General features: G+C 71.3%; 56 protein-coding genes and 1 pseudogene (1 of these 57 cut by a window edge). 32 read left to right on the top strand and 25 right to left on the bottom strand.

The annotated features are described in order from the left end of the window. The 3 genes and pseudogenes from GJ743_RS03365 to GJ743_RS03355 form a co-directional block, all read left to right on the top strand. On the top strand, positions 1–797 hold the 3' portion of the coding sequence (locus tag GJ743_RS03365; RefSeq protein ID WP_155050529.1) for a transporter substrate-binding domain-containing protein. Its footprint begins 154 nt before the window's first position; 797 of the gene's 951 nt are visible here — the last part of the coding sequence; its start codon lies beyond the left edge, outside the window; its stop codon occupies positions 795–797. A 74-nt stretch (positions 798–871) separates the two neighbouring features. Further along, positions 872–1,792, top strand: a complete 921-nt coding sequence (locus GJ743_RS03360; RefSeq protein ID WP_376861939.1) for an amino acid ABC transporter permease — start codon at positions 872–874, stop codon at positions 1,790–1,792. Beyond that, a pseudogene (locus GJ743_RS03355) lies at positions 1,789–2,591 on the top strand (amino acid ABC transporter ATP-binding protein). Before GJ743_RS03360 ends, GJ743_RS03355 begins: the two are co-directional and overlap by 4 nt. Before the next feature lie 66 nt (positions 2,592–2,657). Here GJ743_RS03355 and GJ743_RS03350 read toward each other — a convergent pair. After that, positions 2,658–3,110, bottom strand: coding sequence for an Lrp/AsnC family transcriptional regulator (locus GJ743_RS03350; protein WP_155050528.1), 453 nt, complete (start codon positions 3,108–3,110; stop codon positions 2,658–2,660). A gap of 81 nt (positions 3,111–3,191) precedes the next feature. Here GJ743_RS03350 and GJ743_RS03345 point away from each other — a divergent pair, with 81 nt between their 5' ends. Next, a complete protein-coding gene (locus GJ743_RS03345; RefSeq protein WP_155050527.1) occupies positions 3,192–3,908 on the top strand; it encodes a LysE family translocator in 717 nt (238 codons plus the stop codon). A 47-nt stretch (positions 3,909–3,955) separates the two neighbouring features. On the opposite strand, the gene GJ743_RS03340 is transcribed toward GJ743_RS03345, so the two are convergent. Next, positions 3,956–4,834, bottom strand: coding sequence for an SDR family oxidoreductase (locus GJ743_RS03340; RefSeq protein WP_155050526.1), 879 nt, complete (start codon positions 4,832–4,834; stop codon positions 3,956–3,958). 166 nt (positions 4,835–5,000) lie between these two features. Here GJ743_RS03340 and GJ743_RS03335 point away from each other — a divergent pair, with 166 nt between their 5' ends. Both GJ743_RS03335 and GJ743_RS03330 read left to right on the top strand, forming a co-directional pair. Then, positions 5,001–5,423, top strand: a complete 423-nt coding sequence (locus GJ743_RS03335) for a hypothetical protein (RefSeq protein ID WP_328288736.1) — start codon at positions 5,001–5,003, stop codon at positions 5,421–5,423. A 45-nt stretch (positions 5,424–5,468) separates the two neighbouring features. Continuing rightward, positions 5,469–6,110 (top strand): GyrI-like domain-containing protein, encoded by a 642-nt coding sequence (locus GJ743_RS03330; protein WP_155050524.1) that lies wholly within the window; start codon positions 5,469–5,471, stop codon positions 6,108–6,110. A 66-nt stretch (positions 6,111–6,176) separates the two neighbouring features. Here the strand turns inward: GJ743_RS03330 and GJ743_RS03325 are convergent, their stop codons facing one another. Then, positions 6,177–7,205 (bottom strand): NADPH:quinone reductase, encoded by a 1,029-nt coding sequence (locus GJ743_RS03325; protein ID WP_155050523.1) that lies wholly within the window; start codon positions 7,203–7,205, stop codon positions 6,177–6,179. A 133-nt stretch (positions 7,206–7,338) separates the two neighbouring features. Between GJ743_RS03325 and GJ743_RS03320 the strand changes: the two genes are divergently transcribed. Then, on the top strand, positions 7,339–9,018 hold the full coding sequence (locus GJ743_RS03320) for an HNH endonuclease signature motif containing protein (RefSeq protein ID WP_196216901.1): 1,680 nt from the start codon (positions 7,339–7,341) through the stop codon (positions 9,016–9,018). Positions 9,019–9,141: 123 nt separating this feature from the next. Here GJ743_RS03320 and GJ743_RS03315 read toward each other — a convergent pair whose 3' ends face one another. Then, entirely contained in the window at positions 9,142–10,098 is a 957-nt protein-coding gene (locus GJ743_RS03315; protein WP_155050521.1) for a LysR family transcriptional regulator, read from the bottom strand. A 122-nt stretch (positions 10,099–10,220) separates the two neighbouring features. Here GJ743_RS03315 and GJ743_RS03310 point away from each other — a divergent pair, with 122 nt between their 5' ends. From GJ743_RS03310 to GJ743_RS03280, 7 genes are all read left to right on the top strand, one after another. Continuing rightward, complete coding sequence (locus GJ743_RS03310; protein ID WP_155050520.1) at positions 10,221–10,931, top strand: SDR family NAD(P)-dependent oxidoreductase; 711 nt, start codon at positions 10,221–10,223, stop codon at positions 10,929–10,931. An 11-nt stretch (positions 10,932–10,942) separates the two neighbouring features. Beyond that, a complete protein-coding gene (locus GJ743_RS03305; protein WP_155050519.1) occupies positions 10,943–11,674 on the top strand; it encodes an SDR family NAD(P)-dependent oxidoreductase in 732 nt (243 codons plus the stop codon). 80 nt (positions 11,675–11,754) lie between these two features. Beyond that, on the top strand, positions 11,755–12,624 hold the full coding sequence (locus GJ743_RS19175) for a substrate-binding periplasmic protein (protein ID WP_196216900.1): 870 nt from the start codon (positions 11,755–11,757) through the stop codon (positions 12,622–12,624). Between the two features lie 89 nt (positions 12,625–12,713). After that, a complete protein-coding gene (locus tag GJ743_RS03295) occupies positions 12,714–13,499 on the top strand; it encodes an amino acid ABC transporter ATP-binding protein (RefSeq protein ID WP_376861912.1) in 786 nt (261 codons plus the stop codon). Between the two features lies 1 nt (position 13,500). Beyond that, positions 13,501–14,142 (top strand): amino acid ABC transporter permease, encoded by a 642-nt coding sequence (locus GJ743_RS03290; protein ID WP_155050517.1) that lies wholly within the window; start codon positions 13,501–13,503, stop codon positions 14,140–14,142. Then, positions 14,142–14,798: an amino acid ABC transporter permease gene (locus GJ743_RS03285; RefSeq protein WP_155050516.1), complete on the top strand. Its 657-nt coding sequence runs from the start codon at positions 14,142–14,144 to the stop codon at positions 14,796–14,798. The genes GJ743_RS03290 and GJ743_RS03285 overlap by 1 nt, the downstream gene beginning before the upstream one ends. Before the next feature lie 22 nt (positions 14,799–14,820). Beyond that, a complete protein-coding gene (locus GJ743_RS03280; RefSeq protein WP_155050515.1) occupies positions 14,821–16,152 on the top strand; it encodes a flavin-containing monooxygenase in 1,332 nt (443 codons plus the stop codon). 24 nt (positions 16,153–16,176) lie between these two features. Here the strand turns inward: GJ743_RS03280 and GJ743_RS03275 are convergent, their stop codons facing one another. Continuing rightward, a complete protein-coding gene (locus tag GJ743_RS03275; protein WP_155050514.1) occupies positions 16,177–17,430 on the bottom strand; it encodes a TetR/AcrR family transcriptional regulator in 1,254 nt (417 codons plus the stop codon). Between the two features lie 122 nt (positions 17,431–17,552). Between GJ743_RS03275 and GJ743_RS03270 the strand changes: the two genes are divergently transcribed. The 4 genes from GJ743_RS03270 to GJ743_RS03255 are packed head-to-tail and all read left to right on the top strand — an operon-like array spanning position 17,553 to position 21,932. Continuing rightward, entirely contained in the window at positions 17,553–18,863 is a 1,311-nt protein-coding gene (locus GJ743_RS03270; RefSeq protein WP_155050513.1) for an MFS transporter, read from the top strand. A gap of 1 nt (position 18,864) precedes the next feature. Further along, positions 18,865–20,736, top strand: coding sequence for a glycoside hydrolase family 3 protein (locus tag GJ743_RS03265; RefSeq protein WP_155050512.1), 1,872 nt, complete (start codon positions 18,865–18,867; stop codon positions 20,734–20,736). A 59-nt stretch (positions 20,737–20,795) separates the two neighbouring features. Further along, on the top strand, positions 20,796–21,530 hold the full coding sequence (budA, locus tag GJ743_RS03260) for an acetolactate decarboxylase (protein ID WP_328288735.1): 735 nt from the start codon (positions 20,796–20,798) through the stop codon (positions 21,528–21,530). 51 nt (positions 21,531–21,581) lie between these two features. Then, on the top strand, positions 21,582–21,932 hold the full coding sequence (locus tag GJ743_RS03255) for a metallopeptidase family protein (protein WP_155050511.1): 351 nt from the start codon (positions 21,582–21,584) through the stop codon (positions 21,930–21,932). 56 nt (positions 21,933–21,988) lie between these two features. Here the strand turns inward: GJ743_RS03255 and GJ743_RS03250 are convergent, their stop codons facing one another. Both GJ743_RS03250 and GJ743_RS03245 read right to left on the bottom strand, forming a co-directional pair. Then, positions 21,989–22,342 (bottom strand): Fe-S protein, encoded by a 354-nt coding sequence (locus GJ743_RS03250; protein ID WP_155050510.1) that lies wholly within the window; start codon positions 22,340–22,342, stop codon positions 21,989–21,991. A 49-nt stretch (positions 22,343–22,391) separates the two neighbouring features. After that, the gene (locus tag GJ743_RS03245) at positions 22,392–23,279 is read right to left on the bottom strand and encodes a CPBP family intramembrane glutamic endopeptidase (protein WP_196216899.1); all 888 of its coding nucleotides are present in this window, start codon (positions 23,277–23,279) and stop codon (positions 22,392–22,394) included. Positions 23,280–23,490: 211 nt separating this feature from the next. Here GJ743_RS03245 and GJ743_RS03240 point away from each other — a divergent pair, with 211 nt between their 5' ends. Beyond that, on the top strand, positions 23,491–24,183 hold the full coding sequence (locus GJ743_RS03240; RefSeq protein ID WP_155050508.1) for an SGNH/GDSL hydrolase family protein: 693 nt from the start codon (positions 23,491–23,493) through the stop codon (positions 24,181–24,183). A gap of 165 nt (positions 24,184–24,348) precedes the next feature. Further along, entirely contained in the window at positions 24,349–26,079 is a 1,731-nt protein-coding gene (locus GJ743_RS03235; RefSeq protein ID WP_155050507.1) for a hypothetical protein, read from the top strand. Positions 26,080–26,142: 63 nt separating this feature from the next. Here GJ743_RS03235 and GJ743_RS03230 read toward each other — a convergent pair whose 3' ends face one another. Continuing rightward, the gene (locus GJ743_RS03230; protein ID WP_155050506.1) at positions 26,143–26,583 is read right to left on the bottom strand and encodes a VOC family protein; all 441 of its coding nucleotides are present in this window, start codon (positions 26,581–26,583) and stop codon (positions 26,143–26,145) included. A gap of 203 nt (positions 26,584–26,786) precedes the next feature. On the opposite strand from GJ743_RS03230, the gene GJ743_RS03225 reads away from it, so the two are divergent. After that, positions 26,787–28,865, top strand: a complete 2,079-nt coding sequence (locus GJ743_RS03225) for a S8 family serine peptidase (protein ID WP_155050505.1) — start codon at positions 26,787–26,789, stop codon at positions 28,863–28,865. 19 nt (positions 28,866–28,884) lie between these two features. On the opposite strand, the gene sigJ is transcribed toward GJ743_RS03225, so the two are convergent. Next, positions 28,885–29,760, bottom strand: coding sequence for an RNA polymerase sigma factor SigJ (sigJ, locus tag GJ743_RS03220; protein WP_155050504.1), 876 nt, complete (start codon positions 29,758–29,760; stop codon positions 28,885–28,887). A gap of 232 nt (positions 29,761–29,992) precedes the next feature. Between sigJ and GJ743_RS03215 the strand changes: the two genes are divergently transcribed. Next, positions 29,993–30,346: a nitroreductase family deazaflavin-dependent oxidoreductase gene (locus GJ743_RS03215; RefSeq protein WP_196216898.1), complete on the top strand. Its 354-nt coding sequence runs from the start codon at positions 29,993–29,995 to the stop codon at positions 30,344–30,346. Positions 30,347–30,404: 58 nt separating this feature from the next. Here GJ743_RS03215 and GJ743_RS03210 read toward each other — a convergent pair whose 3' ends face one another. Beyond that, positions 30,405–30,950 (bottom strand): DUF6036 family nucleotidyltransferase, encoded by a 546-nt coding sequence (locus GJ743_RS03210; RefSeq protein WP_155050502.1) that lies wholly within the window; start codon positions 30,948–30,950, stop codon positions 30,405–30,407. Between the two features lie 23 nt (positions 30,951–30,973). Beyond that, positions 30,974–31,549: a helix-turn-helix domain-containing protein gene (locus GJ743_RS03205; protein WP_155050501.1), complete on the bottom strand. Its 576-nt coding sequence runs from the start codon at positions 31,547–31,549 to the stop codon at positions 30,974–30,976. Here GJ743_RS03205 and GJ743_RS19365 point away from each other — a divergent pair. Further along, positions 31,530–32,138 (top strand): nuclear transport factor 2 family protein, encoded by a 609-nt coding sequence (locus tag GJ743_RS19365; RefSeq protein WP_230386418.1) that lies wholly within the window; start codon positions 31,530–31,532, stop codon positions 32,136–32,138. The two genes, GJ743_RS03205 and GJ743_RS19365, sit on opposite strands and share 20 nt — an antisense overlap. A gap of 24 nt (positions 32,139–32,162) precedes the next feature. Here the strand turns inward: GJ743_RS19365 and GJ743_RS03195 are convergent, their stop codons facing one another. Continuing rightward, positions 32,163–32,528 carry a cupin domain-containing protein gene (locus GJ743_RS03195; RefSeq protein ID WP_155050500.1) on the bottom strand — a complete coding sequence of 122 codons (366 nt, stop codon included), beginning with the start codon at positions 32,526–32,528 and terminating at the stop codon, positions 32,163–32,165. A 158-nt stretch (positions 32,529–32,686) separates the two neighbouring features. On the opposite strand from GJ743_RS03195, the gene GJ743_RS03190 reads away from it, so the two are divergent. Further along, complete coding sequence (locus GJ743_RS03190) at positions 32,687–34,387, top strand: hypothetical protein (protein ID WP_155050499.1); 1,701 nt, start codon at positions 32,687–32,689, stop codon at positions 34,385–34,387. A 15-nt stretch (positions 34,388–34,402) separates the two neighbouring features. On the opposite strand, the gene GJ743_RS03185 is transcribed toward GJ743_RS03190, so the two are convergent. Further along, complete coding sequence (locus GJ743_RS03185) at positions 34,403–36,169, bottom strand: ABC1 kinase family protein (protein ID WP_155050498.1); 1,767 nt, start codon at positions 36,167–36,169, stop codon at positions 34,403–34,405. Between the two features lie 37 nt (positions 36,170–36,206). Beyond that, entirely contained in the window at positions 36,207–36,833 is a 627-nt protein-coding gene (locus tag GJ743_RS03180; RefSeq protein WP_155050497.1) for a PadR family transcriptional regulator, read from the bottom strand. Between the two features lie 123 nt (positions 36,834–36,956). Here GJ743_RS03180 and GJ743_RS03175 point away from each other — a divergent pair, with 123 nt between their 5' ends. Continuing rightward, the gene (locus GJ743_RS03175) at positions 36,957–38,006 is read left to right on the top strand and encodes an alpha/beta hydrolase (protein WP_155050496.1); all 1,050 of its coding nucleotides are present in this window, start codon (positions 36,957–36,959) and stop codon (positions 38,004–38,006) included. Positions 38,007–38,133: 127 nt separating this feature from the next. Beyond that, the gene (locus tag GJ743_RS03170) at positions 38,134–39,804 is read left to right on the top strand and encodes a SulP family inorganic anion transporter (protein ID WP_155050495.1); all 1,671 of its coding nucleotides are present in this window, start codon (positions 38,134–38,136) and stop codon (positions 39,802–39,804) included. 39 nt (positions 39,805–39,843) lie between these two features. On the opposite strand, the gene GJ743_RS03165 is transcribed toward GJ743_RS03170, so the two are convergent. Next, complete coding sequence (locus tag GJ743_RS03165; protein WP_155050494.1) at positions 39,844–40,392, bottom strand: GAF domain-containing protein; 549 nt, start codon at positions 40,390–40,392, stop codon at positions 39,844–39,846. A gap of 95 nt (positions 40,393–40,487) precedes the next feature. Next, on the bottom strand, positions 40,488–41,447 hold the full coding sequence (locus tag GJ743_RS03160; RefSeq protein WP_155050493.1) for an EamA family transporter: 960 nt from the start codon (positions 41,445–41,447) through the stop codon (positions 40,488–40,490). A 72-nt stretch (positions 41,448–41,519) separates the two neighbouring features. On the opposite strand from GJ743_RS03160, the gene GJ743_RS03155 reads away from it, so the two are divergent. After that, complete coding sequence (locus tag GJ743_RS03155; protein ID WP_155050492.1) at positions 41,520–42,494, top strand: LysR family transcriptional regulator; 975 nt, start codon at positions 41,520–41,522, stop codon at positions 42,492–42,494. Between the two features lie 48 nt (positions 42,495–42,542). Here the strand turns inward: GJ743_RS03155 and GJ743_RS03150 are convergent, their stop codons facing one another. Continuing rightward, entirely contained in the window at positions 42,543–43,433 is an 891-nt protein-coding gene (locus GJ743_RS03150) for an NmrA family NAD(P)-binding protein (RefSeq protein ID WP_155050491.1), read from the bottom strand. A gap of 146 nt (positions 43,434–43,579) precedes the next feature. On the opposite strand from GJ743_RS03150, the gene GJ743_RS03145 reads away from it, so the two are divergent. Beyond that, positions 43,580–44,578, top strand: a complete 999-nt coding sequence (locus GJ743_RS03145; protein ID WP_196216897.1) for an AraC family transcriptional regulator — start codon at positions 43,580–43,582, stop codon at positions 44,576–44,578. A 49-nt stretch (positions 44,579–44,627) separates the two neighbouring features. Here GJ743_RS03145 and GJ743_RS03140 read toward each other — a convergent pair whose 3' ends face one another. From GJ743_RS03140 to GJ743_RS03130, 3 genes are read right to left on the bottom strand one after another with little or no spacing between them, the layout of a single operon-like run. Then, positions 44,628–45,353: a hypothetical protein gene (locus GJ743_RS03140; protein ID WP_155050489.1), complete on the bottom strand. Its 726-nt coding sequence runs from the start codon at positions 45,351–45,353 to the stop codon at positions 44,628–44,630. After that, positions 45,350–46,099, bottom strand: coding sequence for a hypothetical protein (locus GJ743_RS03135; protein ID WP_155050488.1), 750 nt, complete (start codon positions 46,097–46,099; stop codon positions 45,350–45,352). Before GJ743_RS03135 ends, GJ743_RS03140 begins: the two co-directional genes overlap by 4 nt. After that, the gene (locus tag GJ743_RS03130; RefSeq protein ID WP_155050487.1) at positions 46,096–46,443 is read right to left on the bottom strand and encodes a PadR family transcriptional regulator; all 348 of its coding nucleotides are present in this window, start codon (positions 46,441–46,443) and stop codon (positions 46,096–46,098) included. Before GJ743_RS03130 ends, GJ743_RS03135 begins: the two co-directional genes overlap by 4 nt. 256 nt (positions 46,444–46,699) lie before the next feature. On the opposite strand from GJ743_RS03130, the gene GJ743_RS03125 reads away from it, so the two are divergent. Beyond that, positions 46,700–47,497 (top strand): SDR family NAD(P)-dependent oxidoreductase, encoded by a 798-nt coding sequence (locus GJ743_RS03125; protein ID WP_155050486.1) that lies wholly within the window; start codon positions 46,700–46,702, stop codon positions 47,495–47,497. 138 nt (positions 47,498–47,635) lie between these two features. Here GJ743_RS03125 and GJ743_RS03120 read toward each other — a convergent pair whose 3' ends face one another. Next, positions 47,636–47,779, bottom strand: coding sequence for a hypothetical protein (locus GJ743_RS03120; RefSeq protein ID WP_155050485.1), 144 nt, complete (start codon positions 47,777–47,779; stop codon positions 47,636–47,638). 233 nt (positions 47,780–48,012) lie between these two features. Here GJ743_RS03120 and GJ743_RS03115 point away from each other — a divergent pair, with 233 nt between their 5' ends. Beyond that, positions 48,013–48,366 carry a SpoIIAA family protein gene (locus GJ743_RS03115; protein ID WP_155050484.1) on the top strand — a complete coding sequence of 118 codons (354 nt, stop codon included), beginning with the start codon at positions 48,013–48,015 and terminating at the stop codon, positions 48,364–48,366. A 122-nt stretch (positions 48,367–48,488) separates the two neighbouring features. Here GJ743_RS03115 and GJ743_RS03110 read toward each other — a convergent pair whose 3' ends face one another. Further along, positions 48,489–49,910, bottom strand: a complete 1,422-nt coding sequence (locus GJ743_RS03110) for an HNH endonuclease signature motif containing protein (protein ID WP_230386417.1) — start codon at positions 49,908–49,910, stop codon at positions 48,489–48,491. Positions 49,911–50,169: 259 nt separating this feature from the next. Here GJ743_RS03110 and GJ743_RS03105 point away from each other — a divergent pair, with 259 nt between their 5' ends. Continuing rightward, positions 50,170–51,516, top strand: a complete 1,347-nt coding sequence (locus GJ743_RS03105) for an alpha/beta fold hydrolase (RefSeq protein ID WP_196216896.1) — start codon at positions 50,170–50,172, stop codon at positions 51,514–51,516. Positions 51,517–51,557: 41 nt separating this feature from the next. Here the strand turns inward: GJ743_RS03105 and GJ743_RS03100 are convergent, their stop codons facing one another. From GJ743_RS03100 to GJ743_RS03090, 3 genes are all read right to left on the bottom strand, one after another. Continuing rightward, the gene (locus GJ743_RS03100; protein WP_155050482.1) at positions 51,558–52,211 is read right to left on the bottom strand and encodes a CatA-like O-acetyltransferase; all 654 of its coding nucleotides are present in this window, start codon (positions 52,209–52,211) and stop codon (positions 51,558–51,560) included. Positions 52,212–52,305: 94 nt separating this feature from the next. After that, on the bottom strand, positions 52,306–53,616 hold the full coding sequence (locus GJ743_RS03095) for an Nramp family divalent metal transporter (protein WP_155050481.1): 1,311 nt from the start codon (positions 53,614–53,616) through the stop codon (positions 52,306–52,308). Between the two features lie 160 nt (positions 53,617–53,776). Further along, positions 53,777–54,712, bottom strand: coding sequence for a dihydrodipicolinate synthase family protein (locus GJ743_RS03090; protein WP_155050480.1), 936 nt, complete (start codon positions 54,710–54,712; stop codon positions 53,777–53,779). Between the two features lie 198 nt (positions 54,713–54,910). Here GJ743_RS03090 and GJ743_RS03085 point away from each other — a divergent pair. Next, positions 54,911–55,345, top strand: a 435-nt coding sequence (locus tag GJ743_RS03085) for a LacI family DNA-binding transcriptional regulator (RefSeq protein WP_155050479.1), incomplete at its 3' end; no start/stop codon positions are given.

Raw genomic sequence — 55,345 nt, 5'->3', positions numbered from 1 at the left:
CGACGACCGCCGACCCCGAGATCGCGGCGCTGCTGCCCGCGGCGATCGTCGAGAAGGGGCACCTCGACATCGCCGTCGACATCCCCTTCCCCCCGATGGCGATGTACGACGACACGAACCGCGAGGTCGGCTTCGACCCCGAGCTCGCGCGACTGCTCGGCCAGAAGCTCGACATCGACGTCTCGATCAACAAGCAGGCGTTCGACTCGGTCATCCCATCGCTGCAGGCGGGCAAGAACGACCTGATCCTGAGCGGGATGAACGACACCCCCGAGCGCCAGGAGACGCTGAACTTCGTCGACTACACGCACGGCGGGTTCGCGATCGTGGTCGAGGCGGGCAACGCCGCCGGCATCACGACGCAGTCCGACCTCTGCGGCCGGACGGTCGCCGTGCAGAAGGCGACCGTCCAGGGCGAGCTGCTCCGGGCGATGGAGTGCGGCTCCTCGCCCGTCGTCGTGACCGAACTCCCGTCCGACCTCGACGCGCAGACCGCGCTCCGCGCGGGCAAGGCCGACGCCTACGTCTCCGACGCGGTCGTCGCCGAGTACGCCGCGGCGACGACGTCCGACGGCGAGGCCTTCGACGTGGTCCGCGATCCCGAGAACCCGGCCGGCTTCGCGCCCGTCTACAGCGGCATCGGCATCCTGAAGGACGACGCCGAGCTCACCGAGGCGATCCGGCAGGCGTTCCAGGCGCTCATCGACGAGGGCGCGTACCAGCAGGTGCTCGACCGCAACAACATCGGCGCCTACGCGGTCGAGTCGGCCGAAGTGAACCGGGGGGCGGGATCGTGACGGCCGTCCGACCGGCGCCGACCGCGTCCGGGAAGGGCGGCCCAGCGGGGGCGACCGACGCGACCGACGACGACATCGTTGCCATCCCGCTCCGCCGCCCGTGGCGGTGGGTCGGTGCGGCAGCGGTCCTGCTGTTCGTCGCGGCGTTCGCGGCATCCGTCGCCACCAACCCGAACCTGGACTTCGACGCGATCGCGACGTTCCTCGTCGACCCGCGGATCCTCCAGGGCGTCGGCCTCACGCTCCTCATCACGCTCATCGCGATGGTCGTCTCCACGTTCCTGTCGATCGTGATCGCGGCCATGCGGCTCTCGTCGAACCCGGTGCTCTCCTCGGTCGCGTGGTGCTACGTCTGGGCGTTCCGCGGCACGCCGCTCCTCGTGCAGATCGTGCTGTGGGGCTACCTCGGGTTGCTCTACGAGCAGATCGCCATCGGGATCCCGTTCACCGACGTCGTGTTCTGGTCCGTCGACACCAACCTCCTGATCAGCGCGTTCACCGCCGGCCTCCTCGCCCTGACGCTCAACCAGGCCGCGTACTCCTCCGAGATCGTCCGGGCCGGCATGGTGTCGGTCGACGAGGGCCAGCGCGAGGCCGCGTACTCGCTCGGGATGTCGCCGCTGTACACGTTCCGGCGCGTGCTGCTGCCGCAGGCGATGCGCGTGATCATCCCGCCGATGGGCAACGAGACGATCTCGATGCTGAAGAACACGTCGCTGCTCTCGGTCATCGCGGTCCTCGAGCTCTACACGCAGGCGAGCGTCATCTCGTCGCAGAACCTCAAGCAGGTCGAGCTCCTCATCGTCGCGAGCCTCTGGTACCTGCTCATGACGAGCGTGCTCTCGATCCCGCAGTACTACCTCGAGCGACGGTACGGCCGCGGTGCGAGCCGCACGCTGCCGCCGACGCCGTTCCAGCGCCTGCGCCGCGTCATCGCGTCGCGCCGGCCCGCGCCGGACCCGGCGCCCGTGACCAAGGAGGTCGGAGTCGTATGACCATCACCGCTCCTGCGGCTGCCGCCGCCCGAACCGAGGCCCGTCCGCTCGTCGAGATCCGCCGGGTGCGCAAGAGCTTCGGCGCTCACCAGGTGCTCCGCGACATCTCGGTCGAGGTGCCGGAGGGCACCGTGACCGTGCTCCTCGGCCCGTCGGGCTCGGGCAAGTCGACGCTGCTGCGCTGCATCAACCACCTCGAGACCATCGACGGCGGACGCATCATCGTCGACGGCGAGCTCATCGGGTACCGCCAGTCGGGGCATGCGACGCACAGATGACCCCCCGGCAGATCGCGCGCCAGCGGCGCGGGATCGGCATGGTGTTCCAGCGCTTCAACCTGTTCCCGCACATGACGGCGCTCGAGAACATCACGGAGGCCCCGACGGGCGTCGCGGGCGTTCCGTCGGCGGCCGCGAAGGCGCGGGCGCTCGAGCTGCTCGACCGGGTCGGCCTCGCCGACTTCGCCCGGCACTACCCGGCGCAGCTCTCGGGCGGGCAGCAGCAGCGCGTCGCGATCGCGCGAGCGCTCGCAATGAGCCCGAAGCTCATGCTGTTCGACGAGCCGACGTCGGCGCTCGATCCCGAGCTCGTCGGCGACGTGCTCGACGTCATGCGCGAGCTCGCGCGCGAGGGCATGACGATGATCGTCGTGACGCACGAGATCGGGTTCGCCCGCGGCGTCGCGGACCAGGTCGTGTTCATGGACGGCGGCGTCGTCGTCGAGTCCGGCACCGCCGCGGCCGTCATCGATGCGCCGCAGCGGCAGCGGACGCGGAACTTCCTCGAGAGCGTGCGGTAGGGGTCGCTCGAGGTCGAGGGGGCGATCGGATGCCGCGGGGTGGGGGACCCCGCGGCATCCGCGTGTTCAGAGCGGCAGCGGCCGGTCGTCGACGATCGTCTTCATGACGAGCGTCGAGGCGACCCGGCGGGTGCCCGGCAGTGCCGAGAGCTTCTCGTCCCACAGGCGCTGGTAGGCGGGCAGGTCGCGCACCGCGACCCGCAGCAGGTAGTCGGGGTCGCCGAAGAGGCGCAGCGCCTGGATCACCTCCGGGATCTCGGCGACGGCCGCGTCGAATGCGGGCACGGTCGAGCGGTCGGTCTGCTCCATCGTCACGAACACGAGCGCGGTGAACCCGAGGCCGACGGCGTCGGGATCGATGACCGCGCGGTAGCCGGTGATCGCGCCGGACTCCTCGAGCGCGCGCAGCCGGCGGTGCGTCGGCGACATGCTGAGCTGCACGCGCTCGGCGAGCTCGGTGAGGCTCAGGCGGCCGTCGCGCTGCAGTTCGGCAAGAATTCTCCGATCGATGGCGTCCATGGGGTGAATTCTTCCACGGAAGCGGCGCGCAGAGGAGGAATCGGGCAGCGGCTTCCACGCGATCCTGCCTACGTTCGTTCCATGGACGTGCAACTGCTCATCGCGTGCTCGGTGATGATGACCCTGATGGTGATCCTGCCCGGACCCGACTGGGCGTACCTCATCGCCGCCGGCACGCGCGAGCGCACGATCCTGCCCTCGCTCGCCGGCATCCTCGTCGGCTACCTGGCGGTCGTCGCCGCGGTCGCGGTCGGCGTCGGCGCCGTGGTCGCGGCGGTGCCGTGGTTCATCGTGGCGCTGACCCTGTCTGCGGCGGCGTACCTGACCTTCCTCGGCGTCCGCGTGCTGCGCGAGCCGCCGGTCGTGGCCGGGGTCGCGTCGGTCGCGGTCGCGGTCGCGGTCGCGGCGAACGGCGCCCCGACCGGAGCACCCGCCACCGTCGGCACGACCTCCGCCGGCGGCGCGCCGGCCGCGGCATCCGCTCGCCCCTGGCTTCGCCTGCTGCAGGGCGCCGGGGTCTCGGGGCTCAACCCGAAGGGCCTGTTGGTGCTCGTCGTGCTGCTGCCCCAGTTCACGGATGCCGCCGGCAGCTGGCCGATCCCGGTGCAGCTCGCGGTGCTCGGCCTCATCTTCGTCGCGGCGTGCGCGGCCGTGTACACGGCCGTCGGCTACGGAGCGCGGACGGTGCTGCGGCTCCGCCCGTCGGCGATGCGGATCGTGTCGCGCGTGTCGGGCGCGGCGATGATCGTGCTCGCAGCGGTGCTCGTCGGGGAGCAGGTCGTGCACCTGGTCGGGTAGCGCGATCGGGTGGCGCGCGGGCAGGCGAGCTGCCCGCGCGACCCGCCTCACCCCAGGCTGAACCCGCCGTCGCTCGTGAGCACCTGGCCGGTCACCCACGCGGCTGCGGGCGTGACGAGCCATCCGATGAGGTTCGCGACGTCCTCGGGTCGGCCGACCCGGCCGAACGGCGTCGTCGCGAGGTACGCCTCGAGCTCGTCGAGCGGCCGGTCGGCGGTCTCGGCGTCGAGGTAGCCGGTGTTCACCGGCCCGGGGTCGACGGTGTTGAGAAGGATCCCGAGCTCGAGCAGCTCGGCGGCGACCGTCGCGGTGACGCCCGCGAGCGCCGCCTTGCTCGTCGCATAGGCGACCTCGCCGCGCATGGGGCCGTGCACCTGGCCGGAGGTCATCCAGACCACGCGCCCCCGAGGCTCGGCGAACGGCGCGTCGCGGCGCAGCCGTTCGCCGGGGCGGAGCGGGGCGGCATCCGCCTCGGCCTTCGGTCGCCTCGAGCGCGCGAACGCGGCGGTCAGCAGCAGCGTCGAGCGCGCGTTCACGTCCCAGAACGCGTCGAGCCGCTCGGGCGTCATGTCGAGGATGCCGCCGTCGTCGCCGCTCTTCGCGTGGTTGCAGACGAGGAGGTCGAGCTCGCCCGTGAGGCCGCGTGCGGCGTCGATCAGCGGCTCGACCTGCGCGGGGTCGGCGAGGTCGGCGCCGAGGTCGCGCATCTCCGCGCCCGGCGTCAGGGCCGAGCGGATGCCGCGGCGCACCGCGTCGAGGTCGTCGCCGCCCCAGGGCTGGTCGAGGTCGTGCGGGCGATGGTGGTGGATGACGAGGTTCGCTCCGAGCTCGGCGAGCTTCGTCGCGACGGCGAAGCCGATCCCGCGCCGGCGGGAGACGCCGGTGACGAGGGCGGTTCGACCGGCGAGGGGGAGTGATGCGTGCATGGGTGAGCCTTTCGACGGCGCGCTCGGCGCGCGCTGGCGCGCGGCGCGCAGGAATCAGGGAGGAGCGGAGGCGGCTCACCGGCATTGCATTGCGTCACCGTAGCGCATGCGTCCGATGCGGCGCGACGGGGATGGCGAGCCCGCGCGCGGCCCGTACCCTGTCCGGGTGGATGCCTGCGCCGCCCTCGCCGAGTCGATCGACCGGCTCGCCGAGCGCGGCTACGCGAACCGGCGGTTCCTGAGGGAGCTCGGACGCGCGGCCGGGGTGCGTCGCGGCCTGTTCTGGGCGCTCGATGCGGCATCCGGTGGTCGTAATCGCCTGCGCGGGCGGGGGTTCCGGCGCCACGTCGACGATCGGACCGACGGGCAGGCGCGGCACTTCGCCGGCACGGTCGCGGTGGCGGCGCGGCTCGGCGGCCCGCTCACGCGGTGGCTCACGACCGTCGTGCTGCGCGACCCGCCGACGACGCCCGACGGCAGGCTGAGCGACGAGGCGATCGAGTTCGCCCGGCTGATCGGGACCGGCGAGCTCTCGCAGGCGGATGCCGCGGGGTGGGTGCGCGACCGGCTGTGCCGCGCTGCGGGGTGAGATCCGCGGGAACGCAGCGTCCGCGGTCGGGCGTAGCCTGCACGCATGGCACCGGATGGCACTGCGCCTGAGAAGTACGACGTCAAGCGCGCGCACCGCGAGCTCTACGCGCCGTCGTCGAAGGACTTCGTGCTCGTCGAGGTTCCGCCGATGCAGTACCTCGCGGTCGACGGGCACGGCGACCCGAACACGACGCCGGCCTACGCCGAGGCGGTCGAGGCGCTGTTCGGCGTCGCGTACGCGGTGAAGTTCGCGAGCAAGAAGGGGCTCGGGCGCGACTTCACGGTCGCGCCGCTCGAGGGGCTGTGGTGGGCGGACGATCCGAGCGCGTTCGCGGCGAACGACCGGGCCGCCTGGAACTGGACGATGCTCATCGCCCAGCCCGACTGGATCGACGAGGCCGCTGTCGCGGCGGGCGTCGAGGCGACCCGCGCGAAGGGGCGCGGTTCGCCGTCGCTCGACGCGCTGCGGCTCATGCGTCTCACCGAGGGCATGTCGGCGCAGATCCTGCACCTCGGCCCGTTCGCCGACGAGGCGCCGACGCTCGCGCGGCTGCACCACGAGTGGATGCCGAAGCACGGGCTCACCTTCAACGGCCCGCACCACGAGGTCTACCTCAGCGACCCGCGGCGCACCGCGCCGGAGAAGCTGCGGACCGTGCTGCGGCAGCCGGTTCGGGAGGCGTGACGGGCGGTCGCCGACCGCTCGGCCGGTCAGGTCGGCGTCATGGGCGGCCGCCGACCGATCGGCCGCTCAGGCCTCCGTCACGTCGATCAGCACCTTCCCGACCGTCCCCGCCTCGACCGCGTCGTGCGCCTCGGCCGCCCGCTCGAGCGGGAACCGGGTGAGCGGCAGGCCGGCCGCCTCGCCGACGGGGAGCGCCCCGTCTTCGAGCGCCCGCGTGATGTCCTCCGCGGCGGCCGCGAGGGCGGCGTCGCCGACGGTGTAGAGCAGGAGGAACTGGTAGCGCGCGTTGAGCGAGAAGTGGTGGCGCACGTCGAGGGTCATCTCGGTTCCGCCGTCCGTCGCGTAGACCGAGATCGAGCCGTGGTTCGCGATGACCTTCGCGTTCAGGGCGGCGTTGCGCGCGGGGGAGACCTCGACGACCTGGTCGACGCCGTCGGGCGCGATGGCACGGATGGCGCGAGCCGCGTCATCCGCCCGGTAGTCCACGACGTGGTGCGCGCCCGCCGCGGTCGCGAGCGCGGCCTTCTCGGGTGAGCTGATCGTCGTGATGACGCGGGCGCCCGCCCACCGGGCGAGCTGGATCGCGGCGTGCCCGACCGCGCCGGCGCCGCCGGCGACGAGCAGGGTACGGCCGTCGAGCGCGCCCGGGCTGAGGCGGGTCGGACCGCCCTCGTGGACCGTGAGCGCGCGGTGGGCCGTCATGGCGGGAACACCGAGCGACGCGCCGAGGTCGAAGCCCGCGGCATCCGGAAGGTGCACGAGCCGGCTCGCGGGCAGCACCGCGAACTCCTGCGCCGTGCCGGTCGGGCGCTGGTGCGCGGCGAGGAACACCCAGACCCGGTCGCCGACCGCGAACCCGGTCACGCCGTCGCCGACCGCGTCGACGACGCCGGCGCCGTCCTGGTTCGGCACGACCTCGGGGAACGGCGCAGCGCGGCCCGGTGCGGCGCCGGCGCGCGCCTTCCAGTCGGTCGGGTTCACGCCCGACACGACGACGCGCACGCGCACCTCGCCGGGACCCGGCTGCGGGATGTCGCGCTCCACGAGCTGCAGGACGTTCGACGGGCCGGTCTCGGAGTACGCGATCGCTCTCATGCACGGGACAACGCGGCGGGGGCGGCGGTTCTTCCGGGTCGAGTCGTCGGGGCGGAATGCGGGCGCGAAAACCGGCGCTCATCTGGGAATCGCGGCGCGAGTCGATGTCGGTGGGTGCTGCTTGACTGGACGCATGAACCCGACCGGCGCTCCCACCCTCGAGTGGCTTCCGAGCGCGGTCGAGGGTGCGATCGGAACCTCGTCCTCCAGGTCCGACGTGCTGCAGGCCGACGTCCGTTCGCCCGACCCGCACGGTGCCGAGGTGCACGATCCCGAGGTGCGCCATGCCGACCTGCGCGGTGCCGACCCGCACGGCGCCGAGATCCGCGGTGCCGCCCCGACCGGCCGTGAAATCGACGCGCTGATCGACGAGTGCTTCCTCGACGTGCGGCGCGAGCCCGCGGCATCCGTCCACCTGTCGCCCGAGGCCGCGGACCTTCGCGCGCTCGCCGACGACCTCGGGCTGCTGGTCTCCCTCGAGCAGACGATCCGGTGGGCGCAGGCCGAGCAGTTCCGGCTCGTCGAGTCGGCGCGGGCACGACACGCGCGTGTCGAGGGCGTGACCGACGACAGCGGTCGGGCCGCGCGCGACGGGGCGACGCGGTCGTTCGTGGCCGAGCTCGCGACCACCCTCGTCGTGCCCGAGCCGGTCGCCGGGGGCCTGGTGGCGGATGACTCGCGGTTGACCGGTCCGCGAGCGGCGACGCTCGACGCGCTCGAGGCGGGCGAGATCGCGATCGGGCACGTCCGAGCGATGCTCGAGCTCACGCGGGTGCTGCCTTCGGAGACGGCGGATGAGGTCGAACGCAGCGCGCTCGCCGATGCGGCGACGCGGACGACGACCGGCTTCCGCCGCCGGCTGCGCCGACTGTGCGAACGGCTTCACCCGGAGCCGCTCGAGGCGCGCCGCACACGCGCTGCCGAGGAGCGTCGCGTGGTGCTCGAACCCGCGCCCGACGGCATGGCCTGGCTGAGCCTGTTCGTCGAGGCCGAGCGTGCGGTCGCCATCGTGGCACGGCTCGACGCGCTCGCCGCCTGGGGCGATCCCGAGCGCCGCGACGAGCGCACGAGGGCGCAGCGGCGGGCGGATGTCGCGGGCGACCTGCTCCTCGCCGGCACCCTCGACGCGAGCGATCGCCACCTGGCCGCCGCGACCGGTCGTGTCGCAGCGCACGTCACCGTCACGGTGCCGGTGCTCTCCCTGCTCGGGCTCGACGACGAGCCCGCCGACCTCGACGGCTACGGTCCGATCGACGCCGAGACCGCCCGCATCCTCGCGGCGCACGCTCCATCGCTCCGTCGCCTTCTCGTCCACCCCGAGACCGGCGCCGCGCTCTCGTACGGTCGAGCGACCTATCGCGTGCCTGCCGACCTCGCGGGCTACGTCCGGGTCCGTGACGGCACATGCCGGTTCCCGGGCTGCAACCGTCGCGCCCAGGTCGCCGACCTCGACCACAGCGAGGCCTGGGAGCACGGCGGTGAGACCTCCGCCGACAACCTCGCCGCGCTCTGCCCGCCCCACCACTGGCTCAAGCATCAGACCGGCTGGCGCCTCATCCACGAGGCCGACGGCGCGATCCGGTGGACCTCCCCGGCCGGGCATGTCCTCCGGACCCTGCCGGAGCGGCCGTTCATCCCGGTGGCGCCGTCGACCGTCGGGGCGCGGCCTCCGAGACGGTCGGGCGACGCGGGGAGCGCGCCGCCGTCCGACGGCTCGCCACCGGGTCGGCCCGAACCCCGCCGTGACGCGTCGGGGCCCGGTCGCAGCGGCTCGATACTGCCCGACGAACCGCCGTGGTGGCACGGCGGGTGAGCGCCCGCGAGCCGGACGCCCGTGTTCACGCTTCTCCCGCGTAAGCCCGGGTGCGCCGCCGTGAGTGCGCCCGCGAGCGAGTTGCTGTGCGCGAGCAGTGCGCCGGCAAGTCTCCATCACCCCTCACACCTCGACAGCGTGCGCTCCACCGCCATCCGCCGCATCCCCATCCGCCGCGATCCGCCTGAGCACCCGATGCGCGAGCCGCATGAACGCCCCCGTTGCGGGTGAGATCGCCCCGCCGCGGCGGGTGATGAACGCGTAGTGCTCCCGGATGGGCGGATCGAGCGGCGCCCACGTCAGCCCGCGTTCCGCCATGAGTCTCCGCCCCACGTGGTACGACACGAGCGAGTCGCCGACGCCCTCCGCGGCCAGCTCGAGCGCGTGCGTCTGGAACTCGACCTCGATGATCGGCTGGAGCGCGATGCCCTCGCGCTGCGCGCGCTCGAGGAGCGAGACGCGCAGCGGGTCGTCGTGCGACCAGCGCGCCTCCGAGAGGATGAGCGGCCGCGCCGCGAGGGTCCGGATGTCGACCGGTGAACTGGTGTGCTCGGGGTTCCTCGAGACGTACACCGCCTGGTCGGTGAAGACGGATGGCGTGAGCTCGAGTTCGCGGTCGTCGATCGGTAGCTGCACGAGTCCGGCTTCCAGCCGACCCTCGCGGACGCCGTCGGCGACCTCGGCCGAGTTGAGCCCCGACACCTGGATCCGCACGTTGGGATGCAGCGCGTGGAAATCCCTGATCAGATCGGTCAACAGGTACAGGTGCGCGCTGTTGAACGTGCCGAACGAGACCGTGCCCTCCTCGAGGGAGCGCATGCGCCGGCTCCACTCGGAGAACTCGCGCATATCGGTCACGGTCTGCTCGGCGAGCGGCAGCAGTTGCTTGCCGGCATCCGTCAGCAGCAGGCGACGTGAGGTGCGCGTGAACAGCGGCACCTCGAGCGATCGCTCGAGCACGTTGATCTGCTCCGACAGGCTCGGCTGGGCGATGCGGTGTTCGGCGGCGGCCGCCGCGAACGTGCCGAGATGCGCTGCCGAGATGAAGTACTCGAGCTGACGGATCGTGGGGAGCACCATGGTCGCTGGACCACCTTCCTCAAGGTTCTACCTATGCCTAGCATCGCCGATCAAGCATTGCCCTGTGAAGAGTCGACTGGTGCACTGGGTTCTCACCACCACCAACCCGAAGGACGCACCACATGCAGACCACGACAGGCACCGCGATCGTCACCGGCGCGGCATCCGGCATGGGCCTCTCGACCACCGAGGCGTTCCTCCGCCAGGGCTGGACCGTCGTCGGTCTCGATGTCGTCGAAGCAGCCCCCGAGGCGAGCACGGGCACGTTCCTCCCCGTGGTCGCCGACGTGCGCGACCGGGCCGCCGTCGCTGCGGCCATCGATGCAGTGCTCCCGGCGGATGCCTCGATCGAGGCGGTCGCGAACATCGCCGGCGTCTACCCGCCCACGACGCTCGACACCTACGACGACGCGACCTTCCGCCGCATCTTCGACATCAACGTGCTCGGCGTGCTCAACGTCACCGCCGCAGCCCGCCCGCGCATGGGCGCCGGCGCCGCCGTCGTCAACTTCGCCTCGGTCGACGCCTTCACCGTGAGCCCGGGCCAATTGCTCTACGGCGCATCGAAGGCCGCGGTCGTCATGCTCACCAAGACCCTCGCGCTCGAACTCGCACCGGCCGGCATCCGTGTGAACGGCATCGCCCCCGGCTGGGTCGCGACGCCGGGCAACGCGGCGACGGGCCGAATGGATGCCGCGGCCGCCTCGATCCCGCTCGGTCGCGTCGCGCAGCCGACCGAGATCGCCGACTGGGTCGTACTGCTCACGGGCGACCGCGTCGCGTTCATGACCGGCGAGACCATCGTGCTCTCCGGCGGGGACGTGATGCGCTGATGCCGCCGACCATGACCCCGACCACCTCCGTCGTCGTCGTGACCGGCGGCGCACGCGGCCAGGGTGCCGCGCACGCGGCGCACCTCGGCCGACCCGGCACGCGCGTCATCCTCACCGACGTGCTCGCCGACGAGGGCGATCGCACCGCCGCCGTCCTCCGCGCGTCGGGCGTCGACGCGGTCTTCCACCCGCTCGACGTCGCCGACGAGACCGCCTGGGCAGGGCTCGCCGAGCGCATCGCCGCCGACGGCGCTCCGCTCCGCGGCCTCGTCAACAACGCCGGCATCCTCCGCCACGCACCCATCGCCGACACGACCGTCGACACGTGGACGCTGCACGAGCGCGTCAACGTGCACGGCACGTTCCTCGGCATCCGGGCGCTCGCCCCGGTCATGGTCGAGACAGGCGGCGGCTCCATCGTCAACGTCTCGTCCACCGCGGCGCTCGTCGGCTCGGCCGGCTACGCCGCCTACTCCGCCTCGAAGGCGGCGGTCCTCGCGCTGACCCGCGTCGCCGCCGTCGAGTACGCCCCGAGCGTGCGCGTCAACGCCATCACCCCAGGCGGCGTCGCCACGCCCATGAACGACGACGAGCCGGTCGGCGGCACCTCGAGTGCCGCGCCGCTCGGTCGTCGCGCCCAGGCCGAGGAGATCTCCCCCCTCATCGCCTACCTCCTCTCGCCGGCGTCGTCATTCGTGACCGGTTCGGTCATGACCATCGACGGCGGCCTCACCGCGGTCTGAATCCGTCCGCGACGCACCAGTACCACCCACCCCCAGCACCAGCGACCCCAGCACAGCCACCCCCAAGAAGGAGCACCTCCGTGATCACCACGCGCACCGCCATCCGCTCGATCTCCGCCACCGCAGCCCTCGGCCTCGCCGCCGTCGCCCTGACCGGCTGCGCCGCCTCGGCCACCGGCTCGACCGTCGCCGACGACTGCACGCCCGTGCACGAGGGCCTCACCACCTACACCGACGGCGTCCTCACGGTCGGCGTCCCCGAGAACCTGCCCTACACGAAGACCGAGGGCACGGATGCCTCGGGCCTCGAGATCGACCTCATCAAGCAGATCGCCGAGGCCGAGTGCCTGGGCGTCGCGTTCGTGCCGATCACATACGCCAACGGCATCCCGATGATCAGCGAGCAGAAGAAGACCGACCTGATCTCGGGCGGATGGTACGTCACCGCCGAGCGCGCCGAGCAGGTCGGATTCACCACGGCGACCTTGTACGACGCGATGGGCATCGTCTCGACGGACGGCGCGTCGACCATCGACGAGCTCGAGACGATCGGCGACGTCGGCAGCGGTGCCGGGTTCTCGTGGGAGGCGGATGTCAGCGCCATCCTCGGCGAGCACTTCAAGACCTACCCCGGCACGATCGAGATGAAGCAGGACCTCGTCAACGGCCGCATCCAGGCCGCACTCGACGGCTACGCCGTCGCGGTCGCCGCCTACGCCGACACCGACTTCGTCGTCGAGGCCGTCGAACCCGACGACCGCGTCGCGATCACGACCGAGCAGCCGCGCATCGCGTTCCCCATCGCCAAGGAGAACACCGACCTCAACGCGGCGATCAGCGAGCTGATCGACGAGTACCGCGAGGACGGCACGCTCGCCGACATCCTCGCCGCCTACGACCTCCCGGCCGACCTGCTCGTGCCGGCCGAGGACTCGTCGACCGACTTCTGACCCGGGCTCGGGGCCGGCCCGACCGGCCGGCCCCGCGGCATCCGCCCGACCCCGACACCGCCCGACCCACCCGCCCCCGAGGAGACCCCGTGAACGTGCCACTCATCACCGAGGCGACCGAACTCGCGATCGCCGGCGTGCAGATCTCGAACCTGTCCAAGCGGTTCGGCGACCACCTCGTGCTCGACGACATCTCGATGAACGTGAAGCCCGGAAGCGTGACCGCGCTCATCGGCCCCTCGGGCTCGGGCAAGAGCACGCTGCTGCGCTGCGTGAACCTGCTCGAGACGCCCGACGGCGGCTCGATCACGGTGGGCTCGCAGACCATCCGCGCGGGTGACCGGGTGAAGGACAGGGAACTGCTCACCCTGCGCCGCCAGGTAGGGATGGTGTTCCAGTCGTTCAACCTGTTCCCGCACTTCACGGTGCTGCGGAACGTCGCGTTCCCGCAGGAGAAGATCCTCGGCCGCAGCCGCGAGGAGGCCGAGGCCCGTGCCAGGGTGCTCCTCGAGCGGGTCGGCCTCGCCGACAAGGCCGACCAGCACCCCGGCAAGTGCTCGGGCGGGCAGCAGCAGCGCATCGCGATCGTGCGGGCCCTCGCGCTGAACCCGCGCGTGATGCTCTTCGACGAGCCGACGAGCGCCCTCGACCCCGAGGTCGGCGTCGAGGTGCTCACGGTCATGCGCGAACTCGCCGACGCGGGCATGACGATGATCGTCGTCACCCACGAGATGCAGTTCGCGCGGGACGTCTCCGACCACCTCGTCGTGATGGCCGACGGGCACATCATCGAGGAGGGCGATCCGGCCGAGATCATGGCCGACCCGCGCGAGGAGCGCACCCGCCGGTTCCTCAACGCGGTGCTGGAGCGCTGACATGGGCGACGCACTCCTCATCGTGCTGCTCGGCCTGCCGATGACGCTCCTCGTCACGGTGCTCTCGTTCACGATCGGCGTCATCGGCGGCATCCCGCTCATGCTCGGGCTGCGCTCGCGCACCCGCTGGGTGCGGCTCACGTGCCGGTTCGCGGTCGACCTCATCCGTGGCGTGCCGCCGATCGTCTGGCTGTTCCTGCTCTACTTCGGCGTCTCCTTCGGCGCCATCCGCCTCGACTCGCTGAACGCGGCGGTCTGGGGCCTCGGCATCATCTCGAGCGCCTACCTCGCCGAGATCTACCGCGGTGCGTTCGCGACCCTGCCGAGCGGGCAGGCCGAGGCATCCGCTGCCCTGGGCCTCGGCGGCACCGTGACGCTCACGCGGATCCTCGCGCCGCAGGCGCTCCGCACGGCGCTGCCGTCGATCGCCACGTACCTGCTGTCGCTGCTCAAGGACTCCTCGATCGCCTCGACGATCGGGGTCGCCGACATGGTGTTCAACGCGACCATGTTCGCCAGGCAGAACCCCGCGACGGCCGGCATCGTGCCGTTCTTCATCGCGGCCGCCGTGTACCTCGTGATCAGCATCCCCGTGGCCGTCACGGCCCGGCGCCTCGACACCCGACTCCGGAGGACCGCCTGATGGACTCGCTCATCGACCTCTCCGAGTACCTGCCCCGGCTCGGCCAGGGCCTCGTCGTCAGCCTCCAGCTCACCGCACTGTCGGTCGTGTTCGGCTACCTGATCGGACTCGTCTTCGCGCTCGGTGTCTCGTCGCGGCAGCCGTGGCTCAAGTGGCCCGCGCTCGTCGCCGTCGAGATCGGCCGCGGCATCCCCGCGCTCGTCGTGCTCTACATCGTCTACTTCGGCCTGCCGGCGCTCGGGGTGCTGTTCGAGAACTTCTGGGCCGCCGTCATCGGCCTGACGTTCACGGCCGCCGCGTACTCGTCCGAGATGATCCGCGCGGGCATCCAGTCGGTGCCGGCCGGCCAGCGCGAGGCATCCGCCGCCCTCGGCCTCTCGCGCACCACCTCGTTCGTGCGGATCGTGCTGCCGCAGGGCCTGCGCTCGTCGATCCCGCCGCTCATGGGCCTCGCGATCATGTCGTTCCAGGGAACGTCGCTGGCGTACTCGATCTCGGTCAACGAGCTGATGAGCCAGGCGTACCAGGTCTCGACGATCACCTTCCAGTACCTCGCGGTCTACACGATCACGGGCCTCATCTACGCCGCGATCGCGGTGCCCGCCACCTGGCTCTCGGTCTGGGTCGAGCACCGGATGGCTCGGGGCGCCGTCTAGCCAACGAAAGGAATCCACCACCATGACTCGCTATTGCGTGATCGGCGCCGGCGCCGCCGGCATCTCGGCCCTGCAGCAGCTGCGGCAGGCCGGCTACGACGTCGACTGCTACGAGCAGACCGACCGCGTCGGCGGCCACTGGCACACCGACTACGACGCGCTGCACCTCATCACCTCGCGCGACATGACGCACTTCGAGGACTTCCCGATGCCCGCGGACTACCCGCACTTCCCGCGGCGCGACCAGGTGCGCGAGTACCTCGAGTCGTACGCGCGGGCGCACGGGCTCTACGACGTGATCCGGTTCGAGACGTCGGTGGACTCGGTCGAGCCGCTGCCGACCCCCGGGCCGACCGGGTCGGCGGGCTGGGCGGTGACGCTGTCGACCGGCGAGCGGCACGAGTACGACGGCGTGCTCGTCGCGAACGGGCACCTGTGGGACCAGAAGGTGCCGACCGTGCCGGGCGAGTTCACCGGCACGCAGGTCCACTCGGGCTCGTACCGGAACACGGGCGACATCGAGGGCACGCGCGTCCTCGTCGTCGGCGCCGGCAACTCGGGCTGCGACCTGGCGGTGGATGCCGCGCAGCACCGCCTCGAGGTCGACATCGTGATCCGCGAGGGGACGTACTTCCAGCCGAAGTCGTACTTCGGCGTGCCGCGCCAGGAGATCCCGTGGATGGCGCAGTTCTCTCCCGACGAGCAGGACCTCATCGCGCGCCTGCTCGCCCGCGTCTCGATCGGGGAGTGGAAGGACTATCCGGGCATGCCCGAGCCGAAGTACCGCACCCTCGCCGAAGGTCGCACGGTCGTGAACGACCTGCTCCTCTACTGGGTGCAGCACGGCCGTGTCTCGATCGTGCCGGGCATCGCGCGGTTCGAGGGTCGCACGGTGCACTTCACGGATGGCTCGTCCCGCGAGTACGACACGATCTTGTGGGCCACGGGGTTCAACGCGGCCCTGCCGTTCCTCTCCCCGTCGCTCGTGGAGCGGCGCGGCGGCGTGCCGCTCCGCTACGCGGGGGGCATCGTCCCGAAGGGGCTCGAGAAGCTCTACTACATCGGGCTCGCCGCTCCTCGCGGTCCGCAGATCCCGGTGTACGGGGTGCAGGCGAAGCTCGCGATCCGCATGATCGAGCTGCACGAGGCCGCGCCCGACGGGTTCGCCGGCGTCGAGCGGTACCTCGCCGCGCTGCAGGAGGACGATGACCGGATCGACATCGTGCGCGCCGTCTGGAATGACCAGATGGAGGACACTGGCCGGCTGCTGGATGCGTTCGGCGCGGCGGCGAGCACGGGTGCGCTCGGGGCGCTCGCCGCGGAAGAGGTCGAATCGATGGGGGCCGTGGCCTGAGGCGAGGGCTGCGACCCGGGCGCCTCAGGCGGCGCTGCCGGCGTCGACGCCGTCGCGCAGCACCCCCGCCAGGTGCGCGTCGAGCTCGCGCCCGATGTCGATCGCCTCGGGGTCGTAGCCCCACTGCAACTGGAGGCCGTCCCAGAGCGCGATGAGGTGGATCGCCTCGGCGTGCGGGTCGACGTCGGGGCGGGTCGCGCCGCGCGCCGCGGCGCGCTGGAGGACGTTCTCGAACATCCGGATGGCGCGCGCGAACCGGTCGCGGAAGTACTCGTGGGCCGGATGCGTCGGGGCGACCGCCTCGGTCGAGAGCACGGCGTAGATGCCGATGAGGCCCGGTTCGGTGCGAGCATCGTGGCTCGCCGCGGCGCCGAGATCGCGCAGGATCCGGACCGGGTCGTCGTCTGCGTCGGCCTCGCGGGCCGCCATCGCCGCGTCGCGGTGCGCGAGCACGGCCGCGACCAGCGCCTCCTTGCTGCCGAAGTGGTGCAGCAGCGTCGACGCGTTCACGCCGACCGCGGACGCGATGTCGCGCAGGCTCGCGCCGTGGTAGCCGTCGCGGGCGAAGATCTTGGTCGCCTGCTCGATGATGTCGGCCCGGCGCCGGCGCCCGACCGCGTACCCCGCGTCGTCGACCGGTTCGTCGACGAGGAGCATCGTGAGCGGGAGCGCGTCCGCGTCGGCGATCGATCCGACCTCCGGGGCGCGCCCGCGCAGGCGCGCGATGCGGTGCGCGAGCGCCTCGGGCACGTCGACCTCGTCGGGCAGGTAGCGCGAGATGACCTGCAGCCCGTCCCACGCCGCGTTCAGGCGCCGCGCCTCGCCCACGACGTCGAGGTCGGCCGGGAGTTCGCCGCGGTCCCTTGCGTTCCGCAGCATCTCCGCGCCCATGGCCCGGAACGCCGCGTCCCGTGCGCGGAAGCGCTCGTGAGCAGGGTGCTCGGGAAGCGTCGCCGCGCCCGCGAGCACCGTGAACAACTCGATGTAGCCCGGGATGTCGCGACCGGTGCGGGCGATGACGTCGATGAGGTCGAGGTCGGGCGTCCGACCCTCGAGCGCCTCCTGGAGGTCGGCCTCGTAGCCTTCGACGACCGCGTCGAGCAGGGCGTCCATCGAGCCGAACAGGTTCCGGACGGTGGGGTGGCTCACCCCTGCCTCGGCGGCGACGTCCCGCATCGACACCGCACCGAATCCGCGAGCGGCGAACAGGTCGCGCGCCGACGCCAGCACCCGGTGGCGCGTCGACGCGGATCGCTCAGCGCGGGTCGCAGATTCCATGACCACGACGTCCCCCTCCCGACGGTCAATCTACCAGTCGTTCGAAATTGACTTTCCAAGTGTTTGATTTTGAGATACCGTGTCTCCCCGAGAGCCGATGGGCTCGGTACGAAGGAGTACGCATGACAGAGTCGTCCACCGCGGCCCGATCGCTCGACGCGACCGTCGCGCCCGCGGCATCCGCCCCCGGCACGCCCGCCCCCGAGCGCACCCCGCGCGGCTACACGCCCGCACTCGCCGGGGCCAACTTCGGCATCTACCTGGCCCTGCTCACCCCGGTGCTCGTGTCCATGGCCTTCAAGGTCCAGCACATCTCGCCGTCGGCCGAGGCCGCGACCGCCTCGCTCGGCCTGATCATGGGCGTCGGCGCGCTGTTCGCGATGATCGCCAACCCGCTCGTCGGCCGGCTCTCCGACCGCACGACCTCGCGATTCGGCATGCGCCGCCCGTGGATCGTCGGCGGCTCGCTCGTCGGCCTCCTCTCCTTCGCGCTCATCGGCGCCGCGCCCGACGTGTGGATGGTCTTCCTCGGCTGGTGCCTCGTGCAGGTCTCGATGAACGCCGTGCTCGCGGCGGCGAACGCGACCCTGCCCGACCAGGTGCCCACCGACCGTCGCGGGCGCGTCTCGGGCATCATCGGCCTGACCACGCCGCTCGGCATCCTCGGCGGCAGCGTGCTGGTGAACTTCCTCGCCGACGACTTCACGCGCTTCGTCGTGCCCGCCGCGATCGCGACCCTGCTCGCCGTGCTCTTCGCGCTGGTGCTGAAGGACCGCGTGCTCACCGAGAAGCCGGTCGAGCGCTACACCGCCCGCCAGTTCTTCGGCTCGTTCGTCTTCAACCCCGCGAAGCACCCCGACTTCGGCTGGACCTGGCTCACCAAGTTCATGGTCATGTTCGGCTACGCGGGCGTCGCGACCTTCCTCCCTCTCTACCTCACCGAGCGCTTCCAGCTCGCCGAGCAGGAGGCGATCACGACGATCCTCATCAGCAACCTCGCCGCGATGGGCGCCATGGCGATCTCGGGCCCGATCGGCGGCATGCTCTCCGACCGCATCGGCAAGCGCCGCCCGTTCGTGGCGATCGCCGGCGTCGTGATGGTCGTCGGACTCGTGATGCTCGCGTTCGCGCCCAGCATCGAGGTGCTCATCCTCGGCCAGGCGATCATCGGCCTCGGCGCGGGCTCGTTCTTCTCGGTCGACCTCGCGCTCGCCACCGAGGTGCTGCCGAACCCCGACGACACCGCGAAGGACCTCGGCGTGCTCAACATCGCGAACGCGCTGCCCCAGTCGATCGCCCCGGCGATCGCGCCCGCGATCATCGCGGCCGGTGCGAGCACGGCCATCGGCGGCTACGCCACGTTCTACCTCGTGGGCGCCGCGGTCGCCCTCGCCGGCGCCGTCCTCGTCTACCGCATCAAGGGAGTGAAGTGACATGACCGACCTCGTCGACACCAGGACGGATGCCGCGGCCGCGGCCTCCGCGGGCGACGCCGGGCCCGAGGCATCCGCCGCATCCGCCGGCGACGCCGTCGACCGCCGCTACCTCGACGGCGACCTCCCGCTCGAGGAGCGGGTCGGGATCCTCCTCGACCAGATGACGCTCGAGGAGAAGGCCGGGCTCTTCTTCCAGACCATGATCACGATGGGGGAGGACGGCTCGCTGGCCGACGCCGATCCCGTGTTCGGGCTGCCCTCGAACCGCGAGTACGTCCAGGGCCGCCTGATGACGCACTTCAACATCCTGCAGGCGGCGCCGACGCCCGCGGCGATGGCCGAGTGGCACAACCGGCTCCAGGAGCTCGCGGCGGGCACCCGCCTCGGCATCCCCGTGACGATCTCGACCGACCCGCGGCACTCCTACAGCGACAACCCGCTCGCCGGCATGCTCACCGGCGCGTTCTCGACCTGGCCCGAGACGCTCGGCCTCGCCGCGATCCGCGACGAGGAGCTCGTCGAGCAGTTCGGCGACATCGCCCGGCAGGAGTACACGGCGGTCGGCATCCGCGTCTCGCTGCACCCGCAGGTCGACCTCGCGACCGAGCCGCGCTGGTCGCGGCAGCTCGCGACATTCGGCGAGGACCCCGAGCTGACCTCGCGCCTCGGCGCCGCGTACGTGCGCGGCTTCCAGGGCGCCGAGTTCGGCGAGGACTCGGTCTCGACGATGACGAAGCACTTCCCGGGCGGCGGCCCGCAGTTGGACGGCGAGGACCCGCACTTCGCCTACGGCCGCGAGCAGGTCTACCCGGGCGACGCGTTCGAGACCCACCTGAAGCCCTTCGAGGCGGCGTTCGAGGCCGGCACCCGGCAGATCATGCCGTACTACGGCATGCCGGTCGGCACCGAGCACGAGGAGGTCGGCTTCGGCTTCAACAAGTCGGTCATCACCGGCCTCCTCCGCGAGCGCTACGGCTTCGACGGCATCGTCTGCACCGACTGGGGGCTCATCACCGACGGCGAGATCTTCGGCCAGCCCTTCCCGGCGCGTGCGTGGGGCGTCGAGCACCTGAGCCCGCGCGAGCGCATGCGCAAGGTCATCGAGGCCGGCGCCGACCAGTTCGGCGGCGAGGCGAACCCCGAGCTGCTCGTCGACCTCGTCCGCACGGGCGAGGTGACCGAGGAGCGGCTGGATGTCTCGGCCCGCCGGATCCTGCGCGAGAAGTTCGTGCTCGGTCTCTTCGACGACCGGCGCTACGTCGACGTCGAGCGCGCGACGCGCATCGTCGGCGCGCCCGAGTTCGTCGCCGCGGGCGAGCAGGCGCAGCGCCTGTCGGTCACGGTGCTGACGAACACGGTGAACGTGGCCGAGACCGCGCCGACGCTGCCGCTCGCGCGCGGCCTTCGCGTGTACGTCGAGGGCGTCGAGACGTCGGTCGCGGCCGAGTACGGCACCGTGGTCGAGACGCCGGCCGAGGCGGATGTCGCGATCCTGCGCATCCAGGCCCCGTTCGAGCAGCGCGCCACGATGTTCGAGAACTTCTTCCACGCGGGCTCGCTCGACTACCCGGAGGAGTTCGTCGCGCACGTGCGCGAGGTCGCCGCGGCCGTGCCGACCGTGGTCGACGTGTTCCTCGACCGCCCGGCGATCCTCACGCCGTTCGTCGACGACGTCGCCGCGCTCGTCGCGAACTACGGGGCGAACCCGCGCGCCGTGCTCGACGTGCTGTTCGGCGAGGCGACGCCGAAGGGCCGACTGCCGTTCGACCTGCCGCGCAGCATGGCCGCGGTCGAGGCGAACCGCCCCGACGTGCCGTTCGACACCGCGGACCCGCTGTTCCGGTTCGGCCACGGGCTCGACCTGGACTGAGCGGCCGTGCGCTGACCTGCCACGGGGCATCCGCCACTCGTCGGGGGTACGCTCCAAGCGTGCCCCCGACACCCGTGCCCGGTGCGGCCGTGACCCAGTTCGCGGTGCTCGACGCGCTGCTCGCCGGAGCCTACGAGTCAGGGCTCCGCGTGGGCGAGGCGTGCGCGCTCGGCGACTTCGGGTTGGGCTGCCTCGAGCAGCTCGGCGGCGAGGTCGTCATCCTCGACGCGTCGGCGATCGAGTGCACGCTCGACGGTCCGCCGGCCGTCATGCGCATGGACGAGACGCTGCCGTTCGCGATCGTGTGCCGGTTCCCGCAGGTTCCGGCGATCGAGGTCGGGGCTGCCGACCTCGCCGGCTTCGCGGCATCCGTCGACGACGCGCTCGCGAGCCGGAACCTCTTCCACGCGGTCCGGTTCGACGGGCTGCTGTCGCAGGTCCGAGTGCGCGTGACGCCGAGGCAGCGGCATCCGCTCCCGCCGCTGGCCGAGGTCACGAAGCACCAGGTCGAGACGGTGGCGCGCGGCATCCGCGGCACGCTCGTCGGGTTCTGGACGCCCGCCATCTACCAGGGCATCGCCGTCGCGGGCCTGCACCTGCACTTCCTCAGCGACGATCGGAGCCTCGGCGGGCACGTGCTCGACCTCGCCGTCGAGTCGGGCGAGCTGCGCGTGGCGGCCTTCGCGCGCTTCGACCTGCGGCTGCCGACCGACGAGCGGTTCCTCCGCACGGAGCTCACGCACGACGACGACCACCGCATCGTCGCGGTCGAGCAGGGCGGGGCGACGCGGTGAGCGCCGCGGCACGCTGAGGGAGAGGCTGAGAGGCTGAGAGGCTGCCGGCGCATGGTGCACATCTCGGATGACGACTTCGAGCGCCTGCTCGGCGAGGTGTTCGATGCGCTGCCCGACGACATGGTCCGCGGGCTCGAGAACGTCGCGATCTCGTTCGAGGACCAGCCGATCGCGCAGCGGCCGCGCTTGTTCGGCCAGTACCGCGGCCATCCGCTGACCACCCGCGGCGTCTACGGCTTCGGCGAGCTGCCCGACCGCATCACGCTCTACAAGAACAACCTCGAGGAGCACAGCGCCGACCTCGCCGCGCTCCGCGCGCGGGTGCGGATCACGCTCGTGCACGAGATCGGGCACTACTTCGGACTCGACGACGCGAAGCTGCGCGAGCTCGGCTGGGCGTAGCTCCCGTCCGAACCCACGCAGGCCGATTCAGGGTGCGTCGAGCGCGCTCAGCGCGATCAGCGCCAGAGCACCGCGATCGCGGCGTTCGCCAGCGTGAGGATGCCGATCAGCCAGAAGATCCCTGCCGGGACCGAGCCGGTCTTGCGCTGGCGGCCCGCGCCGATGCCGAGGAGCGCGCCGATGACGACCAGGATCACGAGCTTCGTGCCGATCTTGGCGTAGTCCAGGTCGTACTCGATGCCCCACGGAGCGGCGAGCGCGAGCCCGGCGACGCCGGCGATCGCGAGACCCCAGTGCATGACGCGCGTGATGCCGCGCTTGCCGTTGACCAGTTCGACGACCCAGGCGCCGAACAGCACGGCGAAGCCGACCAGGTGGATGAGCACGACGAGATGGCGGAGGAATTCCATGCCGTCAACCTACCGCGCGGGCGGGTCGCGGCGCGTGGGGAGCAACGGGTCAGGCCGTCGGCGGTGCGACTCGCTCCGGCTCGCCCTCGGCCGCGCGACCCTTGGCGTTGCCGCGGATGAAGATCAGGAGCACGAGCGCGCCGACGATCATCAGGATCGTCGCGGGCGAGACGAGGCTGATGAACACGTTGCTCGTACCGGCGGTGTTCTCGTCGACGCCGCCGCTGGCGAGCATGGTCGTCGGGTCGGTGAGCCCGTGGAGCACCATCGCCCAGATGATGCTCCCGGTCGCACGCATGACGAGGTACATCAGGATCCCGAAGCAGAACGTGTAGAAGATCGTGAAGCTCACGGTCGCGACGTCCTGGCCGGTGAAGAAGTTCGCGCTGTGCAGGGCGGCGAACAGGAGCGCGGACAATGCTGCGACGACCCATTCGTTGTAGCCCGCGCGGCGGAGGAGGACGACCGCGACGCCGCGCGTGAGCAGTTCCTCGGAGAACCCGACGAGCAGCCCGGTCACGAAGACGGTGACGATCACTGCGACCGAGTACCGGCTGTAATCGGTCCCCAGCGCACGGAGGACGATCGGGATGAGGACCAGGACGACGGCGATCCACATCCACCAGCGGCCGCGCACCGGCTGGCGCGCGAAGAGCGGCGACGGCAGCCAGCGCACGGTCAGCGCGAACACGATGAGCACGATCGAGCCGACGACGAGCGGGAACGTGATCGCGACGAACACGCTCGCCGGAGTCGCGAAGACGTTCTCGCGGTCGATCGCACCGCTCAGCAGCGGGGAGGCGATGAGCGGCAGGAACTGGTACGCCGCGAGGTAGACGGCCACGAATCCGAGGGCCTTCCACCACCCGCCGCGGTCCCAGAAGGCCTTCCACGCGTTGGTGCGGGCGGGAGCGGGGGCGCTGGTCTGATCGGTCATCGTTGCTCCACTGGTCGAGGGAGGTGCAGGGCTGGAACGATCTCGTCGGTCTCGCTGTTCCGACATCGTCACGCTATCCCCCGGGTGATCCTGATCGGGAGGAACCGGGCGGCGCGTTCGGTTGATCCGGGCAGCGCGACCGCCGGCGCCCGCCAACGGCAGGTGCCGACCGAACGAGTTCCCAGGCCGAACGGGTTCCTAGACTGGCCGCATGCTCGGAGCAGCGTCGTACGGCGCGGGCGGGCGTCGCGCGGGCACGCGTCGAGCGGCCCTGACGGTGGTCGTCGCCGCCTGCGTGAGCGCGATGGCCGGATGCTCCGCGCCGGGCGGTCCCGACCGCACGCCCGAGCCCGAGGCATCCGCCCTCGCCCTCGGCACCTTCGCCGCCGTCGGCGACTCGATCACCGACGCCGACAGTCGCGACTTCGCGAGCGGCGACCTCGGCCCCGCGTCGTGGGCGACGTACGTGGTCGATGAGGGCTACGTGTTCGCCGGCGGCTGGGCCGAGTGGGGCGCGACGACCGAGCGGATGGCGGCGGCAGTCGCGCCCGTCGACGCCGACGTGCTGGTGCTGCTGGCCGGCACGAACGACCTCGCGTTCGGCGTGCCCTTCGAGGCGACGACGGCGAACCTCGACCGCGTCGTCGACCGCGTCGGCATCGACGACGTGCTCGTCGTGTCGATCCCGCCGATGGACGCGTATCCGGGCGGCGCCGAGGAGTTCAACGGACGCCTCGACGCGCTCGCCGACGACCGCGGGTGGCGGTTCGTCGACGCGTCCACCGGGCTGCGCACGCGCGACGGTCGGTTCGCCGATGGCATGAGTACGGACGGGCTGCACCCGTCGGCTGAGGGCGCCGAGGTGCTCGGCGAGGCGATCGCCGCGCAACTTCGGGAGGGGTGAAGACCGGCGCTGGGTACGGGTCTCGACCCCGCCCCGGGACCAAGGGCACTCCACGCGCCTCGCCCGGCGCGCTAGGTTCTGGGGCCGTACGCGACGACCGGTCGTGACGGCGGGGGCGCCTGGGGGAGACGAGCGTGCCCCCGCAGATCTCAATGGGGTGATCTGATGAAGTCCTCGTCGATGCAATGGGCCGCGCAAGCCGCGCTCGTGGGGCTGGTGCTCACGACCGCCGCGATCGATTCCGGCGCGAGATCCGGTCCACCGGCCGAAGGCGCGCAGGCGACCGCCGCCGGCGTGCAGGCCGCCGTCGCGAACGCGTCGACGAAGGTCCCGGAGGGAACGGGCAACCTGGCCGAGGACATCCGGATCATGCTCCTCAGGTCGTACGTGCCGGCGGACGGGCGCATGTCCATCAACGCCGACCCGCCGCAGATCACGATCGTGAAGCGCGACCCGTCCTCCGGCGACCTGACGCGGTTCGAGCTGCCCGACTGCCCGACCCGCATCACCGACACCGACGCGTTCACCGATCTCTTCAACGACACCAAGAGCGAGACCGTCGAGGAGCACTTCCGCGACATGGCCGCCGACCTCGGGTTCAAGAAGAAGGACCTCGCGCGCGCGGGTACCGCGTTCCCGTACTGCAGCTGGTGGGCGCGCATCAACACCAAGGTCTACGACACCCGCGACTACACGCGGAACACGACGCCGGTGCAGGACGGCATGGACATCTTCCTCCCGGACTCGGATGCCACGTACTGGGCCGTGCCGTTCGATGCGAGCACCGAACCGGACCGCCACGGACTCGTCCTCGACCATGTCGAGATCGACGGGCAGTTCCAGGAGCAGCTGTTCATGTCGTACGTGCTCTACGACTCGAACATGGACTTCTACTACTACGAGAACAGTGCCGGCACGACCTGCCAGTCGTACAACACCGACTTCCAGATCGAGCCCGATCCGGGTTCGGTCAACCCGTGGCAGACCGCCAGCATGGCGTACGACGACACTTACACCCTCCAGCTGGTACCCGACCCGCAGGGCACCGACTGCAGCGGCGGCGGACCCGGCGCGTTCGCCAGTGACGGCACGGACTTCAACGTGCTGCCGCTGAACCGCACCGGCTCCGGCTACGGGCCGTCGGCGCCGAGCGGCAGCCCGGTGCAGGGCGACTTCTTCGGCGCGGCCGCCGACGGCTCCGTCCCGCGCGCCTCGAACGCCTGCGCGTACGTGGGCGCCGATCTCACTCCGTGCTCGACGCCGCTCATGTTCGTCGCTCCGACGGCCGCGGCGCAGAACAGCGTCTGGTCGAACCCGGTCGCCGGGTACCTCGCCGCCGGATTCATCCCGGCGCCCGACGAGGTGTACGTCTTCCGCGGCAAGGCGCCGCGCGTCCCGGTGGGTGCGAGCCCGGTGCCGTGGAACGACAACGATCCGGCGGAGTACGACATGCGCTACTACTCGCTCTGCCTCGACAAGAAGGTCTGGCCGTACCCGGCGCAGGACGCGAACTGGTCGTGCGCCAACGGCTCGTTCGGCAGCGGCGTGTGGGATCAGGCCACGAACCCCGACGGGCTGACGCGACTCGCGGTCGGCGCGGACGGGTACTGGACCGTGATCGTGTCGTCGGCGGACCTCACCGACGAGCCGATGGTCGGCGATGCGACCGTCCTCCGCGTCTCGGCGGGCGTGCCGGCGGCGATGATCATGCGTCACATGGTCGTCAGCGACGACTTCCACAGCGCGGTGCAGGATGTCCCGCGCAACGGCGCATGGACGTCGGCCTTCGCCACGCTCGGCGAGTACTACCCGGTGAACTCGGTCGTCTGCAACCTCGGCCAGTTCCAGCAGCGGGGCTGGCAGGAGGGCGGATGCTTCGTGCCGCCGGTGAACTGAGCCGGGTCGGCGCGACCGCGCGCGGCCTGACGGCACTCGGCGGTCGTGGCGGGGCCGAGCGGGTCACCCGACCTGCTCGGCCAGTGCGACGATGACGCCCGCCGGCCCGCGCAGGTAGCAGAGCCGGTACTCGTCCTGGTAGTTCGAGACCTCGCGCAGCAGCTCGGCGCCGTGCGGACGCAGGCGCGCGATCGTGTCGTCGAGGTCGTCGACGGCGAACATCACGCGGTGCAGCCCGAGGGTGTTCGGGGGCGGCACCGCGGGCGATGGGGCGGATGCCTCGGGAGAGAGGTACCTGGTGAGTTCGAGCCGGCCGTGGCCGTCGGGCGTGCGCATCATCGCGATCTCGCTGCGGATGCCGTCGAGGCCGACCGCCTGGTCGGCGAACTCGCCCTCGATGTGCGCGCGCCCCTCGAGCTCCATGCCGAGTTCGGCGTAGAAGGCGATCGCCGCATCCAGGTCGTCGACGACGACGGCGACGTTGTCCATGCGCTGGATGCTCATGCGTCGAGGTTAGGGCGACCCCCTGACGCACGCGCCGCCCCGAGGGGATCCGATTCGTGCCCGAACGGCCGGAGGCATCCGCCCGCCCGCGCATTGCCGCCCTCACGGCGCGGGGCTAGACTCGCGCCGCCGATTTTCAGGTGCCGTCGGGATCGCCGCCCGTGCTGGACCCGGTCCCATGACCGAGAGCGCGAGGGCGAGCCATGCCGAAGATCACGATCAACGGAATCACCGTCGACACGGGCGCGCCCCAGCGCGATCTGCAGGCCTTCGGCCTGGACGCCGGGGAAGTGGCGAGTTCGGACCACATCCTCATCCACACGACCGAGCCGATGACGGCCGAGCAGCGCGCAGCGGTCGCCGATGCGGGTGCCGAGGTGCAGGAGTACGTCTCCGAGAACACCTACCTCGCGACGTACCCGCCGAACGACATCACGCCCGTCTCCGACCTGCCGTTCGTCGACTGGGCGGGGCCCTATGCGAAGGCGTTCAAGATCCCGCCGTCGCTGGTCGGCGCGAACGTCGACGCGGCGGGGCCGCGCGACTTCGGGTTCGACACGCCGCATCCGTCGCGCGCGTTCACCCCGGTCGACCTGCTGCTGCACCCGGATGTCACGCCGACCGACGAACTCGTCGAGCGGGTCGCGCGGGCCGCCAAGGTGAATCCGGAGCAGGTCGAGGTCACGTCTGCGAAGCTCCGCGTCACGACCGAGCAGGGCCGGCTGCCCCGGCTCGCGACGATCGACGAGGTGCGGGAGATCCAGCCGGTGCCCGAGCGCCGCCTGTTCAACAACGTCGCGCGCGGCATCCTCAATGCCGACGTGATCGTGAACGGGACGGCGTTCCGCGGCGACGGCGAGGTGGTCGCGGTCGCGGATACCGGGTTCGACATCGGCGACGCGGGCAACCCGCATCCGGCCTTCGCCGGTCGCGTCGTGCAGCTGCACGCGCTCGGCCGCACGTCACCGGCACGCGCCGACGACCCCCACGGCCACGGCACGCACGTCGCCGGGTCGGTGCTCGGCCGCGGCAACTCGGCCACGATGGGCGGCGCGATCGAGGGCACCGCGCCGGAGGCGGAGCTGATCCTGCAGAGCCTCATCGACTCCGGCGGCGGGCTCGGCGGCATCCCCGCCGACCTGACGGACCTCTTCCAGCCGACCTACGACGACGGCGCGCGCGTGCACACGAACTCGTGGGGCTCGACGATCCCGGGCCTGCCGTACAGCCCGTCGTCGCGCGAGATCGACGCGTTCGTCTGGAACAACCCCGACCAGGTGATCTGCTTCGCCGCCGGGAACGACGGCGTCGACGGCGACGCGGACGGCGCGATCGACGCGAGCCAGATCGGCTCGGAGGGGGCGGCGAAGAACTGCATCACGGTCGGCGCCTCCGAGAGCGTGCGCGACTTCGGGTTCACGTACGGCGACTACTGGCCGTCCGACTATCCCGCCGACCCGGTCGGCGGCGACCTGCAGGCGGACTCGTCGGTCGGCATGGCGGCGTTCTCGAGCCGCGGACCGACGCAGGAGGGGCGCATCAAGCCCGACGTCATCGCACCGGGCACGTGCATTCTCTCGACGCTCTCGCGCAACGCGCCCGGCGGCACCGACTTCGGCGTCTCGAGCGATCCGCTGTTCTTCTTCGACACGGGCACCTCGATGGCGACGCCGCTCGTCGCCGGCTGTGCCGCGGTGATCCGCGAGACGCTGGTGAAGAACGGGCTGGCGACGCCGAGCGCCGCGCTGGTCAAGGCCCTGCTCGTGAACGGCGCGGTCGAGCTGCCGGGGCAGTACAAGCCGTCGGAGGCGGGGGAGTCGCCCAACACGAATTCCGGCTGGGGCCGGGTCGACCTCGCGGGGTCCGTCATCCTGCCGGGGCCGGCCGGCGACGGCGGGCTCGGCGAGGGCGGACCGCTGGAGCAGGGCGACGAGGAATCGTTCGAGGTCGAGATCCCGGAGGAGTCGCCGAAGTTCCGTGCCCCGCAGCACCACGAGGGTGCGGCCCCGCCCGCGCCCGGCGGCGCGACGTTCAAGGTGACGCTCGTCTGGTCGGACCCGCCCGGAGCGCTGCTGCAGAACGACCTCGACCTCATCGTGATCGCCGCGGACGGCACCGAGCGCCACGGCAACGTCGGCACCGGAGCCGGCTTCGACCGCGACAACAACGTCGAGCAGGTGCGGTGGGTCGGCATGCCGCCCGGCGCGGCGAAGGTCGTCGTGCGCGCGTTCCGCATCATGCAGTTCGCGCAGCCGTATGCGTTCGCGTGGCGGATCTCGTAGGAGAACCCGCCTCACCCGCTCACCGCACGTGCCCGAGCTTCGCCGGGTTGCCGACGCCGTGGATCGCGGTGATCCGGTCGCCCGCGAACCCGAGCGCGAGCACCGAGACGACCCGATCGCGACGGCGCAGCACGACGCCGGGCTCGCCGTTGACCTCCGCGACCCGGAAGTCGAGCCCGAGCCCGCCGACGCCGGCGAGGAACTGCCGCGCCACGGGTTCGGCGCCGCGGACCGGCTCGGTCGGCGCGCCGGGGTAAGCGCCGCCGGAATCGAACCAGCCCGTGGCATCCGTCGCCAGCACCGCGACCAGCCCGTCGAGGTCGCCGTCGGATGCTGCCGCAGCGAACCGCTCGGCCAGGCGGCGGGCGGTGGTCGGATCGACGGCGAAGCGCGCCTCGCCCTGCGCGGCGATGCGGCGGCGGGCGCGTGAGGCGGACTGCCGCGCTGCGGCCGAGCTCACGCCGAGCACCTCGGCGATGCGGTCGAAGTCGAGGTCGAACACGTCGTGCAGGAGGAACGCGGTGCGCTCGGCGGGCGTGAGCTGTTCGAGCACGACGAGCAGCGCCATCCGCACCGAGTCGTCGAGCGTGACCCGATCCTCGGGCAGCGTGCGCTCGTCGGTGACGATCGGCTCGGGCAGCCACGGCCCGACATAGGCGCGCCGTGAGTGCTCGTGCGCGCGAAGCCGGTCGATCGCGAGTCGGGAGGCGACGGTGACGAGCCACGCGCGCGGGTCGTCGAGCGGCGCTGCGCCCGGGTCGCTCTCGCGGGCCAGCAGGCGCAGGTACGTCTCCTGGGTGACGTCCTCGGCCTCGGCGACGGAGCCGAGCACCCGGTAGGCGACGTCGCGCACGACGTGCCGGTGCGCGGTCCACAGGTCGGCGAACTCGGTCATGACAAGGGAGACGATCCACCTGCGGTGAGTGTGACGCAAGGGCGGATGCCGCGGTTCGGATGTCGCGGTTCGGATGCCGGTGTTCGGATGCACGCGCTGTTCGAATGCATGCGCGCTGTCACACCAGCGCCGCGCCATCCGTCTCACTTGCATGAACGAGACGACCCTTCCATCACCCGTTCCCTCCCGACCCCCCGAGTCGCGCGCTGCGCGCGGGCCGAACCGCCGACTCGTGAGCGCGACCGCGCCCGTCGCGCGCGCCCTCGCGGGTCGCCGGTGGGTGCCGCTCTGGGCGCTCATCCACCATGTGGGGCGTCGGAGCGGCACCCGATACGAGACGCCGGTCGCGGTCGTGCCGACGACGGATGCCGCGATCGTGATGATCGGCCTGCCGTGGGGCGTCGCGACGAACTGGGCGCGGAACGCCGTGGCAGCGGACGGCGCTTCGCTGCGGTGGCGCGGGCGCGAGGTCGGGCTCGTGCATCCGCGGATCGTGCCCGGTGCGGGCGCGGCGCGGCTCGCGCGGGCGCCGTTCAGCGCGGTGCTCCAGAGATTCCCCGCGGCGATCGTGTGCGACCGGGCGTGACTCTCGGTCGCCGAGCGCCGGCGCGGCGCTCGGCCGAGTCAGCCGACCCAGCTCGGCCTCAGCCGATCTCAGGTGTCGGTGGCTGCTCAGGCCGCCCGGGCAGCCCGATCTCGAGGATCCGCGTCACCATCCGCACCGCTCGATCCGGCAACGCCTCTCCGGAGTAGAAGTCCTCGTACAGCTCCTCCGCGGCGTCCACGGTCTCGATGCCGCAGATGACCATGAGCTTCGCGATGTCGCCGTCGTCGCGGCCCGGTCGGTTCGCTCGGAGCTTCATCGCGAGCAACGAGTCGGCGGAGGCGACCTGGATGACGATCCGACCGTCGTCGTGCAGCGTCTCCCACTCGGTTGCTCGCCGCCCGTAGTTCGGGATGAAGCCCGCCGCCCGGTCGTTGAGCCAGTCGTCGGGCCATCCGTTGGCCCCGGCGATCTCACGGCCGGCCGCCAGGACGCGGTCGTGGTCGCCGATGAGGTGGGCGTCGATGTCGACGGTCGACTCGCGCTCGAAGTATCGGAGGGCGAGCGCGGCGCCGCCCACGATGCCGATGCCGCTGCGTTCATCACCGTCGCTGAGCGCTGCGACGAGATGGCGGAGGGCGAGCACCAGATCGTCGCGTTCGAAGCGGGTCAGGCGCTGGCCAGCGTGTCTTCGTCGACGAGCACCCGGCGCCGTGCGAACTCGGGCGGCACCCGGTCGGGCGACGGGGTGAGCGTGTAGGGACCCTCGCCGAGGGTCCACGGGCGCCGCAGGTGGCGATCGGGACTCTCCGCCCAATCGGGTACGGGCAGGTGCTCGGCGGTGAGGTGGTGGGCGACGACGGCTGCGAGCGCGGCATCCCACTGCCGACTGCCGGTCGACTCGGGCGGCGAGATCGCGAGCGCGAATCGGGCGGCGCCGTGCTCGGCGCTCAGGTTGTCGTTGAGCTGGATGAATCGCCGGAGTGCCTGGTCGTCGCGGCCGTCGGCGACGGCGAAGCGGATGTCTGCGGCGATCGCCGCTGCGTCGTCGCGGACGGTGGGCACCGAGATGAGGCGGTGACCCGCCGCGCGAAGCGCGCGTTCCACGGCATCGAACGACGGGTTCTGGTGCCCGCGCTCGATGAGCGAGAGGTGCGACTGCGAGAGCTGGGCACGCCGACCGAGCGCCTGTTGGGTCAGCCTTCGGCTGCGCCGAGCAGCGCGGATGAGCGTGCCTGCGGTCATGATCACCTCGAATTATTTGATCTACCTAATACTAGCCTCATTCTGCCGCGTCAGGGCGGAATTCGAGGCGATCGCGTTCGGCGAGCAGCTGCCCCCGGCGCAGGTACCCGAGTCGCCGCGCCATCCGACCGACGATCTCTTGACGCACGGCCCCGACGGGGCGAAGGTGATCTCGTCAGACCGCAATGGCGCGGGATGCCGCGCGAGGGGAGCGAGCCGCATGGAGACCACGACCGACCTCACCACCGAGCAGATCGCCCGAGCGTTCTCGGGCCATCGCTTCGACCTCGCCCTGCAGCATCTCGCGGACGACGTCATCTGGACCTCCGTCGGCGGGGGTCCGTTGGTCGGACGGAAGGCGGTGGCGAAGGCGATCGAGCGCACGTCGGCCGACCTCGCCGACGTCACGACGGAGTTCCAGCGGTTCCGGTCGGTCGTCGGTGAGGAGAGCGTGGTCGTCGACGCCCTCGCCCGCTACACCGACGCCGACGGCGGCGTGTCGATCGTGGCCTCCTGCGACGTCTTCGACTTCGCGGCCGACGGGAGGATCACCGAGATCGTCTCGTACATGATCGAGCTTCCGAACTGACGGCGGACGCACGACATCCCGAGCTCAGTCGAGCTCGCGCAGCTCGGCGGTGCGCTCGCTCGGGGTGTCGCCCGTGTTGACGACGCCCTGGGGTTCGATGAGGATCGCCGAGACCTCGCCATCCGCCTTCGGGCAGTGCTCGATACCGCGGGGGACGACATAGACGTCGCCCGGGCCGAGCTCGACGTCGCCGTCGCGCAGCTGGATGACGAGGTCGCCCGAGATCACCATGAACAGTTCGTCGGTGTCCGGGTGCGAGTGCCAGGTGAACTCGCCGAGGAGCTTCACGACCTTGACGTCGTAGTCGTTCACGCTCGCCAGCCGGCGCGGCTGCCACGGCTCGGCGAACGAGTCGAGGGCGTCGTACACGTTGCGGATTCGGGCGTCCATGCTGCGATACTCGCCCGGGGCGCGCTCGTCCGCAACGCCGGTCCGCTCGGGCCGATCCTCTGACCCGAGAACTGGGGTGACGCCGATGAGCGCCGGGCCGTCGCCGACGGATTGCAGGCCGCTAGATTGAAGGCCACTTCGCTCACGGGGGGCATGGGATGAAGTTCGTTTCGGTCGCCATCGTCGTCGTGCTGGCTCTTGCGCTCGGCGGGTGCGCGACTGAGGCGCTGCCCGATGGTTCGGTGGCGGTGAGGGCCGGCCAGACGGCATCCGTCGCCTCACCAGACGGAGGTGTCACCGTCACCCTGCCAGCCGGTTCCTTCACGGGCGACGGGACGCTGTCTGCGAACCCGGTTCGCGCTGCAGATGGATCGATCGAATCCTGGACGATCGAACTCAGCGGATCGGCCGTGCTGACCGGTGAGGCGGAGCTTCGTTTCGTGCGAGACGGCCGGCGGCCGGAGGCACCCGCGCCACTCGTCACGTCGACGGACGGCGTCGACGAGGTGGTGATCGCCGAGGACGTCGTCATGGACGGAGACGCCGCGGTGGTGATGACGTCCCACTTCTCGAACTGGTTCGTCCTCTGGTGGGAGGATGTCGCCGACTCCATGCGTGCGGGACTGGACGACATCTACTCCGATGCCGGTCGTCAGCCTTCCTGTGACGCCGAGTCCGAGGTTCGCGACGCCGGCTTCGCCGTCGAGAGCGATGCGGGTTCCCGGGTCTACTGGTGCTTCGGCATGGGGAGTTCGGGCGCGATGCTCGATGCGGTGAACGGACGCGGATACACCGTTGCAGCGGAAAGCACCCCTGGCATGGAGTTCCGAGATGGGGGCACCGGCAGCCTGGTCGACCTTCTGGCAGACCTGATCAAGGAGACGCCCTCGAAGTCTGGAAACACGGTCGAGTTGATCGGTCCGGGCGGACACGCCGTGTACGACGTCACTGCAGAGCGAGTCTCAGCGGTGCGACTCACGCCGAGCGTCGGCGGCTATCTCGTCACGGCCGCGCAATACGCCGTCGAGACCGTGGCGATGATCCTGCCACTGACGGGCAAGCACGGCGTGACGACGGAGGCCATCCAGAAGTTCTTCGATTGGGGAGGCTGTCTCTCCGGCTTCACGTCGATGGCGACCGCGAGCATCGAGACGGCCACGCAGGCGTCGACGTACTTCAGCGATGCGGTGGGGGTCACGCTCGACTGCGCCGAGGACGCGCTGGAGCGGGCGGGACTGACCGCCCTCGGTACGCAGATCGCGAGTGGCCTCTCGTGGCTCGCGAGCGGAGTGCGGACTGCGCTGAACGGCTTCGGCGCTGCGGCCGATCTCGCACTCGACCCCACTGGCTACACCATCACGGTGACCCCTCCCGGCGGCGGGGCTTGGCTGATCACCGGTGGTGCGATCGGCCCATACCGTGCGGGGATGTCGCTCGAGGAGGCCTCGGCAGAGTTCGGAACGAGCCTGGGAAGCCCTCCGGTATCCGGGGAGTTCGTGTGCCAGGGCGTGGATGTCCTGGAGTTCGGCGACGGAACCGGGGTGACGTTCTCGTACCGCTTCTGGGACGGAGAGTACTGGAGCATCGTGTCGCTCAAGTCGCCACCGGACTCGGTCGGGGAGGCGGCTGCGATTCGGACGGCGGAGGACATCGGATTGGGATCCTCCGAAGCCGCGGTGCAGGAGGCATATGGCGGGCTCGTGACGCCGATGCAGCCGATCTATGCGGAGGGGGACTTCTACTACCGGGTGAGCCTTCCGGACGGAGACATCATTCTCTACGGGACTGAGGCGGCTGGCGTGACCGGCCTCAACGTCTCGACGACCGAGGGTCCGCCGCTCGACCATTTCTGCAGCTAGTCGCACTCGAAGCCGTCACCCCGGCCCGCGCCGCCCGAACGCGCCCGCGAACACCGCGTGCAGCAGCGGGAGGGCCGACACCCAGAGCAGGATCGCGCCCCAGACCGGTTCGTCGACCCTGAGCAGGATGCCGCCCAGGAACAGCCCCACGAAGATCACCGCCGACACGATCCGCCCGGCGGTGCGCTCGAGTCGGGTCATCCGCTGTTCGATACGGGGCGAGTTCGCGACGAGCCGGCCCTGCTCGATGCGGTCGACGACCTTGTCGAGCCGGCCCGGCAGCCGCCACGCGGTGCCGACCACCGACACCGCCTCGCGACCGAGCGACTGCACGATGTTGCCGCGCTCGTCGCGCAGCAGCTGGGCGGCGTAGGGCTCGACGGCGTCCCAGATGTTGAACTCGGGGTCGAGGGAGCTGCACATGCCCGAGGTGAGCGACATGGCGCGGATGATGAGCAGGAAGTTCTCGGGCAGCTGGAACGGCAGCGTCCGCATGACCTCGCCGAACTCGATCGCGAACTTCCGCAGCTCGCGTTCATCGACCTGCGCGAGGTCGGCGAAGCCCATGCCGCCGAAGCGCGCGAACAGCTCGGTCATCGCGCGCTCGAGCTCCGCGGTCTCGGCGGTCGGCAGCAGGAAGCCGACGCTGCGGAACGCCTCGACCAGGCGCTTGCCGTCGCGCGCGGCGACCGCGATCATCAGCTGCTGCAGCGCCTTGCGCAGCCCGTCGGGCACCTGGCCCATCATCCCGAAGTCGATGAAGGTGAGCTTCCAGGCAGGCGCTGCCGCGTCGGGCGCCGGCCCCGCGGCATCCGTCTCGTTCGAAGGCAGCGAAGCGGATGCCGCGGCATCCGTCTCACCCGACAGCACGCCGACGGGCGTGACGAAGATGTTCCCCGGGTGCGGGTCGGCGTGGAAGTAGCCGTCGCGGAACAGCTGGTCGAACATGACGGTCGCGAACTGCGCGGCGACGGCCTTCGGGTCGATGCCGGCGGCGATGAGGGCGGCGCGGTCGTTGATCTTGATGGCGGTGACGTCGGCGAGGGTGAGCACGCGGCGGGTGGTGCGCTCCCAGACGACCTCGGGCGCGGCGACGCGCGGGTCGCCGGCGAAGCTCGCGGCGAAGCGCTCGGCGTTCTGCGCCTCGTTGACGTAGTCGATCTCCTCGAGGCTCGTGGTCGCGAACTCCTCGACGAGGCCGGGCAGGTCGACGCGGCTCGCGACGAAGCGCACGCGGCTGAGCCAGTCGGCGACGCGCCGCAGCGCCCTGAGGTCGACGTCGACGATCACCTCGATGCCGGGTCGCTGCACCTTGACGACGGCGTCGTCGTAGCCCATGTCGGCGGCGTCGATGGGGGAGAGGCGGGCGCGGTGCGCCTGGCCGAGGGATGCCGCGGCGACCGGGGTCGGGTCGAACGACGCGTACGCGCGCTCGAGTGGCATGCCGAGTTCGGCCTCGGCGAGGCGGCGGATGTCGTCGAACGGCACGGGCGGCACCTCGTCCTGCAGCCCGGCGAGCTCGCGGGTGATCTCGGGCGGCAGCACGTCGAGGCGGGAGGAGAGGTACTGGCCGACCTTGATCATGAGCCCGCCGAGGTCGACCGCGAGCACGTGGAAGCGCTCGGCGATGCGCGTCAGCCGCGCCGCGCGCCCGCGCGCAGCGAATCGAGCGAGCCCGAACCGGGGCAGCACGATCTCGAACCACCAGGTCTGGATGATGTACCTGGCGGCGAATCGCAGGATCCGCCGGTATCGGGCGCGCGTGTTCCCCACATCGGGCATCCTGCCTGCCGGATGCCGACGTGTCGAGGGCACTCGGTCAGCCCTGGGCGAGGATCGAGTAGAGCTTGCGGCGCGCGTCCTCGAGCACCTCGACCGCTTCCTTCACCTGGTCGGGGGTGCCGGAGCGGCCGACCTGCGCAGCCGCCTGCGCGAGCTCGATGCCGGCCTTGGGCAGCGCGCCCGACATTCCCCAGTCGCGTCCGCCGCCGCTGCCGCCGCTGCCGCCGCTGCTGCCGGGCGGGGTCGGCCAGGGCGGGGTGCCGCGGTCGGCGGATGCCTCGGCGTCGGCCTTGCCCGCCTCGGTGAGCGTGTACGTCTTGCGGCCGCCCTCCTCCTCCGCGGTGATGAGGCCCTCGTCGGCGAGCAGCTGCAGCGTGGGGTAGACCGAGCCCGCGCTCGGCTTCCATGCGCCGCCGCTGCGCTCGGCGATCTCGGTGATGATCTGGTAGCCGTGCATCGGCTTCTCGGCGAGCAGTGCGAGCACCGCCGCGCGGACGTCGCCCTTGCCCATGCGGGGTGCGACCTTCTGCTCGAACATGCCGCGCAGCTGCTCCATGGCCTCCCAGAGACCTTGGCCGGGGTTGCCGCCGCCCCAGTTGCCCGTGCCCCAGTTGCCCGAGCCGCTGCCGAAGCCGCCGCCCGCGTACGAACCTGAATCGCTCATGATGACCTCCCTGAAGCGGGGCCCTGATCGGGTCTCGACGATATGTCAACGATATATCGCTGACCGGGTTCGGTGGTCGGGAATCTGCTGGGAGGATTCGCGTGCGCCAGAATCGGAGGCACCATGACGAGCTCCCGCGCAGATGACGTGAAACCCGCCCCGGCGCGCATGCGCGTCACCGACCTGCACCCGGACCTGCGGAGTGCCTACCGGTGGTTCCCCCGCCCGCAGGTCCGCCATGCGTGGCAGCGACGGATGGCGCAGGCCGCCCTCGCGCTCATCCCGCCGCCGAAGCCCGCCGAGGGCGTGCGGTTCGAGCGGGTCGACTTCGGTGTTCCCGGCACCGGGGTGCGGGTGTTCAAGCCCACTGTCGCGCTCGCGCCTGGGTCCGCCGCGCCTGCGTCGGCCGGGCCCGACTCCGGCGCTCGCGGCGCGCTGCTGTGGATCCACGGCGGCGGCCTCGTGATCGGCGCCGCCGCGCAGGACGACGGCTGGTGCGCACGGCTCGCGGAGCGACTCGGCATCGTGGTCGTCTCGGTCAAGTACCGGCTCGCCCCGGAGCATCCGTTCCCGGCACCGCTCGACGACTGCGTTTCGGCGTGGCGCTGGCTTCAGGATGCCGCGGCCGCTCGCGGCATCGACCCGGCCCGTGTCGCGGTCGGCGGGCAGAGCGCCGGCGGCGGGCTCGCGGCCGCGCTGGCGCAGCGCCTGCTCGACGAGGGGGCGACGCAGCCCGCCGCACAACTGCTGTACTGCCCGATGCTCGACGACCGCACCGCGGCGCGGCGCGAACTCGATGCGGCGCGGCACTTCGCCTGGACCAACCGCGACAACCTCGTCGGGTGGTCGTCGTACCTCCAATCCGCTCCGGGCGCCGATGTCGTGCCCGACTACGCCGTGCCCGCCCGTCGCGCCGACCTGTCCGGGCGGAGCGAACTCACCGGGCTGCCGCCGACGTGGATCGGCGTCGGCGACATCGATCTGTTCCACGATGAGGATCTCGCCTACGCCGCGGCGCTCCGCGATGCGGGTGTCGACTGCACGGTCGACGTGGTGCCGGGGGCGCCGCACGGTTTCGAGTCGATCGCCCGCGCCGCCGACGTGACGCACGCGTTCCATGCCCGGGCGCGGGCCTGGCTGGGGGAGCGGCTCGCGAACGGGTCGCCGAGCTGACGGCGAGGTCGGGTCGACCTCCCGCACCCTGGTCGCGCATCCGCGACGCGGATCTCTCGACGCCGACGCGCTCGCCCGCAAGGATGAGCAGGGAGGCCGACGGGCCGGTCGCCGACGAGGGGTGCGTATGAAGATCGACCTGCGCGGCCGCTTCTCGCGGAAGACGCTCGGCAGGGATGCCGTCGCCGGCGTCGTGCTCGGGGTCGAGAGCGTTCCCGACGGACTGGCCTCCGGGCTGTTGGCGGGCGTGAACCCGCTCGCCGGTCTCTACGGATACCTGTTCGGGATGGTCGGCGCCGCGGCCTTCACGAGCAGCTCGTTCATGGCCGTGCAGGCCACCGGCGCGATGTCGCTCGTCGTCGCCGATGCCGAACTGGGGAACACGGCGGACCCGGAGCGCGCGCTCTACACCCTTGCAGTCATGGCCGGGATCATCATGGTCGTCGCCGGCCTCCTGCGTGGCGGACGCCTCGTGAGCTTCGTGCCGACGGCCGTGATGACCGGGTTCATCACGGCCGTCGGCGTGAACATCGTGCTCGGTCAGCTCGGCAACCTCACCGGCTACGACGCGACCGGCTCCAACCGACTGGCCAAGACCCTCGACACGCTCCTGCACCTGCCGCAGTGGAACGTCTCGGCCGCCGTTGTCGGCGCCATCACGATCCTGTTCATCGTGGTCCTGCAGCGCACGCGGGTCGGCAGCCTCGGCCTCGTCGTCGCGGTCGTGGTGGGTTCGGTGTGCGCGGTGCTGCTGAACCTGTGGGTGCGCGAGCCCGTGACGCTGCTGCGCGACCTCGTCGAGGTGCCGCGCGGCCTTCCGCTGCCGGTGCTGCCGAGCCTCGACGACGTGGCGTACCTGCTGCTCCCGGCCGCTTCGCTCGCGTTCGTCGGCCTCGTGCAGGGCGCGGGCGTGTCGGCGGGCATCCCGACCGTCGATGGGGAAGGAGCGGATGCCTCGCGCGACTTCATCGGGCAGGGGGCGGGCAACATCGTCTCCGGTCTGTTCCGGGGGATGCCGGTGGGCGGTTCGATGTCGGCATCGTCGCTCGTCGTCGCTGCGGGCGCGCGCAGCCGAATGGCGCTCTTCATCGCCGGGGGCGTGATGGCGTTGGTGGTGCTGCTCGCGTCGGACCTCGTCGCGTACGTGGCGATGCCCTCGCTCGCCGGCCTGCTCATCGTGATCGGCGTCGCGACGATCAAGCCGAGTCGCGTGCTGTCGGTCGTGAAGACCGGGCTGCTCCAGACCGCGATCATGGTGGTGACGTTCGTGCTGACGCTGCTGATCCCGCTGCAGTACGCGGTGCTCGTCGGGGTCGGCCTGGGGGTCATCCTCTTCGTCGCGCAGCAGTCGAACCGCCTGCGGGTGCGCCGTGTCGTGGTGGCCGACGACGGACGCATGCGCGAGACCGACCCGCCCGACCGGGTCGGCGGCGGGGAGGTCGTCGTCCTCCAGCCGTACGGGAGCCTGTTCTTCGCCAGCGCCCCGACCTTCGAGCGCCAACTGCCCGCCGTCACGCAGGAATCGCGTGCCGCGGTGGTGATCGTGCGGTTGCGCGGAACCGACCAGATCGGCTTGGCCCATCTCGAGGTGCTGCGCCGGTACGCCCGCCGCCTCGACGACGTCGGCTCGTCGCTCAAGCTCGTGGTCAGTGAACGCCGTGTGTTCGACCAGGTCGTCGCGAGCGGCATCCTCGCCGACCTGGGCGAGGAGAACCTCTACCGGGGCGGCGAGTGGGTGGGCGAGGCGTTGCGTCGCGCGGTCGCCGACGGCGAGGAGTGGGCGCGGTCGCGAGCCTGAGGGGAGCTGCGTCGTCGACGAACCTGACGACGCGGCCGGCTACGCCGGCCGCTGGGCGGCCAGTCGAAGGGCGTCGAGCGTTTCGCCGATCAGCGCCGCGAGTTCGCGGATGTTCGCCTCGTCGGATTCGTCGAACTCGCGCCCACCGCTCTTGTCGCTCAGTTGCAGCAGCCCGTAGATGCGACCGTCGTCGCCGCAGACGCTCGTGGCGAGCCATCCGCGCATCGGCGGGTGGGTCGCAGCGAACGGGCCGAAGCCGGTGAAGAGCGGATGCGCCACCACCTCGGCGTCGGTCAGGCGGATGACCTCTCCGGGTGGGATCTTCATGCCGTGCAGGCCATGGCCCCTCGGGTCGACCCTGAAGTCACGGAACGCTGCGTACTTCGCGCTCAGGCTGAAGTACTTCCGTGCCTGTGACGCGTCCTCGCCGACCCAGAGCTTGAGCGCGGCCTGTTCGGCACCGGTCAGCGCTCTGGCGAGATGGCAGGTTCGGCGCAGGAGCGCGTCGAGCTGAGCGGCGAACTCGGGCTCGAGCGTGCCGGCCTCGAGGATCGGCGTGATCTCGATTCCGACCTCACCGGGGTCCATGGCATCAACCTAGCGCGCGAGCGTGCGACGCAGGACGGATGCCGCGGCATCCGAGTCATCCGGGACGATCGGCGCAACCACGCGGACCCGTCCCGTCACCCCGACCGCGGCGAGATCGGTTCCCGAGCGGATGCCTCCGGCGCAGGCGCCGCCTCCGCCTCCGCTGCCTCGGCCGCCGCCGCCTTCCGCCGCCCCGGCGCATTCGCGACGAACACCCCGGCCACGAGCACCGTCCCACCGACCGTCTCCCACACGTTCGGCACCTGCCCCAGCAGCGCCGCCGCCGACGCCATCGCGACGACCGGCGCGAGCAGGACCCACGGCACGACCGATGCGGAGCGGTTCCGGGCGAGCAGCCCGTTGAAGATCGCGTAGCCGACGAGCGTGCAGAGCCCGGCGGTGTAGAGCGTCGAGAGCAGCGGGCGCCATCCGAATGCCGCGATGCCGGCGGCGATGGCGTCGGGCCCCTCGATGAGCGCCGACAGTCCGAGCGCGGGCAGCGGCACCACGAGCGACGACCACACCGTGAGCGAGAGCGCCCCGAGCCGGCGGGCGGGTGCGACCGGCCCGGCCTTCCGCGAGATGACGTTGCCGATCGCCCACGAGAGTGCGGCGAGCAGGCACAGCACGACCGCGAGCGCTGGGGCATCGCCGCCGCGGCCGAGGGCGACGACGCCGAGCCCGACCGTGCCGAGCAGCACGCCCGCGACCTGCAGGCGCGTCGGCCGCTCGCGCAGCGCGAGGGCGGCGACGAGGATCGTGAGCACGACCTGCGCCTGCAGCAGCAGCGCGGCGATGCCGGGCTGCAGCCCGAGCGCGATCGACGTGTAGAGCAGGGCGAACTGGCCGAGGCTCATGAAGAGGCCGACGCCGACGACGGTCTTCCAGCCCGCGAGCGGGCGCGGCACGACGACCACGGCGAGGGCGACGACCGCGAACCGGATGGCGACGAAGAACAGCGGCGGGATGCCGTCCATGCCCCAGTCGATGACGACGAAGTTGAAGCCCCACATCGTCGCCACGAGGGCCGCCAGCAGCATGTCGCGTCTCGTCATGGATCAAGGTTCGCCCGCGGCATCCGGAAACACCAGCGACCATTTCTGCTCATGAATCGGTAGCATCACTGCATGATCGATCTCGAAGCCGTGGTCGCGCTGCGCGCGGTGGCCACGAACGGCAGCGTCGCGGCGGCGGCCGACGCGCTCGGCTTCACGCCGTCGGCGGTGTCGCAGCAGATCAAGCGCCTCGAGCGCGGCACTCGGGTCGCGTTGCTCGAGCGGGCGGGGCGCGGTGTGGTGCTGACGGATGCCGGCCGCCACCTCGTCACGTCGTCGGCGACGGTGCTCGCCGACCTCGAGCGCATCGAGGCCGACCTGCACCTCACGGGCCACAAGACGGGGGCGGATGGCGCGGCCGCGCGCCGCATCACCGGCGAGGTGCGCATCGGCGCGTTCTCGACCGCGGTGCGGGGCCTGCTCGTCGACGTGCTGCCGCGGCTGCGCGCGGAGCATCCGGAGCTTCGGGTGCCGATGCGCGAGAGCGAGCCGTGGGAGACGATCGCGCTCGTCGCGTCGGGCCAGCGCGATCTCGGCATCGTGCACCGGTGGGGCGGGGTCGCGCTGGCGATGCCCGATCACCTCGTGGAGACGCCCCTGTTCACGGATGTCGCGGACGTGATCCTGCGCCGCGAGCACCCGCTCGCGGGTCGGGCCGAGCTGACCCCGGCCGACCTCGCCGACGAGGAGTGGGTCGCGACGTTCGACTCGACGATCTGCCGGCAGTGGCTGCGGCGCCTGTTCGACGGCGTCTCGAACGCGCCGCGCATCGTGCACGAGTCCATGGAGTTCGAGAACCACCTCGAGCTCGTCCGCGCGGGGCTCGGCGTGGCGTTGGTGCCGCGGCTCGGGCGTTCGCCGCTGCCCGACGACCTCGTGGCGATTCCGACGGTGCAGCCGGCATCGGTGCGCGGGGTCGCGGCCGTGCATCGCCGCAGCCAGGCGGACTCGCCGGCGCTCCAGGCGGTGCTCGATGCGGTGCGCGCGGGCGCGCGGACGCGGCATCCGATCGACCTCGACGAGGCGGGAACGCCGCTCGGCGGCTGAGGCTCGCTGCGCCCAGGTTCACGCCCACGCGCCCGCCGACGCCCGGGCCTACGCCCAGACGCCCGCGAGCGCGGCCTGCGCGAGCACGGTGCGGGCGTCGCGCGGCGGCCGGCCGAGCGCCTCGAACACGCCCGAGGCGACCGATTCGTTGCGCCCGTCGAACACTTCCCGGCTGAGCTCGGTGAGCATCGTCGCGACCTCGGGCCCGGCGTCGGCCGCGACGGCCGCGTGGAACTCGTCGAAGCCGACGGGGAGGTACCGCACGTCTCGTCCGTGGAGCTCGGACAGCAGGGCCGCCATGTCGGCGAAGGTGAGCAGCTCCGGTCCGGTCACCTCGTAGACGCGGCCCTCGTGGCCCTCGCCGGTCAGCGCCTCGACGACGACCTCGGCGATGTCGTCGACGTCGATGAACGGCTCGCGCGCCCCGCCGGCCGGGAGTGCGAGCACGCCCGAGCGCACGGCGTCGCGCAGCATCCCCTCGGTGAAGTTCTGGACGAACCAGCTCGACCGCACGACGGTCGCCGGAACACCCGAGGCGAGCAGGATGTCCTCGCAGCGACGTGCGCCGTCCTCGCCGCGCCCCGACAGCAGCACGATGCGGCCGACGCCGGCGTCGCGGGCGACGTCGACGAGGTGCGTGATGGCCGCGGCGGATTCCGGCACGGCGAGATCGGGGGAGTAGGTCGCGTACAGGCGATCGACGCCCTGCAGGGCCCGAGGCCACGACTCGGGCGCGTCCCAGTCGAAGCCGGGAGTCGTGCTGCGAGCGAGGCCCCGCACGCGAAGCCCTCGGTGTTCGAGCAGATCGACGACCCGGCGGCCCGTCTTGCCGGTGGCGCCGATGACGGCTGTGGTGGCGGCTGCGCTGGCAGTGGCGGCTGCGCTGGCGTTCGCGGTTGCGGTGGCGTTCGCGGTGCCGGTGGTCGATGCGGTGTTCATGGTCGTTGCCCTTTCGGATCGCATGGTTTGGCTGTGGGTCCAGCATCGTCGGGCAACACGGACGAGCAATCGCTGAGAGCCCTGATCTATATGCCGATCGTCCAGAAGCTCGGACGTCCGGCATCTCGGCATGCCACGGTGGACGCATGGTCAATCCGCGAACGGCCCTCACCGGCCGAGCCCCACGCGCTGACGAGACATCCGCCGACCGGCTCGTCGACGGCCTGCACCTGCTGCGCTTCACCGGTGCGCTCTACTGTCGTGCCGAGCTCTCGGAGCCGTGGGGCATCGAGTTCCCCGCACTCGAGGGATACATGACCCTCCCGGTCGTGTTGTCGGGTCGCTGCATCCTCGAGATCGGCGGCGACGTGCACGTGCTCGAGGCCGGCAGCGCGACGTTGATCACCCGCGGCGTGCCGTACCGGTTGTCGAGCACAGCGGATGCCGCGGCGACGCCGCTCTTCGACATCCCCGCCGACGTGCTCGGCGACACGTACGAGCACATGGTCTTCGGCGGCGGCGGAGCGCCGACGCAGGTCGCGTACGCGGCGATGCAGGTCGACGCTCCGCTCACCGCGCGGCTCATCGCGGAGCTGCCCGACGTGATCCATGTCGACGCGTGGGACGACGGCGAGGCCGGTGCGTTCGGAGCGGTGCTGCGCCTGCTCGCACGAGAGGCGGAGTCGTTCGAGCCCGGCGGCGAGGCGGTCATGACGAGGCTGGCGGACGTGCTCGTCGTGCAGGTGCTCCGTCACTGGCTGCGGCGGGCCGACATGACGACGGGGTGGCTCGCCGCGCTGCGGGATCCGCAGATCGGGCGGGCGATCGGGCGGATGCACGCACAACCCGGGGAGCCGTGGAGCCTCGTGACGCTCGCTCGTGCGGCGAACCTGTCACGGTCGGCGTTCGCCGAGCGGTTCACGACCCTCGTCGGCATGCCGCCGATGCGCTACCTCACGGACTGGCGCCTCGAGCACGCGGCCTGGCAACTGGGTCGCACCGAGGAGCCGATCGCGGCGATCTCGGCCGGCGTCGGCTACACCTCGGAGGCGGCATTCAGCCGTGCCTTCAAGCGTCATCACGGGGAGACGCCCGGCGCCGTGCGCCGAGGAGGACGGGCCCCGGCCACGGCGTACACGGCGTAGCCTGCACGCCTCCGGCAGGCCGACGCACCGACGCTTCGTCGGGCCTGCCTCAGTTGGCGTCGTCCATGCCGGTGTAGTGCACGGATGCCCCGTGGCATCCGGCCTGCGTCCAGTCGTAGGCGTCGCCGAGCGGTTGGTCGTCGGCGCCCCAGAACGCCTCCTGCCATTCGGGAGTCCGGGCGTCGTTGAAGGCGTCGAGCTCCTCGAGCAACGCCATCATGTCGCCGTTCTCCCAGGTCTGCCACATCGGGATGAACGCGGCCGTGAACCCCTTCTCGGCCATGCACTTCGCGTCGAGGTGGCTCTGCATCAGGATCGTCTCGACGTCGAGCGCCCACTCCTCGACGAACTCCGCCGACGGCCTCGGGATCAGGTCGAGGTCGGACCTCTCGTCGTACACGGTGTACCCGCGGATGGTGGCGATGCCGCCGGGAGCCGGTTCAGCGTCAACGTCGCCGGCCGCGGATGCCTCGCCGGCAGCTGGTGCAGGTGCCGACGACGCACTCGGATCGGGCTCGGTCGTCGCGGGCGTCGGGTCCGCCGCGGTGTCGGGCGCGGGCGTCGACACGGCCGGAGTCGCAGTGGACGCGGCCGACAGCTGCTCGTATCCGTTGATCTCGGAGACGGCCGCTGCGGTGAGCGCCGCGCCGGTTCCGATGGCGATGGCTGCCCCGACGGCGCCGACGAGGAGTACGACGCGCCGCCGCGGCATCCGTCGACCCTGTCGCTCTTCTTCGCGTCGTCGTTCGTCGTCGAGGAGGTGCTGCAGGTTCATCGGGATTCCTCTCCGGTGAGGGCGGATGCCCCGGGCGCGGCCGGGAATCTGCGAGCCGGGTTCGCCCACTGGGCGGAGGCGGCAATGCAGAGGATCGCGACGCCGGTGCCGATGGCGTAGGCGGCCGGTTCGAGCCACGGCACCCCGTTGATCACCAGGAGCGCGGTCGCGCTGAGGTAGTACAGCGCCTCGACGCTCTGCGCGAAGATCAGGAGGCCGGTGACGGCGAGCAGCGCCGCGCCCCATGGCCGCATTCGGCGGTGCCAGAGCAGCGCGGTGGCGACGAGCGCGACCGCGCCGAGCGCGATGGTGAGCGCTGCCGCGATGGGGACCCAGCTGATGTCGCCGATCAGGAGCGCCCGCACCTGGCGGGCGGCGATGAACGCGCCGACGGCGACCTGCACGACGCCGATGGCGGCGACCGCGGCGAGGAGCAGCCCGTCGACGCGCGGGAGGCTCAGCCGGATGCCCTCCCGACCGGAGAGCTGTGCGCGCCGCCAGCCGAGGTCGGCTGGGATGCCGCGCAGCATCCGCGCTCGGATCGACCGTGCCGTGGCGCGCTCGCCTATGCCGGCCTCGGTGGCCCATGCCGTCTGCTCGTGCAGGTCGGAGAGGATCTCCTCCTGCCGGTCGGCCGCGACGACGGGATCGAGCCCGCTCGTGTACCGCAGCGTCCAGTGCAGCGTCGACCGGGCTGCGCGCTCCACCGCTCGGTCGTCTGCGCCGGTCATGTCGCCGCCGGTCATGCGAGCGCCTCACCGGTCACGGTGCCGCGGCGCTCGGTGCGGGCGGCCGCGCGAAACGCGGCCTCGCCGGCGCCGGTCACCCGGTAGAGGCGGCGGCGCGGGCGCCCGTCGGCCTCGGCCAATTCGGGCGCTTCCCACTCGGATTCGAGCAGCCCCGCGGCGTCCATCCGGTTCAGGGCGCGGTACAGCGTGCCGTGCGAGACCAGTGCGGACCCGTCTCGTTCGGCGAGCGTGCGCGCGAGTGCGAAGCCGAAGAACGACCCCTCGCGCGGCTGGATGGTGAGACCCGCATCGAGGATCGCGAGCTCGATCGGGAGGAGCACTCCCGGGCGTCGTCGTGGCATGTTCGTGACTATACGCACCTATGTGCGTATTAATCCAGAGGCTCGGGGAATCGGCGAATTCGCACCGTCACACCCTCGTCTGGAGTCGAAGTCGGCGGCGGGCAGGTCCACGTGATCCCCTCGGTTCGCGTCGGGTGACGTCGTCACGGTCGGTTCGTTCACACGGTGGTACGGATACGTAATGCAACCCAGTGGTTGCATCATCCGGGAGCCTATGCAACCGTTGAGTTGCAATAGCGACGAGAAGGGAACCATCATGAGCGTGCTCGAAGGCAAGGTCGCCGTGATCCACGGCGGCGGAGGATCGATCGGCGCCGCCGCCGCGCGCGCGTTCGCCAGGGAGGGAACGAGGGTCTTCCTCGCCGGTCGGAGCCTCCCGCGGCTCGAGGCCGCGGCATCCGCTGCGCGTTCGTTCGGCGGCACCGTCGAGATCGCCGTGGTCGACGCGATGGACCAGGTCGCCGTCGACCGCCACGTCGACGAGGTGACGGATGCCGCGGGCCGCATCGACATCGCGCTGAACGCCGTCGGTTTCGACCACGTGCAGGGCCGGGCGATCGCGGACACGTCGCTCGCCGAGTACCTGCACCCGGTCACGGGCTACCTGCAGACGAATTTCGTCACGGCGAAGGCCGTCGCGCGCCCGATGATCGCGCAGGGGAGCGGGGTGATCTTCACCGTCTCGACGCCCGGCGCGCGGCTCACCGGGCGCGGCCTCATCGGCAACGCCGCGCAGAGCGCGGGGCTCGAGGGCTTCTCGCGAGCGCTCGCCGGCGAGCTCGGTCCGGCGGGGGTGCGGGTCGTGTGCGTGCGGCCGCACGCCATGCGCGACGCGCTCGACACCTCGTACACCCGCCAGATGTTCGGTCGCATCGCCGACGCCTCCGGCATCGACTTCGACGAGTGGATGGACGGCCTCGCCGGTATGACGCTGCTCGGACGGCTACCGACCCTCGACGAGGTCGCCGAGTTCCTCGCGTTCGCGGCATCCGACCGCGCCGGATCGATGACCGGCGTGATCTCGAACCTGACCGCGGGCGCGCTCGTCGACTGACGTGGCGCTTCGAAGGGAACCAACGTGGGCCGCATCACCGACGGCGGGCGTGCGGGTCGCCGCACGGAATCCGCGCCGCAACGAGTCGACGTCGTGATCGTCGGCGGAGGTCCCGCGGGGAGGGGACATGCTCGCGGCTCAGTCCGCTGACGACTCCGCGGATCGGCCCGTGAGCAGGTTGGCCACGAACTCGCCGATCTCGCGCCGCAGCCCCGCGTAGGCCGCCGGGTGCGGCGCCTCCGCGTCGACCACCTCCGCGATCCGCTCGAGCGTCGGCCGCACCAGCCCGCCCGCCGCGGCCGACCACGACCCGAGCTGCGTCTCGAGGTCGTCGAGGGTCAGGTCGGTTCACTACGTTTTCGTAGTCAATCGTGGCGACCACGTCTTCGTACTCGATCGATGTCGCTCGCCGCAGTGGCTTCAGCCCTCAGCACTCTCCCGGGACCAACGCCCCCTCGACGCCGACGCCCCCACACGCAAGGCTGGCGGGGAAGGCGAGAGAACGGAGCACCCCGATGACGATCACGCAGTCCGACCGCAGCACCGGTGACACCCTCGGGTTCGTCGTGTCCGGCGACGTGACGAAGGCCGACTACGACGTGATGACGCCCGCGGTCGAGGCCGCGGTCGAGGAGCACGGCACGGTGAAGCTGATGCTCGACCTCACGGCCTTCCGGTGGGAGAAGGTCGGCGCGTGGGGTGCCGACCTGCACTTCGGTCGCGAGTTCCACGAGAAGGTCGCGCGCATGGCGATCGTCGGCCACAAGAAGTGGGAGGAGCGCCTCGCCCATCTCGCCACCCCGTTCTACGCGCAGGAGGCGGCCTACTTCGAAGACCCGGATGCCGCCTGGGCCTGGCTGCGGAGCTGACGCCCTGGCCTGGCTTGGCCTGGCATGGTGGTGCGAGATCACGGATTCATCGTCGGCAGCTCAGCGCGACCACCTCGTCGTACTCACGATGCGCCGGTGCGCGGTCAATCCCTCGAGCGGAGTCATGCCGCCCGGTCGGCGCGCAGCTCGAACCTCGCCCTGCCGCCGAGTCGTGGGACCTGGGATGGGTCGATGTGCGGTGGTGGGATGAACCAGACCTCGGTCGGGCCGGCGTGGATGTGCCATCCGTCGCGGTGGATCATGTGGTGGCAGAAGCTGCAGAGCAGGACTCCGTTGGCGAGGTCGGTCGGGCCGGTGTCGCGTTCCCACCAGTCGATGTGGTGCGCTTCGACGTAGCCGATGTTCTGGCCGCAGGAGGCGCAGCCGCCGTCGCGTTCGCCAAGGGCGAGGCGCTGGGCGTTGGTGAAGAGGCGGGCGGATCGGCCGAGGTCGAGCGGGAGGCTGTCGCCTCCGAGGACGGCGGGGATCAGTTCGGCGTCGGCGGCCATGCGTCGGGCGGTGCCGGCGGAGATGGGCTGTTCGAGGCCGTCGATGCGAGCGTGCCCGAGGCCGTCGACGAGGGTGTCGAGGTCCACGCGCACCACGACGGTGGTCTTCGCGAGCGGCGCGGCCGTCTGGGTGCAGCCGAGCGTATGGCGGGCGAGGGCGGCCAGCGCATCGGCCTGGATCTGCGGAATCGACCGCCGATCATCGACCACGGGCGAGAGATCGCCGGGTTCGCGTCGGCGCAGTGCGTCGCTCACGAGTGCCTCGATCGCCACCTTGACCGGGGCTGCGCTCTCGGGGTCGAGGCGGGCGTGCAGGTGCACCACGCCGCGGCTGTCTTCGCGCATCGTCAGCGAACGTTCCATCCGGACTTCGTCTTCGCGAGGCTCGACACCGTCGGGATCGAGCCGCGCCTCCGCCTCGCGCACCCCGCGCATCAGCGTCTCGAGTGGCACTCGCGCTGCCAGATCGACCAGCGCCGCCTCGACCACGTCGACCCGGCTCGCCGCGGCTCGTGCCGCCGACCGGTCGAGCATCGAGGTGATCGCCGACGCCGCCTCGAGGCTGATGGTCGCAGCGGCGAACGCGGCGGCGACGCGCGGGTGCCGCGTCGGCATCCGCTCGCCGCTGAACGCCTGCCGCTCGGCGGTCGCCGCACCCACGGCGATCAGCCGGTGCGCGTCGGACCGCGAGCCACCCGTCGCGGCCGCGATCAAACGCACCGGATTGTGGAAGCCCTGCGCCTTCGCGAGCCCTTCGACGCCGAATTCCGGCCCGGACCGTTTCGCCGCTTCGGCAGCGACCCTGGCGAACACGGCGTCGATCTCACGCCGGGTCTGGGCGAGCGCATCGACGACCTGCACGAGCCCGGCGTCGCCCATCCGTTCAACATCGACCTGAACCGCCCCGCTCGCCGGACCCCATGCCGGCATCGCACCCGCCCACGCCTCCCGCAGCGCTGCTACACCGCGCTCGAGCGCGACCAGCGCGTGCAGCGACGTGTACGCCGGCTGCGCGGGTGCCGGGGCCTGTTCCATGCTTCGATCCTGCACCCACCCACCGACATCCGCTCGCGCCGGAAATATGATCTGACCAGCGCTTCTACCTGTGGACAATTCGTCGAGAACTTGCCCTGTGGAGGAGAAGTCAGCTCGCCTCGCCGAGCTCTGTGATCAACGCGGACCTCATCCAGCGGCGTGTCCCAGCGAGGACTAGAGTGTTGCGCGTGACCGGGGTGGCTCCATGGGGTCGCAACTTCTCGGTGCCGAATGCTCGGCAGCGTCACGGGGTGTTGTCGTGATTCCGAGCACCGACTACGCCCGCAGCGGTGAGGCGGACATCGCGTTCAAGGTTTTCGGCGAAGGCTCCCGAGACCTCGTGGTGTCGTTCGCGTTCACGTCGAACGTCGACGTGTTCTTCGAGCTGTCCGAGAACATCGAGTTCGTCGAGCGGCTCATGAAGCTCGGTCGGGTGATCTGCTTCGACAAGCGCGGCACCGGGCTGTCGGAGCGTGGCACTGACTTCGTCACGATCGAGCAGCACAGCGACGACCTCATCGCGGTGCTCGACGCTGCGGGCAGCGAGCGGGCGGTCCTGCTCGGATGGTTCGACGGCGGTGCCGCCTGCCTGACCGCGGCCGCGCGGTATCCCGATCGCGTCCAGTCAGTGGTCGCGAGCGAAACGCTTGCGGTCGGTCACCGTACGAAGGGCTTCCCGTGGGGCATCCGGTTCAAGTTCCAAGGGGCCGCGATGCGGGCGTTCCTGACCGCCGGGTGGGGCAAAGGGGTCATTGCTCGGGGGATGGCGCCCGAGTCGGTTGCCGACAGCCGGGTGCTCAGTTGGTGGATGCGCCTTGAGACGCAATCCGCGTCGCCGCGCGGTGCGGCGCGGCTGCTCGAAGCTGCGGAGCGCATCGACATCCGCCCGTACCTTCCGCGCGTTCGCGTTCCGGTGCTCGTCCTCCACGATTCCAGCTTCCGGACGCTGCCGCCCGAGGCGTTCCAGTGGCTTGCCGACCAACTGCCCGACGGCCGATGCAAACTCGTCCAGCGCGATGGATCAGACAGGAGTCTGCTGCCGTCCGACGATCTCGTCGATGAGATCGAGGAGTTCATCGTCGGCACACGGAGCGGTGGGCGGCGTGAGGTCGCGACGCTCGTCGTCACGGACGTGGCCGGCTCGACGGATGCAGTCGCACGCTCAGGAGACGCGAGTTGGCGCGACCTCCTGACCGCGCACCGGGACTCGGTGCGGCATTCGCTCGCCAGGTTCTCCGGCCAGGAGATCGTCACGACAGGCGACGGGTTCTTCACCCTGTTCTCGATCCCCTCGTCGGCGATCAGGTTCGCCGAGGAGGTCGTCGGGGATGCGTCCGAACTCGGTCTCAAACTCCATGTCGGGATACACTCCAGCGAGGTCGTCATTCGCGATTCCGACGTCATCGGTATCGCTGCCCATGTCGTCGCCCGGGTTGCCGCCGCGGCCGGTCCGGGTGAGATCCTCGTCACCGAAACCGTGCGGGGGTTGGTCGACGGTTCGCATGTGCGATTTCAGCCGGCGGGCGACTTCACGCTCAAAGGCGTCCCCGGCACGTGGCCGCTGTTCCGGTTGGTCGCCGGCTCCGACCACCACACGTCGGCGTGATGACGGCATCGCCGAGCTCGGTCCGCTCGCGCGGTCCTACTTCACCCCACCCACCCCGGCTCCGCCACCAGCCCCCGGATCTCCTCAACGAGCCGCGCCGCATGGAACCCGTCCGCCGACGCATGGTGCACCTGCACGGCGAGCGGCATGAGCGTGCGCCCGGCGCGTTCGACGTACCGGCCGATGGTGAAGATGGGCAGCAGGTGGCGGGTGCCGCCGTCGATCTGCAGCGAGAACCCGGTGAAGCTCGTCCACGGCACGCTCGAGACGTCGAACACGTCGGGCGGCAGCTCGCCGTGCGGGAACATCGTGTCAGCGGATGCCGCGTCGGCGAGCACTGCGGACGCGCGATCGTGGAACGCGGCGAAGTCCGCCTCGTACGGGGTCCAGACCACCGCAAACGTCTCGCGTCCGGGGTTGAAGACCGTGAACGCGGGATGCACGACCGGCCAGGTCGCGGGCGCGCCGGCGTCAGTGAGCGCCATCCGGAACTCGCGGTTGCGGTTCACCACGGTGGCGATCGCCCAGATCTGGGCGGGATACGTCTTTCGGCCGGTGCGTCGCAGCGCCGCGACCAGCTCGGTCACGTCGATCTCGACGGTGATGGCGTAGGTGCATGGCACCTGCTCGCGGTAGTACTCGAACGTCTCGCGTCGCGTCCAGGTGTCGAGGTCGATCGGGTCGGGGGTCGCCATTCGTCGATCCTCTCAGGGCGGGCACGGCCGAGCGGATGCGCAACAAGGCGACCGGGGTCACCCCCGGCCGCCCCGCCGCGACATCCGCCCGCGCCTACCCGCCGGCCAGGCTCAGCACCAGCCGCACCGACAGCGCCACGACCGACACCAGCCCCACCACCCCGAGCACGTTCTGCCACCACCGGTTCCGCATCTCGCCCATCAGCGAACGCCGGTTCGCCATCACGATGATCAGCACCGCGAGCAGCGGGGCGACCAGCACCGTGAGCGCCTGCGCGATCACGATGAGCTGCACCGGCGCCTGCTGGAAGACGAGCGCGACGGTGACGCCGAAGGCGAGGATGGCGCCGCTCACGATCTTCGCGGTCCGCGAGCCCGACGAGGCCCCGCGGCCGAGCCCGTCGGAGAGCATGGTGCCGCCGGCCGTCGCGTTGGCGATCATCGACGAGAACGCGGCGCCGAAGAACCCGAGCGCGAAGAGCGTGGAGCCGACCGGTCCGGCGAGCGGCTCGAAGATCCCGGCGAGGGCGACGATGGTGCCCGCGGTCTCGCCGGTCGAGCCGAGCACGGCGGCGGCGACGACGATGACGAGCGAGGTCATGATGCCGGGCGCGACGATGCCGGGGATGGTGTCGACGATGGTGACGTCGCGGTACTGCTCCTCGGTGCGGCCGCGTTCCTTCGTGCCGTACGAGGTGTAGAAGGCGGCGTTGACGCTGAAGTTGGTGCCGACGAGGGCGACGATCAGCAACCAGGCGCCGTCAGGCGCGGTCGGGATGAGGCCCGACGCGGCCGAGACCCAGTCGGGGTTCGCGATGAACGCGCTGAGGATGAACGCCACCGCCATGGCCGCGACGACCACGACGAGCACCTTCTCAATCACGCGGTAGACGTTGCGGAAGAGCAGCAGCGAGGCGACCGCGACGGTGCAGATCACCGTCCACATGATCGGCGCACCGCCGAACAGCATCGAGAGGCCGAGCCCCGCGCCGACCGCGTTGCCGACCGAGAACATGAGCGTGATGAGGAACACGCCGATGCCGGCGAGCACGCCGACGGGCGTGCCCAGGTGGTCCTTGATCGACGAGATGAGCGACACGGGCGACTTGATGCCGAGCCGCACGCTCATGTCGGTGAGGAAGATCATGAGGATCGTCGACACGACGACGACCCAGATCAGCGTGTACTGGTAGCCGCTGCCGGCCTGCACGGCGGTGGTGAGGTTGCCGGGCCCGAACTGCCAGGCGCCGGCGACGAACGCGGGGCCGATCAGCGCGAGCTGCTGCCAGAACGATCGGCGGCGTCCGCTCGATTCGACGATGGCGCGCATCGACTCGGTCGAGACGCGGCCGTACCCGGTGCCCGGGGTGGTGGAGGTGTGGCGGGTCTTGGTTCGCTCACTCATGGCGAGCCTCCTTCTTCGGAGTGCGGCCGCCGGCCGCTCAGTCGTCATTGACTCGGGTTGCCGCACTTCGACGGCGCCGATCCTACGCCTCGGCGGCGGGATCGGTGAAAGAGGGGGGTGGCGGGCGGGGGCCGGATGTCTCCGACCCCCGCCGCACGGTTCAGACCGTGACCGCGACCTTCTCGAGCCCGGCCGACGCGAACGCCGCCGCGATCTCGGCGTCCGCGCCATCCGGCAGCGGCAGCAGCGGGGTGCGCACGGTGGCGTGGTCGAGGATGGCGCGGTGCACGAGGCCCCACTTCAGGGCGACGGTGCCCTCCATGTGCGAGCCCCGGTGGTACACGTTCTTGGTGACGGGCAGCAGCCGCTCGTGGATGGCGCGGGCGCGCGGGTAGTCCTGCGCCTTGCCGGCCTCGATGAGCTCGATGAGCGCCTCGGGGGCGATGTTGCCGTAGCCGACGAGCAGGCCGTCGACGTCGAACATGGTCGGCAGCAGGTACTCGTCGTGGCAGGAGAGGATCTGCAGCTCGGGGTACGCGGCGCGCAGGGCCGGGATCTCGGTGTACCAGCGGCGCATGTTGCGGACGCCGTTCTTGGTGGCGAACACGCCCTCCTGGCCGGCGATCTCGAGCTGCGTGTCGAGGTCGTAGGTGGCCTTGGTGTTGTCGGGGTACTGGAACAGGATCGACGGCAGTCCGCTCGTCTCGTAGATCTCGCGGTAGCGGCTCTGCGGGGCGCCCTGCTGGTAGCCGAAGCGCAGCCAGCCGTGCGAGGGGTAGACCAGGCCGGCGGAGGCGCCGGCGGCCTTGGCGCGCTCGGCCTCGAGGGCGGCGACCTTGTTGCCCTCGCCCGTGATGCCGGCGATGACCGGCACGCGGCCCTCGGTCGAGTCGACGAACGCGCGGATCACGTCGAGCTGCTCGTCGACCGTCAGGAAGGTGCCTTCACCCGCGTGGCCGAGCACGACGAGGCTCTTCACGCCGTCGATCGAGCCGAGCCACGAGCCCAGGCGCTGGATGGCGGCGAAGTCGATGTCGCCGTCGGTGGTGAACGGGGTCACGGGTGCGGGGTTCAGTCCGCGAAGGTCGAGTGCCATCGTCCGACTCCTTGTCTTTCTCTTCGTCGAGACCCGCGATGTGGAAACGATACCGGGAACGTTTGCGGGAACGTTTGCAAGTATGCTTCATGACGTGAGCGACTGTCAACACCTAATTCCGGATGCCGCGTGGCGCGCGCCGTCGCATGGCGCCCGATCCAGCCGGTCGCCCGCCCGTAGACTCGCGGTGGCAGGAGGTTGAAGGTGGAGCGCACGCACGCCGGTGGGCCGGTCACGCTGAAGGATGTCGCGCAGGCATCCGGCGTGAGCATCTCGACGGTCAGCCGCATCCTCGACGACCGCACGCCGGCCTCGCGCAGCGAGACGGCGCAGCGCGTGCGCCGGGTCGCGGAGGAGCTCGGCTACCGCCGCAACATGTTCGCGTCGAACCTCCGACGGGGAGCGACGGCGACGATCGGCGTGCTCGTGCCGCGCCTGACCGACACCGTGATGGCGCTCATGTTCCAGGCGATCGAGGAGGCGGCCGGTCGACGCGGCTACTTCGCCGTGGTCGCGACGTGCGGCGACGACCCCGACGACGAGCGCCGCGCCACCGAGACCCTGCTCGATCGCAACGTCGACGGCGTGATCCTCGCGACGGCCCGCCTCGACGACCAGCTTCCGGCGTCGCTG

It is taken from the genome of Agromyces bracchium (assembly GCF_009709675.1).
Classification (GTDB): Bacteria; Actinomycetota; Actinomycetes; order Actinomycetales; family Microbacteriaceae; genus Agromyces; species Agromyces bracchium.
Note: the sequence above shows the minus strand (reverse complement) of the source record. Positions and strands in the feature narration are given on the sequence as shown.

Coding starts and splice junctions, on each gene's coding strand:
- GJ743_RS03350 (WP_155050528.1), bottom strand. CDS start 3,110: ATGGACGCCATCGATCGGAGAATTCTTGCCGAACTGCAGCGCGACGGC.
- GJ743_RS03345 (WP_155050527.1), top strand. CDS start 3,192: ATGGACGTGCAACTGCTCATCGCGTGCTCGGTGATGATGACCCTGATG.
- GJ743_RS03340 (WP_155050526.1), bottom strand. CDS start 4,834: ATGCACGCATCACTCCCCCTCGCCGGTCGAACCGCCCTCGTCACCGGC.
- GJ743_RS03330 (WP_155050524.1), top strand. CDS start 5,469: ATGGCACCGGATGGCACTGCGCCTGAGAAGTACGACGTCAAGCGCGCG.
- GJ743_RS03325 (WP_155050523.1), bottom strand. CDS start 7,205: ATGAGAGCGATCGCGTACTCCGAGACCGGCCCGTCGAACGTCCTGCAG.
- GJ743_RS03320 (WP_196216901.1), top strand. CDS start 7,339: ATGAACCCGACCGGCGCTCCCACCCTCGAGTGGCTTCCGAGCGCGGTC.
- GJ743_RS03315 (WP_155050521.1), bottom strand. CDS start 10,098: ATGGTGCTCCCCACGATCCGTCAGCTCGAGTACTTCATCTCGGCAGCG.
- GJ743_RS03310 (WP_155050520.1), top strand. CDS start 10,221: ATGCAGACCACGACAGGCACCGCGATCGTCACCGGCGCGGCATCCGGC.
- GJ743_RS03305 (WP_155050519.1), top strand. CDS start 10,943: ATGACCCCGACCACCTCCGTCGTCGTCGTGACCGGCGGCGCACGCGGC.
- GJ743_RS03290 (WP_155050517.1), top strand. CDS start 13,501: ATGGGCGACGCACTCCTCATCGTGCTGCTCGGCCTGCCGATGACGCTC.
- GJ743_RS03285 (WP_155050516.1), top strand. CDS start 14,142: ATGGACTCGCTCATCGACCTCTCCGAGTACCTGCCCCGGCTCGGCCAG.
- GJ743_RS03280 (WP_155050515.1), top strand. CDS start 14,821: ATGACTCGCTATTGCGTGATCGGCGCCGGCGCCGCCGGCATCTCGGCC.
- GJ743_RS03275 (WP_155050514.1), bottom strand. CDS start 17,430: ATGGAATCTGCGACCCGCGCTGAGCGATCCGCGTCGACGCGCCACCGG.
- GJ743_RS03270 (WP_155050513.1), top strand. CDS start 17,553: ATGACAGAGTCGTCCACCGCGGCCCGATCGCTCGACGCGACCGTCGCG.
- GJ743_RS03265 (WP_155050512.1), top strand. CDS start 18,865: ATGACCGACCTCGTCGACACCAGGACGGATGCCGCGGCCGCGGCCTCC.
- GJ743_RS03255 (WP_155050511.1), top strand. CDS start 21,582: ATGGTGCACATCTCGGATGACGACTTCGAGCGCCTGCTCGGCGAGGTG.
- GJ743_RS03250 (WP_155050510.1), bottom strand. CDS start 22,342: ATGGAATTCCTCCGCCATCTCGTCGTGCTCATCCACCTGGTCGGCTTC.
- GJ743_RS03245 (WP_196216899.1), bottom strand. CDS start 23,279: ATGACCGATCAGACCAGCGCCCCCGCTCCCGCCCGCACCAACGCGTGG.
- GJ743_RS03240 (WP_155050508.1), top strand. CDS start 23,491: ATGCTCGGAGCAGCGTCGTACGGCGCGGGCGGGCGTCGCGCGGGCACG.
- GJ743_RS03235 (WP_155050507.1), top strand. CDS start 24,349: ATGAAGTCCTCGTCGATGCAATGGGCCGCGCAAGCCGCGCTCGTGGGG.
- GJ743_RS03230 (WP_155050506.1), bottom strand. CDS start 26,583: ATGAGCATCCAGCGCATGGACAACGTCGCCGTCGTCGTCGACGACCTG.
- GJ743_RS03225 (WP_155050505.1), top strand. CDS start 26,787: ATGCCGAAGATCACGATCAACGGAATCACCGTCGACACGGGCGCGCCC.
- sigJ (WP_155050504.1), bottom strand. CDS start 29,760: ATGACCGAGTTCGCCGACCTGTGGACCGCGCACCGGCACGTCGTGCGC.
- GJ743_RS19365 (WP_230386418.1), top strand. CDS start 31,530: ATGAGCGTGCCTGCGGTCATGATCACCTCGAATTATTTGATCTACCTA.
- GJ743_RS03205 (WP_155050501.1), bottom strand. CDS start 31,549: ATGACCGCAGGCACGCTCATCCGCGCTGCTCGGCGCAGCCGAAGGCTG.
- GJ743_RS03195 (WP_155050500.1), bottom strand. CDS start 32,528: ATGGACGCCCGAATCCGCAACGTGTACGACGCCCTCGACTCGTTCGCC.
- GJ743_RS03190 (WP_155050499.1), top strand. CDS start 32,687: ATGAAGTTCGTTTCGGTCGCCATCGTCGTCGTGCTGGCTCTTGCGCTC.
- GJ743_RS03185 (WP_155050498.1), bottom strand. CDS start 36,169: ATGCCCGATGTGGGGAACACGCGCGCCCGATACCGGCGGATCCTGCGA.
- GJ743_RS03180 (WP_155050497.1), bottom strand. CDS start 36,833: ATGAGCGATTCAGGTTCGTACGCGGGCGGCGGCTTCGGCAGCGGCTCG.
- GJ743_RS03175 (WP_155050496.1), top strand. CDS start 36,957: ATGACGAGCTCCCGCGCAGATGACGTGAAACCCGCCCCGGCGCGCATG.
- GJ743_RS03170 (WP_155050495.1), top strand. CDS start 38,134: ATGAAGATCGACCTGCGCGGCCGCTTCTCGCGGAAGACGCTCGGCAGG.
- GJ743_RS03165 (WP_155050494.1), bottom strand. CDS start 40,392: ATGGACCCCGGTGAGGTCGGAATCGAGATCACGCCGATCCTCGAGGCC.
- GJ743_RS03160 (WP_155050493.1), bottom strand. CDS start 41,447: ATGACGAGACGCGACATGCTGCTGGCGGCCCTCGTGGCGACGATGTGG.
- GJ743_RS03155 (WP_155050492.1), top strand. CDS start 41,520: ATGATCGATCTCGAAGCCGTGGTCGCGCTGCGCGCGGTGGCCACGAAC.
- GJ743_RS03150 (WP_155050491.1), bottom strand. CDS start 43,433: ATGAACACCGCATCGACCACCGGCACCGCGAACGCCACCGCAACCGCG.
- GJ743_RS03145 (WP_196216897.1), top strand. CDS start 43,580: ATGGTCAATCCGCGAACGGCCCTCACCGGCCGAGCCCCACGCGCTGAC.
- GJ743_RS03140 (WP_155050489.1), bottom strand. CDS start 45,353: ATGAACCTGCAGCACCTCCTCGACGACGAACGACGACGCGAAGAAGAG.
- GJ743_RS03135 (WP_155050488.1), bottom strand. CDS start 46,099: ATGACCGGCGGCGACATGACCGGCGCAGACGACCGAGCGGTGGAGCGC.
- GJ743_RS03130 (WP_155050487.1), bottom strand. CDS start 46,443: ATGCCACGACGACGCCCGGGAGTGCTCCTCCCGATCGAGCTCGCGATC.
- GJ743_RS03125 (WP_155050486.1), top strand. CDS start 46,700: ATGAGCGTGCTCGAAGGCAAGGTCGCCGTGATCCACGGCGGCGGAGGA.
- GJ743_RS03115 (WP_155050484.1), top strand. CDS start 48,013: ATGACGATCACGCAGTCCGACCGCAGCACCGGTGACACCCTCGGGTTC.
- GJ743_RS03110 (WP_230386417.1), bottom strand. CDS start 49,910: ATGGAACAGGCCCCGGCACCCGCGCAGCCGGCGTACACGTCGCTGCAC.
- GJ743_RS03100 (WP_155050482.1), bottom strand. CDS start 52,211: ATGGCGACCCCCGACCCGATCGACCTCGACACCTGGACGCGACGCGAG.
- GJ743_RS03095 (WP_155050481.1), bottom strand. CDS start 53,616: ATGAGTGAGCGAACCAAGACCCGCCACACCTCCACCACCCCGGGCACC.
- GJ743_RS03090 (WP_155050480.1), bottom strand. CDS start 54,712: ATGGCACTCGACCTTCGCGGACTGAACCCCGCACCCGTGACCCCGTTC.